This window comes from Streptomyces sp. NPDC006711 (assembly GCF_042869775.1).
Classification (GTDB): Bacteria; Actinomycetota; Actinomycetes; order Streptomycetales; family Streptomycetaceae; genus Streptomyces.
In genome coordinates this window covers 1-56,370 of the sequence record NZ_JBIAGO010000019.1, presented here as the reverse complement: position 1 = coordinate 56,370, position 56,370 = coordinate 1, and the positions used below count along the sequence as shown (strand labels likewise).

General features: G+C 71.5%; 50 protein-coding genes and 1 pseudogene (1 of these 51 only partly in view). 28 read left to right on the top strand and 23 right to left on the bottom strand.

The features are described from left to right. Nucleotides 1-89, top strand: the 3' end of a protein-coding gene (locus ACFYM2_RS29155) for an MMPL family transporter (protein WP_388840364.1). It extends 2,137 nt beyond the left edge of the window; 89 of the gene's 2,226 nt are visible here — the last part of the coding sequence; the start codon falls outside the window, past its left edge; it ends in the stop codon at nt 87-89. A gap of 144 nt (nt 90-233) precedes the next feature. On the opposite strand, the gene ACFYM2_RS29150 is transcribed toward ACFYM2_RS29155, so the two are convergent. Then, nucleotides 234-650: an SsgA family sporulation/cell division regulator gene (locus ACFYM2_RS29150; RefSeq protein WP_388840361.1), complete on the bottom strand. Its 417-nt coding sequence runs from the start codon at nt 648-650 to the stop codon at nt 234-236. 219 nt (nt 651-869) lie between these two features. Here ACFYM2_RS29150 and ACFYM2_RS29145 point away from each other — a divergent pair, with 219 nt between their 5' ends. From ACFYM2_RS29145 to ACFYM2_RS29125, 5 genes are all read left to right on the top strand, one after another. Next, nucleotides 870-1,946 carry an energy-coupling factor ABC transporter permease gene (locus ACFYM2_RS29145; RefSeq protein WP_359008193.1) on the top strand — a complete coding sequence of 359 codons (1,077 nt, stop codon included), beginning with the start codon at nt 870-872 and terminating at the stop codon, nt 1,944-1,946. Nucleotide 1,947: 1 nt separating this feature from the next. Then, nucleotides 1,948-2,709 carry a cobalt ECF transporter T component CbiQ gene (cbiQ, locus tag ACFYM2_RS29140; protein ID WP_388840358.1) on the top strand — a complete coding sequence of 254 codons (762 nt, stop codon included), beginning with the start codon at nt 1,948-1,950 and terminating at the stop codon, nt 2,707-2,709. 77 nt (nt 2,710-2,786) lie between these two features. Beyond that, nucleotides 2,787-3,533: an ABC transporter ATP-binding protein gene (locus ACFYM2_RS29135; protein ID WP_359008197.1), complete on the top strand. Its 747-nt coding sequence runs from the start codon at nt 2,787-2,789 to the stop codon at nt 3,531-3,533. 464 nt (nt 3,534-3,997) lie between these two features. After that, nucleotides 3,998-5,161 (top strand): serine hydrolase domain-containing protein, encoded by a 1,164-nt coding sequence (locus ACFYM2_RS29130; protein WP_359008199.1) that lies wholly within the window; start codon nt 3,998-4,000, stop codon nt 5,159-5,161. After that, nucleotides 5,158-5,964: an SDR family NAD(P)-dependent oxidoreductase gene (locus ACFYM2_RS29125; RefSeq protein WP_388840355.1), complete on the top strand. Its 807-nt coding sequence runs from the start codon at nt 5,158-5,160 to the stop codon at nt 5,962-5,964. The genes ACFYM2_RS29130 and ACFYM2_RS29125 overlap by 4 nt, the downstream gene beginning before the upstream one ends. 61 nt (nt 5,965-6,025) lie before the next feature. Here ACFYM2_RS29125 and ACFYM2_RS29120 read toward each other — a convergent pair whose 3' ends face one another. The 4 genes from ACFYM2_RS29120 to ACFYM2_RS29105 form a co-directional block, all read right to left on the bottom strand. Further along, nucleotides 6,026-7,312, bottom strand: coding sequence for an FAD-dependent oxidoreductase (locus ACFYM2_RS29120; RefSeq protein ID WP_388840352.1), 1,287 nt, complete (start codon nt 7,310-7,312; stop codon nt 6,026-6,028). A gap of 46 nt (nt 7,313-7,358) precedes the next feature. After that, a complete protein-coding gene (locus ACFYM2_RS29115) occupies nt 7,359-8,204 on the bottom strand; it encodes an EamA family transporter (protein ID WP_388840349.1) in 846 nt (281 codons plus the stop codon). A 154-nt stretch (nt 8,205-8,358) separates the two neighbouring features. Then, nucleotides 8,359-9,984, bottom strand: coding sequence for a penicillin-binding transpeptidase domain-containing protein (locus ACFYM2_RS29110; RefSeq protein ID WP_388840346.1), 1,626 nt, complete (start codon nt 9,982-9,984; stop codon nt 8,359-8,361). Between the two features lie 134 nt (nt 9,985-10,118). Further along, nucleotides 10,119-11,936, bottom strand: coding sequence for a dolichyl-phosphate-mannose--protein mannosyltransferase (locus ACFYM2_RS29105; RefSeq protein ID WP_388840343.1), 1,818 nt, complete (start codon nt 11,934-11,936; stop codon nt 10,119-10,121). A gap of 98 nt (nt 11,937-12,034) precedes the next feature. On the opposite strand from ACFYM2_RS29105, the gene rsmI reads away from it, so the two are divergent. The 3 genes from rsmI (at nt 12,035) to ACFYM2_RS29090 (ending at nt 14,487) form a co-directional block, all read left to right on the top strand. Continuing rightward, entirely contained in the window at nt 12,035-12,922 is an 888-nt protein-coding gene (gene rsmI, locus ACFYM2_RS29100; protein ID WP_359008211.1) for a 16S rRNA (cytidine(1402)-2'-O)-methyltransferase, read from the top strand. Between the two features lie 190 nt (nt 12,923-13,112). After that, nucleotides 13,113-13,526: a hypothetical protein gene (locus ACFYM2_RS29095; protein WP_359008213.1), complete on the top strand. Its 414-nt coding sequence runs from the start codon at nt 13,113-13,115 to the stop codon at nt 13,524-13,526. An 88-nt stretch (nt 13,527-13,614) separates the two neighbouring features. Beyond that, nucleotides 13,615-14,487 (top strand): TatD family hydrolase, encoded by an 873-nt coding sequence (locus ACFYM2_RS29090; RefSeq protein WP_359008215.1) that lies wholly within the window; start codon nt 13,615-13,617, stop codon nt 14,485-14,487. Nucleotides 14,488-14,644: 157 nt separating this feature from the next. Here the strand turns inward: ACFYM2_RS29090 and ACFYM2_RS29085 are convergent, their stop codons facing one another. Beyond that, the gene (locus ACFYM2_RS29085) at nt 14,645-14,902 is read right to left on the bottom strand and encodes a hypothetical protein (RefSeq protein WP_388461453.1); all 258 of its coding nucleotides are present in this window, start codon (nt 14,900-14,902) and stop codon (nt 14,645-14,647) included. A 46-nt stretch (nt 14,903-14,948) separates the two neighbouring features. Here ACFYM2_RS29085 and ACFYM2_RS29080 point away from each other — a divergent pair, with 46 nt between their 5' ends. From ACFYM2_RS29080 to ACFYM2_RS29065, 4 genes are all read left to right on the top strand, one after another. Continuing rightward, a complete protein-coding gene (locus ACFYM2_RS29080) occupies nt 14,949-16,331 on the top strand; it encodes a ubiquitin-like domain-containing protein (protein ID WP_388461455.1) in 1,383 nt (460 codons plus the stop codon). Beyond that, on the top strand, nt 16,328-17,191 hold the full coding sequence (gene rsmA / locus ACFYM2_RS29075) for a 16S rRNA (adenine(1518)-N(6)/adenine(1519)-N(6))-dimethyltransferase RsmA (RefSeq protein WP_359008217.1): 864 nt from the start codon (nt 16,328-16,330) through the stop codon (nt 17,189-17,191). The genes ACFYM2_RS29080 and rsmA overlap by 4 nt, the downstream gene beginning before the upstream one ends. 92 nt (nt 17,192-17,283) lie before the next feature. Beyond that, nucleotides 17,284-18,228, top strand: a complete 945-nt coding sequence (locus tag ACFYM2_RS29070) for a 4-(cytidine 5'-diphospho)-2-C-methyl-D-erythritol kinase (RefSeq protein WP_388840340.1) — start codon at nt 17,284-17,286, stop codon at nt 18,226-18,228. A gap of 50 nt (nt 18,229-18,278) precedes the next feature. Next, on the top strand, nt 18,279-18,452 hold the full coding sequence (locus ACFYM2_RS29065) for a hypothetical protein (RefSeq protein ID WP_388840337.1): 174 nt from the start codon (nt 18,279-18,281) through the stop codon (nt 18,450-18,452). A gap of 87 nt (nt 18,453-18,539) precedes the next feature. On the opposite strand, the gene ACFYM2_RS29060 is transcribed toward ACFYM2_RS29065, so the two are convergent. Next, nucleotides 18,540-18,842, bottom strand: coding sequence for a DUF397 domain-containing protein (locus tag ACFYM2_RS29060; RefSeq protein WP_388840334.1), 303 nt, complete (start codon nt 18,840-18,842; stop codon nt 18,540-18,542). Then, nucleotides 18,839-19,729, bottom strand: coding sequence for a helix-turn-helix domain-containing protein (locus ACFYM2_RS29055; protein WP_388461463.1), 891 nt, complete (start codon nt 19,727-19,729; stop codon nt 18,839-18,841). The genes ACFYM2_RS29060 and ACFYM2_RS29055 overlap by 4 nt, the downstream gene beginning before the upstream one ends. Before the next feature lie 249 nt (nt 19,730-19,978). On the opposite strand from ACFYM2_RS29055, the gene ACFYM2_RS29050 reads away from it, so the two are divergent. The 5 genes from ACFYM2_RS29050 (at nt 19,979) to ACFYM2_RS29030 (ending at nt 28,354) form a co-directional block, all read left to right on the top strand. Then, nucleotides 19,979-21,784 carry an ABC-F family ATP-binding cassette domain-containing protein gene (locus ACFYM2_RS29050; RefSeq protein ID WP_388840331.1) on the top strand — a complete coding sequence of 602 codons (1,806 nt, stop codon included), beginning with the start codon at nt 19,979-19,981 and terminating at the stop codon, nt 21,782-21,784. 310 nt (nt 21,785-22,094) lie between these two features. Then, entirely contained in the window at nt 22,095-23,819 is a 1,725-nt protein-coding gene (locus ACFYM2_RS29045) for a PQQ-binding-like beta-propeller repeat protein (protein WP_388461467.1), read from the top strand. A 63-nt stretch (nt 23,820-23,882) separates the two neighbouring features. After that, nucleotides 23,883-25,793 (top strand): PQQ-binding-like beta-propeller repeat protein, encoded by a 1,911-nt coding sequence (locus ACFYM2_RS29040; RefSeq protein ID WP_388840328.1) that lies wholly within the window; start codon nt 23,883-23,885, stop codon nt 25,791-25,793. Between the two features lie 223 nt (nt 25,794-26,016). Next, complete coding sequence (locus tag ACFYM2_RS29035; RefSeq protein ID WP_359008232.1) at nt 26,017-26,682, top strand: LuxR C-terminal-related transcriptional regulator; 666 nt, start codon at nt 26,017-26,019, stop codon at nt 26,680-26,682. A 481-nt stretch (nt 26,683-27,163) separates the two neighbouring features. After that, nucleotides 27,164-28,354 (top strand): UDP-N-acetylglucosamine--N-acetylmuramyl-(pentapeptide) pyrophosphoryl-undecaprenol N-acetylglucosamine transferase, encoded by a 1,191-nt coding sequence (locus ACFYM2_RS29030; protein WP_359009070.1) that lies wholly within the window; start codon nt 27,164-27,166, stop codon nt 28,352-28,354. Here the strand turns inward: ACFYM2_RS29030 and ACFYM2_RS29025 are convergent. Genes ACFYM2_RS29025 through rfbB form a run of 3 tightly spaced genes read right to left on the bottom strand, consistent with a single transcriptional unit; the run spans nt 28,337 to nt 31,144 of the window. Further along, a complete protein-coding gene (locus ACFYM2_RS29025) occupies nt 28,337-28,993 on the bottom strand; it encodes a formyltransferase family protein (protein ID WP_359009072.1) in 657 nt (218 codons plus the stop codon). The two genes, ACFYM2_RS29030 and ACFYM2_RS29025, sit on opposite strands and share 18 nt — an antisense overlap. Next, a complete protein-coding gene (locus ACFYM2_RS29020) occupies nt 28,990-30,099 on the bottom strand; it encodes a DegT/DnrJ/EryC1/StrS family aminotransferase (RefSeq protein ID WP_388840322.1) in 1,110 nt (369 codons plus the stop codon). Before ACFYM2_RS29020 ends, ACFYM2_RS29025 begins: the two co-directional genes overlap by 4 nt. Before the next feature lie 34 nt (nt 30,100-30,133). Next, nucleotides 30,134-31,144, bottom strand: coding sequence for a dTDP-glucose 4,6-dehydratase (gene rfbB / locus ACFYM2_RS29015; RefSeq protein WP_388462623.1), 1,011 nt, complete (start codon nt 31,142-31,144; stop codon nt 30,134-30,136). 737 nt (nt 31,145-31,881) lie between these two features. Between rfbB and ACFYM2_RS29010 the strand changes: the two genes are divergently transcribed. After that, nucleotides 31,882-32,871 (top strand): hypothetical protein, encoded by a 990-nt coding sequence (locus ACFYM2_RS29010; RefSeq protein ID WP_388840319.1) that lies wholly within the window; start codon nt 31,882-31,884, stop codon nt 32,869-32,871. Nucleotides 32,872-33,166: 295 nt separating this feature from the next. Here ACFYM2_RS29010 and ACFYM2_RS29005 read toward each other — a convergent pair whose 3' ends face one another. Both ACFYM2_RS29005 and ACFYM2_RS29000 read right to left on the bottom strand, forming a co-directional pair. Further along, the gene (locus ACFYM2_RS29005; RefSeq protein ID WP_359008402.1) at nt 33,167-33,451 is read right to left on the bottom strand and encodes a hypothetical protein; all 285 of its coding nucleotides are present in this window, start codon (nt 33,449-33,451) and stop codon (nt 33,167-33,169) included. 30 nt (nt 33,452-33,481) lie between these two features. Beyond that, nucleotides 33,482-35,152, bottom strand: coding sequence for a sodium:solute symporter family protein (locus ACFYM2_RS29000; RefSeq protein WP_359008404.1), 1,671 nt, complete (start codon nt 35,150-35,152; stop codon nt 33,482-33,484). A 245-nt stretch (nt 35,153-35,397) separates the two neighbouring features. Between ACFYM2_RS29000 and galT the strand changes: the two genes are divergently transcribed. Genes galT through galK form a run of 3 tightly spaced genes read left to right on the top strand, consistent with a single transcriptional unit; the run spans nt 35,398 to nt 38,559 of the window. Beyond that, the gene (galT, locus tag ACFYM2_RS28995) at nt 35,398-36,453 is read left to right on the top strand and encodes a galactose-1-phosphate uridylyltransferase (RefSeq protein ID WP_388840316.1); all 1,056 of its coding nucleotides are present in this window, start codon (nt 35,398-35,400) and stop codon (nt 36,451-36,453) included. Then, a complete protein-coding gene (gene galE / locus ACFYM2_RS28990) occupies nt 36,450-37,421 on the top strand; it encodes a UDP-glucose 4-epimerase GalE (RefSeq protein ID WP_388840313.1) in 972 nt (323 codons plus the stop codon). Before galT ends, galE begins: the two co-directional genes overlap by 4 nt. After that, complete coding sequence (gene galK, locus ACFYM2_RS28985) at nt 37,414-38,559, top strand: galactokinase (RefSeq protein WP_388840310.1); 1,146 nt, start codon at nt 37,414-37,416, stop codon at nt 38,557-38,559. Before galE ends, galK begins: the two co-directional genes overlap by 8 nt. Nucleotides 38,560-38,685: 126 nt before the next feature. Here galK and ACFYM2_RS28980 read toward each other — a convergent pair whose 3' ends face one another. After that, nucleotides 38,686-39,156, bottom strand: a complete 471-nt coding sequence (locus ACFYM2_RS28980) for a GNAT family N-acetyltransferase (protein ID WP_359008410.1) — start codon at nt 39,154-39,156, stop codon at nt 38,686-38,688. A 264-nt stretch (nt 39,157-39,420) separates the two neighbouring features. On the opposite strand from ACFYM2_RS28980, the gene ACFYM2_RS28975 reads away from it, so the two are divergent. Continuing rightward, nucleotides 39,421-40,185, top strand: a complete 765-nt coding sequence (locus ACFYM2_RS28975; protein ID WP_359008412.1) for a response regulator transcription factor — start codon at nt 39,421-39,423, stop codon at nt 40,183-40,185. On the opposite strand, the gene tamR is transcribed toward ACFYM2_RS28975, so the two are convergent. Then, nucleotides 40,144-40,641, bottom strand: coding sequence for a MarR family transcriptional regulator TamR (gene tamR / locus ACFYM2_RS28970; protein WP_359008414.1), 498 nt, complete (start codon nt 40,639-40,641; stop codon nt 40,144-40,146). The genes ACFYM2_RS28975 and tamR overlap by 42 nt on opposite strands. Before the next feature lie 131 nt (nt 40,642-40,772). Here tamR and ACFYM2_RS28965 point away from each other — a divergent pair, with 131 nt between their 5' ends. Together ACFYM2_RS28965 and ACFYM2_RS28960 are read left to right on the top strand one after the other, a co-directional pair. Then, complete coding sequence (locus ACFYM2_RS28965; protein WP_350230826.1) at nt 40,773-41,621, top strand: trans-aconitate 2-methyltransferase; 849 nt, start codon at nt 40,773-40,775, stop codon at nt 41,619-41,621. Nucleotides 41,622-41,675: 54 nt separating this feature from the next. Further along, nucleotides 41,676-41,753, top strand: a pseudogene (locus ACFYM2_RS28960) (glyoxalase); the annotation flags it as partial. Between the two features lie 74 nt (nt 41,754-41,827). Here the strand turns inward: ACFYM2_RS28960 and ACFYM2_RS28955 are convergent. The 3 genes from ACFYM2_RS28955 to ACFYM2_RS28945 form a co-directional block, all read right to left on the bottom strand. After that, nucleotides 41,828-43,543: a VCBS repeat-containing protein gene (locus ACFYM2_RS28955; RefSeq protein ID WP_359008418.1), complete on the bottom strand. Its 1,716-nt coding sequence runs from the start codon at nt 43,541-43,543 to the stop codon at nt 41,828-41,830. Between the two features lie 508 nt (nt 43,544-44,051). After that, nucleotides 44,052-44,771 (bottom strand): TetR family transcriptional regulator, encoded by a 720-nt coding sequence (locus ACFYM2_RS28950; protein ID WP_388460907.1) that lies wholly within the window; start codon nt 44,769-44,771, stop codon nt 44,052-44,054. After that, the gene (locus ACFYM2_RS28945; RefSeq protein WP_388460778.1) at nt 44,771-45,766 is read right to left on the bottom strand and encodes an acyl-CoA desaturase; all 996 of its coding nucleotides are present in this window, start codon (nt 45,764-45,766) and stop codon (nt 44,771-44,773) included. The genes ACFYM2_RS28950 and ACFYM2_RS28945 overlap by 1 nt, the downstream gene beginning before the upstream one ends. A gap of 217 nt (nt 45,767-45,983) precedes the next feature. On the opposite strand from ACFYM2_RS28945, the gene ppc reads away from it, so the two are divergent. Continuing rightward, nucleotides 45,984-48,713: a phosphoenolpyruvate carboxylase gene (gene ppc / locus ACFYM2_RS28940; RefSeq protein ID WP_388840306.1), complete on the top strand. Its 2,730-nt coding sequence runs from the start codon at nt 45,984-45,986 to the stop codon at nt 48,711-48,713. Between the two features lie 455 nt (nt 48,714-49,168). On the opposite strand, the gene ACFYM2_RS28935 is transcribed toward ppc, so the two are convergent. From ACFYM2_RS28935 to ACFYM2_RS28925, 3 genes are all read right to left on the bottom strand, one after another. Then, a complete protein-coding gene (locus ACFYM2_RS28935) occupies nt 49,169-49,639 on the bottom strand; it encodes a hypothetical protein (RefSeq protein WP_388840303.1) in 471 nt (156 codons plus the stop codon). A gap of 76 nt (nt 49,640-49,715) precedes the next feature. Continuing rightward, nucleotides 49,716-50,321, bottom strand: coding sequence for an aminoacyl-tRNA hydrolase (pth, locus tag ACFYM2_RS28930; protein WP_359008426.1), 606 nt, complete (start codon nt 50,319-50,321; stop codon nt 49,716-49,718). A gap of 154 nt (nt 50,322-50,475) precedes the next feature. Then, entirely contained in the window at nt 50,476-51,063 is a 588-nt protein-coding gene (locus tag ACFYM2_RS28925; protein WP_359008428.1) for a 50S ribosomal protein L25/general stress protein Ctc, read from the bottom strand. A 234-nt stretch (nt 51,064-51,297) separates the two neighbouring features. On the opposite strand from ACFYM2_RS28925, the gene ACFYM2_RS28920 reads away from it, so the two are divergent. Continuing rightward, the gene (locus ACFYM2_RS28920; protein ID WP_388840299.1) at nt 51,298-52,248 is read left to right on the top strand and encodes a LysR family transcriptional regulator; all 951 of its coding nucleotides are present in this window, start codon (nt 51,298-51,300) and stop codon (nt 52,246-52,248) included. Next, nucleotides 52,245-53,141, top strand: a complete 897-nt coding sequence (locus tag ACFYM2_RS28915) for a serine hydrolase (protein ID WP_359008432.1) — start codon at nt 52,245-52,247, stop codon at nt 53,139-53,141. The genes ACFYM2_RS28920 and ACFYM2_RS28915 overlap by 4 nt, the downstream gene beginning before the upstream one ends. Nucleotides 53,142-53,619: 478 nt before the next feature. Here ACFYM2_RS28915 and ACFYM2_RS28910 read toward each other — a convergent pair whose 3' ends face one another. Together ACFYM2_RS28910 and glmU are read right to left on the bottom strand one after the other, a co-directional pair. Continuing rightward, nucleotides 53,620-54,594: a ribose-phosphate diphosphokinase gene (locus tag ACFYM2_RS28910; RefSeq protein ID WP_350230815.1), complete on the bottom strand. Its 975-nt coding sequence runs from the start codon at nt 54,592-54,594 to the stop codon at nt 53,620-53,622. A 117-nt stretch (nt 54,595-54,711) separates the two neighbouring features. Continuing rightward, complete coding sequence (gene glmU / locus ACFYM2_RS28905) at nt 54,712-56,160, bottom strand: bifunctional UDP-N-acetylglucosamine diphosphorylase/glucosamine-1-phosphate N-acetyltransferase GlmU (protein WP_388840296.1); 1,449 nt, start codon at nt 56,158-56,160, stop codon at nt 54,712-54,714. Between the last annotated feature and the right edge of the window lie 210 nt (nt 56,161-56,370).

The following is a 56,370-nucleotide window of genomic DNA, read 5'->3' as shown; positions in this document are numbered from 1 at the left end:
TGCCGAACGTCGACGTCGAGGGCGAGGGCCTGCTCAAGCAGCAGGGAGCCGGCGACGCCGACGGCGACCGTGAACTGGCGCGGGTCTGACCCCGCCCCCTGAACGCCGGGGCTCTCCGTACCGAGCGGCCGAGAGAGCCCCGGCCGACGCGGGCGGCCTGTGGGGACGGGACCGCCGGCGCCCGAAGGCCCCTCGCGCACCACGCGCGGGGGGCCTCCGCGCTGTCCGGGGCCTCAGCGGCCGGAGCCCGTGGGGGACGGCGCGGCCCGGGCGTCGGTGGCGTAGGTGTGGCGCAGGAAGCGCACCAGGGGCGAGCTGTCGAACTGGACGACGGCCACTCCGTCGGGCGAGTGAAATTCGAGGACCGTCTGGGCCCGGCCGCAGGGCCAGACGCTCACATCGCCCCGGCTGGCCGGAGCGCGAAGGCCCGACTCCAGGAGCGAGCGCGGGAAGTTCCACTCGTTCCCGCCGGGAAAGGCGAAGCAGACCGTTCCCGAGGCGTCGGCGGGGTCGTAGCGCAGGGCGACCGGGACGGGGTTGGAGAGCGGGGCGTCCGTGACGACGCGGGCCCGCGCGTGATCCTCCACCGCGCGTCCGGCGGGACGGTCCTCGGCATGGTCCTCGGCGTGGTCCTCGACTGCGGGGGACATCGATCGCTCCTCACCCTGGTGCTGTCGGATACCGAACTTCCGGTTCGCGCTATTTGTTCTCTAATGTCCCATATTTCCGGGCGAAGCCCTCAGCGAGTCGGCTTGTCACCTGTTGTTCGTACGCTTTTGCAAGAGGTTCGCAACAGGGCACTATCATCAGACGGTTCTGCGCACGCCCGCGCAGGGAAGAGGGCGCCCACGGGAAAACGGAGTCCACCCATGCATGTACCCGATGGATTCATCAACGCACCTGTATCGGCGGTCACAGGCGTGGTCGCCGCCGCCGCCGTCGCCGTCAGTCTGCGCGGCGCGCGCCGCGAGCTCGGGGGCGCATCGAACGCGCTGAGCGGCGGCGGAGAGAAGACCGCGCCGCTCGCGGGCCTGGTCGCCGCGTTCATCTTCGCGGTGCAGATGCTGAACTTCCCCGTCGCGGCCGGCACCAGCGGGCACCTCCTCGGCGGCGCGCTCGCCGCGATACTCGTCGGGCCCTACACCGGCGTGCTGTGCGTGTCCGTGGTCCTGCTCATGCAGGGCATCCTCTTCGCCGACGGCGGCCTCACCGCGCTCGGCGTCAACATCACCGACATGGCGATCACTACCACCGTCGTCGCCTACCTCGTCTTCCGCGCCCTGGTCAAGGTGCTGCCCCGCACCCGCCGCTCGGTGACCGCCGCCTCGTTCGTGGCCGCGCTGCTGTCCGTGCCGGCCGCCGCCCTGGTCTTCACCGCGATCTACGCGCTCGGCGGCACCACCGACGTACCGATCGGCAAGGTGCTCACCGCGATGGTCGGCGTGCACGTCCTCATCGGCATCGGCGAGGCCGTCATCACCGCGCTCACCGTGGGCGCCGTCATCGCCGTACGCCCCGACCTCGTGTACGGGGCCCGGGGCCTGAGCGCGCCGCTCAAGCTGCGCGTCGGCGGCGAACTCGTCGACGCCCCCGTGGCGCCGGCCGCCCCCGCCCGCACCGGCTCCACCCGCAAGGTGTGGGGCATCGGCATCGTCACCGCCCTGCTGCTCGCCGGGTTCGTGTCGTTCTACGCCTCCGCAAGCCCCGACGGCCTGGAGAAGGTCGCCCACGACAAGGGCATCGACGCCAAGACCACCCAGCACGCAACCTCCGACTCGCCGCTCGCCGACTACTCCGTCAAGGACATCGGCGACGCCCGCCTCGCCGGCGGCCTCGCCGGAGTGATCGGCGTCGGCGTCACGGTCGCGGTGGGCAGCGGCGTGTTCTGGGCCGTCCGCAGGCGCCGGACGCGGCCCGCCGACGAACGCACCCCGGAAACGGTCTGACGTGGGCGCGGGCCACTCCCACCGGCTGTACCGGCACGGCCACTCGCCGGTCCACGAACTGCCCCCGCACTGCAAACTCGCGGCGGTGTTCCTGTTCGTGCTCGTCGTGGTCTCCACGCCGCGCGAGGCGATGTGGGCCTTCGCGCTGTACGCCGTGCTGCTCGCCGCCGTGGCGGGAGCGGCCCGCATCCCGGCCGGCTATCTGCTCAAGCGGCTGCTCATCGAGGTCCCGTTCGTGGCGTTCGCCCTGCTCATGCCGTTCGTCGTGCCCGGCGAGCAGGTCCACGTCCTTGGCCTCTCGCTCAGCGAGAGCGGCCTGTGGGGCGCCTGGAACGTGCTCGCCAAGGGCACGCTCGGCGTCGCCGCGTCCGTGATCCTGGCCTCCACCACCGAGCTGCGCTCGCTGCTGCTCGGCCTCCAGCGCCTCAGGCTGCCCCCGCTCCTGGTCCAGATCGCCTCCTTCATGATCCGGTACGGGGACGTCATCACCGACGAGATGCGCCGCATGTCCATCGCCCGCCGCTCGCGGGGCTTCGAGGCGCGGGGCGTGCGCTCCTGGGGCGTCCTCGCCAAGTCCGCGGGCGCGCTGTTCATCCGCTCCTACGAGCGGGGCGAACGCGTCCATCTCGCGATGGTCAGCCGTGGCTACGCCGGGACGATGCCGGTGATCGACGAGGTCACCGCGACGCGGGCCCAGTGGACCCGGGCGGTCGCCCTGCCGGGGGCGGCGCTGGTGGTGTGCCTGCTGGGGTGGACCCTGTGAAGCGGGCCGCCGGGCCGGACCCCGCGCAGCCCGAACTCCGTACCACCCCTCCGACCGCTCCGACCGCTGAGGCCCCTGTGAACGTCCCGTCCCTCGAAGTGTCCGGCCTTGCCTTCGCCTACCCCGACGGGCATCAGGCGCTGTTCGGCGTCGACCTGAGTGTGGGGCGCGGTGAACGGGTCGCGCTGCTCGGCCCCAACGGCGCGGGCAAGACGACGCTCGTCCTCCACCTCAACGGCATCCTCGAAGGCGGCGCGGGTTCGGTGACCGTGGCCGGGCTGCCCGTCGCCAAGAAGAACCTCGCGGAGATCAGGCGCAGGGTCGGCATCGTCTTCCAGGACCCCGACGACCAGCTCTTCATGCCGACGGTCCGCGAGGACGTCGCCTTCGGCCCCGCGGCGTCCGGGGTGCGGGGGGCGGAGCTGGAGGAACGGGTCATGGGGGCGCTGGCTCGGGTGGGGATGGCGGAGTACGCCGACCGGCCGCCGCACCATCTGTCCTTCGGGCAGCGTCGCCGGGTCGCCGTCGCGACGGTGCTGGCGATGTCCCCGGAGATCCTGGTCCTCGACGAGCCCTCCTCCAACCTCGACCCGGCGTCGCGGCGTGAACTGGCGGACATCCTGCGGGGGTTGGACGTGACGGTGCTCATGGTCACGCATGACCTGCCGTATGCGCTGGAGCTCTGCGAGCGGGCGGTGATCTTGAGTGACGGGGTCATCGCGGCGGACGGGGTGACGGTGGATGTCCTGTCCGACGCGGCCCTGATGCGCGCGCACCGCCTGGAACTCCCCTACGGCTTCACCCCAACGCGGCTACGAAGCTGACCCGGCCCCAGCCCCAACCGCGCGCAGTTCCCCGCGCCCCTGGGTATCCGGTGCTGGCCTGTGTGGGGATGGCTTGGCCTGTTCGCGCAGTTCCCCGCGCCCCTGAGCATCCGCCCCTGGCCCGCATGGGCATACCTCAGCCCGTTCGCGCAGTTCCCCGCGCCCCTGGGTATCCGGTGCTGGCCTGTGTGGGCATGCCTTGGCCTGTTCGCGCGGTTGCCCGCGTCCCTGACTATTCGGTACTGGCCCGTGTGGGCACTGTCAGCCTGTCATGGGGGTCCCCCCTGGCCCTTAAGGCCTTGGGGGAGATTGAGGACGAGCGCGTTCAGCGCGAACGGGGTCTGGGGCGGAGCCCCAGGGGGTTTTCCCTTCAGCCCCCGGAGGGTTTAGGGAAGGGGCGGGGAGGGGCCTCCAAAGGCGTGGGGCACCATGGGGGGACGGGGCTAGCGGTGAGGGAGTTGGGCGTGGTCGACGTACGGGGTGCCATCACACCGGGCTACGAACCCGTCCAGGACGCCTTCGTACGCAACTTCACCCACCGGGGCGAACACGGCGCCGCCCTCGCCGTATACCGGCACGGCCGCAAGGTCGTCGACCTGTGGGCCGGCACGAAGGACGTGCACGGCACGGCGGACTGGGCCCTGGACACCGCCCAGATCGTCCGCTCCGCCACCAAGGGCGTGGCCGCCGCCGTCCCCCTCCTCCTGCACCAGCGCGGCCGCTTGGACCTGGACGCCCCGGTGTCCACGTACTGGCCGCAGTTCAAGGCCGCCGGCAAGGACCGCACCCTGGTCCGCCACCTCCTGGCCCACCGCGCAGGCGTACCCGCACTGGACCGCCCGCTCACCCCCGCCGAAGCCGTCGACGGCGAGTCGGGCCCGGCGGCGGTGGCCGCGCAGGCCCCGGCCTGGGAGCCCGGCACCGCGCACGGCTACCACGCGCAGACCTACAGTTGGCTCGTCGCCGAACTGGTCCGGCGCGTCACGGGCCGCACCATCGGCCGCTGGTTCGCCGAGGAGGTCGCGGGCCCGCTCGGCCTGGACTTCTGGATGGGCGTGCCCGCCATCGAGGCGCACCGGGTCGGCCGCGTCGGCCCCGTGGAGCCGCCCGAGGAGGGCGCCGGCGGTCTGCGGCTGCGCCCCAAACGCGCCGTCGCCGACGCCTACGCCGACCCGGACTCCCTGACCCGCCGCGCGTTCGGCGCGATCGACCCGCTGCCCGACGAGAACGACCCCGCCTACCGCGCCGCCGAGCTCCCCGCGTCCGCCGGCATCTCCACCGCCCGCGCCCTGGCCCGCTTCTACGCCGCCACCATCGGCGAAGTGGACGGCGGGCAGCGGCTGTTCGCGCCCGCGACGCTCACCCTGGCCCGCACCGAGGAGAGCGAGGGGCCCGACCGCGTGCTCGTCGTCAACACCCGCTTCGGGCTCGGCTACATGCTGCACGGCCCGGCGTCCCCGCTGCTCGCCCCCGGCTCCTTCGGCCACCCCGGCCGTGGCGGCTCGCTCGGTTTCGCCGACCCCGAGTCGGGCATCGCGTTCGGCTATGTGACCAACGGCCACCAGCGGAACGTCACCGCCGATCCCCGCGCCCAGGCTCTGGTGCGGGCGCTACGTTCGACCCTATGACGCATCCTGAGAACGCCTCGCACCTCGCCCGCTTCCAAGGACACATCGCGTTGGTCACCGGCGCGGGCCGCGGCATCGGCGCCGCCGTCGCACGCAGGCTCACCGCCGAAGGGGCCCAAGTCCTCATCGCCGACGTCGACTTGGCGGGCGCCGAGGCCACCGCCGCCGAGCTGAAGGGCGCCGTGGCCCGGCACTGCGACGTGGCCGACCGGGCGTCGGTGGAGGCGGCGGCCGCCTTCGCCGTCGAGGAGTTCGGCCGCCTCGACATCCTGGTCAACAACGCCTACTCCTGCCACGCGGACGCCGACCGCTTCGAGGACGAGGACGACGAGGGGTGGGCCCGCGACCTCGACATCACCCTCACCGGCGCCTTCCGCTGCTCGCGCGCCGCCCTGCCGCACCTCGCCGCCTCCGGCCGGGGCGCCATCGTGAACATCGGCTCGGTCAACGGCGAGCAGGACTTCGGCAACCACGCCTACAGCGCCGCCAAGGCGGGCCTGGCCTCTCTGACCCGTACGCTCGCGGGCGACGCGGCGGCGCGCGGGGTGCGCGTCAACCTCGTCCACCCCGGCACGATCCGCACCCCCGCCTGGGCCGACCGCGCGGACCAGCTGGACCGGCTGGCGGCGGCCTACCCGCTGGGCCGGGTCGGGGAGCCCGAGGACATCGCGGCGGCCGTCGCCTTCCTCGCCTCCGCCGACGCGTCCTGGGTCACCGGCACCACACTGCGCGTCGACGGCGGACTCCTCGCCGTCAACACCGGCTTCCAGCACGTGACCGGCGGCGGCGCGCAAGGATCGTAAGGCGCGCAACGGCAGTCGACGGGCGTCTCAACCCGAGTCGGCGGCAGCGAAGTCGGCGCCGCTACTCGCCGAAGTCCCGGAACACCGCCGCCCGTACCCACCCGCTGTGCGCGGCCGTCCGCAGCACACCGCGCAGCAGCGTCCGCGCCACGCGGCTCTCGGAGGTCGCCGAGCGGGTGGCGCGCAGCGATCTGGCCACCGCGTCGAAACCGTAGGCGCGCATCTCCGACTCGTACGCCCCGATCGCCTGCACCGGGTCGCGGCGCCGGGCCAGCAGGCCGCTCAGGAGGCGGGCGTCGCGCAGGGCGGTGGTGGCGCCGGTGCCGCCGAGGGCGGGCATGCCGTGGATGGCGTCGCCGAGCAGCGTCACAGGGCCCGGCGGCCACGGCTCGACCGGCCGCATGCCGAGCATCCGTACCGCCACGACGCTCTCCGGGTCCGCCTCCGCGACCAGACGCACCAGGTCCGGGTGCCAGCTCTCGATCCGCCCGGCGACCTCGGCCCGCAGCGCCTTGCCGTCGAAGTGGTCCACGTCCCTGGGGTAGGTGGCGGTCCGCGCGACGTACGTCCACAGCACGTGGTGGCCGGGGCGGGCGAGCAGCGGACCGTCCGCAGGGCCGGGGTCCGCGCCCGTGCGGCCGCGCCGCCCGGCCGCCGAGGTGAGCCCGGCCGCGCAGAACATCGCGTCCGAGCGCGGGGTGAGGACGGACGTCGAGGCGGTGGCCAGGATCTCCGGCAGCTCATCGGCCCGTGCCCCGGCGAGATCGAGCCTGCCGCTCACCGCGAGCACGTGGGTGTCGGCGCGCACCGCGTGCGGCAGCAACTGGCGCCGTACCCGGGAGTCGGCGCCGTCCGCGCCCACCAGCAGGTCGCCGTGGGCGGTGGCGCCGTCGGCGAAGTGCGCGCCGATCCGGCCGTCGCCGGTCCGCTCGTACCCGGTGAACTCCCGCCCCCCGTGCACCAGATGACCATCGAGGCCCGACATCAGGAGCCGGTGCAGGGCGCTGCCGCTCGCGCGGTGGTGGGTGTGCTGGGGTGGTGTGCCGGCGGCCGGCTGGGGCAGGACGAGCAGTTCCCGCAGCTGCTCGGTGACGAACGCGGACCGGCCCCCGCCCTCGGCGCACGCGGTGAACTCCTCCCACGCCTCGGGCGGCAGGCACTCGTACAGGGCCCGCGCGCCCTGCGGCCCGATGCGCACGCGCTGGTCCTGGAAGCGGTCCTGGTCCAAGCCCCTTACGTCGTCGCGTTCGTACACCGCGAAGCCCAGACCCGCCTTGCGCAGCCCCTGGGCCAGACACAGCCCCCCGAGGCCGCCGCCGATGATCAGGACGTGCGGAATGCCGGTCATGGCGCCCCCTTCGTCGAGGCGCAACCTAGTGGTGGGCGGCCGGGTGTCAACCCGCCCGCAGCATCAGGCCGATGCCCACCACGAGCAGGCCCGCCGCGGCGATGCGCGGGGCGCCGAAGCGTTCCTTGAAGAAGACCGCGCCGATCGCCGCGCCCACGATGATCGAGGATTCGCGCAGCGCGGCGACCGGCGCGAGCGGCGCTCTGGTCTGCGCCCACAGCACGAGGGCGTAGGCGCAGACGGACAGCGCCGCGCCGAGCAGGCCGCGTGCGGCGAACGGGCGCAGCTGGGCGGCGAGCGCGGGCCCGCGCGTGTACCGGGCGTAGGCGGGGATCACGAGTCCCTGGAGGATCATCAGGCAGGCGATGTAGCCGAAGGACGAGCCCGACGCGCGCACCCCGACGCCGTCGACGACGGTGTATCCGGCGATGGCGAGCCCGGTGGCGAGGGCCGCGAGGATGGCGGCCCAGTGCGGCCGCGAGCCGCGCAGGCCCCACAGCGCGACCCCGACGAGACCGGCGCACGAGACGGCCACGCCCGCCGCCTGCCAGGCGTTCGGCGTCTCGTGCACGAACAGGGCGGCGAGCACGGTCACCACCAGCGGCGCGGTGCCGCGCGCGATGGGATACATCTGGCCGAAGTCGCCCAGCGTGAACGACCGCATGAGCAGCAGCATGTAGACGACGTGCAGCGCCGCCGACACCACCAGGTACGGCCAGGCGCCTGCGGCGGGCAGCGGCACGAACGGCAGCGCGAGCAGGCCGATCAGTGCGCCGCCGCCCCCGATCAGGGTGAAGGAGAGCAACTGGTCCTTGAGATGGTGGGCCAGCGCGTTCCACCCGGCGTGCGTGACGGCGGCGAGCAGCACCGCGCAGGTGACGGTCACGGTCACGGGCGCCGCCCGCCCTGATCGGCGAGGTTTTCCCCAACGTTCATGCCCCGCACGCTAGTAGTGCGTGTACGCGCCAACAGACCCGGGGCCGACGGGCGGGTGGTGCGAGGCCGGGGCGACGGCCTCGCGCGAGCCTCATCCCGCCCCGTGAGCCTCATCCCGCCCTGAGCACCTGCGCCACGATGGGTCCTGCCGCGTCGCCGCCGTGGCCGCCGGACTGCACGAGGCCCGCGGCCGCGAGGTCGCCGGCGTACGCGGTGAACCAGCTGTCCGACTTGTTCTGGCCGTCCTTCTCGGCGGAGCCGGTCTTCGCGCCCTTGTCGCCGCCGACGTCCCGCATGGCCACGGTCGCCGTTCCGTAGGACTGGGTCGCGGTGAGGCGCATCATCTGGCGCAGCTGGGAGGCGATGCCGGAGGGCAGCGGGCTCGCCTGGGCCAGGGCGCGGCCGTCCAGGGACTGCGGCACGATCACCGGCTGGCGGAAGCGGCCCGACTGCGCGGTCGCCGCGATGGACGCCATGTCGAGCGGGCTCATCTGCACCTTGCCCTGCCCGATGTAGGCGGCCGCCGTCTCGGCGCCCTGGGACGCGGGCACGCTGCCGTCGAAGGAGGGCACGCCGACCTTCCAGTCCTGGCCGATGCCGAAGTAGTCGGCGGCGACCTTGCCCAGCGCCCCGTCGTCGTTCACGTCGTCGACGAGCTTGATGAAGGCGGTGTTGCAGGACTTGGCGAAGCTCATCGAGAACGGCTTGTTGTCCAGCGAGAAGTTGTCCAGGTTGTGGAAGGTGACGCCCTGCCACATGACGCTGGAGGGACATTCGGTGGGCTTGTCGGCGGCGGCCTTGCCCTTCTCGATCAGCATCGCCGCCGTCACGATCTTCATGGTGGAGCCGGGCGCCACCCGGCCCTGGAGCGAGGCGGGGAACTTGTCGGAGCGGTTGTCCGCGACCGCCCGTATCTCACCGGTGCTCGGCTTCACCGCGACCACCGACGACTCGCCGAAGCGCTTGACCGCCGTCTCGGCCGCGGCCTGCACATCCGCGTCCAGCGTCGTCCTCAGCTTGCCGGGGGAGCCCTTCTGGAGCGTGATCAGCGTGCGCGCCGGGGTGCCGTTGCCCTGGATCTGGAGCTCGACGCCCGCCGTGCCGTTCACCTTCGCGCCGTACTTCTCGCGCAGCCCGTCCAGGATCGCGCCGAGCGAGGGGTACTTCTCCTTGGTCAGCGGGCGGTCCTTGTAGTCGACGGCCTCGATCTCGGGGTTCTGCGCCCCGCCCGTCACCAGGCGCTCGCCCGTCTTCAGCTGCGGGTGCAGGACGGCGGGCTGCCAGTCGACCAGCGGCTTGAACGTGGACTGGCCGCGTACGACGGTCAGTTGGGAGGAGTAGGACAGCGGAGCCGTCTTGCCCTCGAAGGAGACCTGGGCCTTCACCGTGTACGGCACGACGGCTCCGGTGGGCGCGCCCGCGGTGATGGTCACGTCGGTGATGTGGGCGTCGTCGCGGTATCCGCCGAGCGCGGTCGCGGCGACGGCCTGGTTGTTGGTCAGGGCGGCGGCAGCGGCCGCGTCGCCCTTGGCCCACGCCTGGAGGAAGGCGGTGGACGTCTGCTTGATCTCGTCCGCGCCGAGCGGCCCGGTGCGGGCCGGCGCCCCCTGCGTACGGTTCTTGGCGGGCGAGCTCCCCCCGTCGTCACTCACCAGCGTGTACCCCCCGTACGCCACGCCGCCGGCGACCATGACGAACACTCCGCCCGCGATGGCGACCTTCGCTCCACTGCGCATCCCGCAGTTCCCCTCCCCAGGAGACCCCCGAACCCCCTGAACGTGTTCAAGGGGTTACTTGCGGGTGACTCTACGGGACAGGGGTGACAGCCGAGCTCGCAGTTGTCCGAACGGTTACCGGAACGCGATACGCCTCACACCCAGCTGTCCAGCCACATCCGGCTGCGCCAGGCGTCGAGGGGGATGGGCGTACCGGTGTAGATCGGCCAGAAGTAGATGAAGTTCCAGATGATCAGGAGCACCAGGACCCCCGCGCCGATCGCCCCCACGGCACGGCGCCGCTCTCCGGCGGCGAGCCCCGGCTCCGCGAGAGCGGCCGCGCCGCGCGCCCCTTGCGGTGGCCCGATGATCGCCCCGATCATCATCGCCACCGCCAGACACAGGAACGGCACGAACACGACCGCGTAGAAGTAGAAGATCGTCCGCTCCTGGTAGAGGAACCAGGGCAGATATCCCGCGCCGATGCCGCACGCGATCGCGCCGGCCCGCCAGTCGCGCCGGAACATCCAGCGCCACAGGACGTACAGGAGCGCGAAGCAGCCGGCCCACCACAGGAGCGGGGTGCCCAGCGCCAGGACTTCGGAGGCGCACTTGGCGCCCGCGCCCGAGGGGCAGCCGCCGGTGCCGGGGCTCGGGCTCTCGTAGTAGTACGAGACGGGCCGGCCGTCGACCATCCAGCTCCACGGGTTGGACTGGTAGGTGTGGCCCTCGGTGAGGCCGACGTGGAAGCTGTACACCTCGGTCTCGTAGTGCCAGAAGCTGCGCAGCGAGGCCGGCACCCAGCTCATGTCGAACTGCGGCAGGTGGCTGACCGTGCCGATGACGGGCAGCTTGATGTGGTCGGGGGACAGGCCCGCGCGGCCGTCCGCCCAGTGCCGTCCGTACCCCTTGTCGGTGAGGAACCAGCCCGCCCACGTGACCATGTACGTGACGACGGCGACCGGCACGGTGGACAGGAACGCCCAGGGCGCGTCCCGGCGCAGGACCGCGCGGTAGGGGCTGACCGCGCCCGCCGTGCGCCGCGCGCCCGCGTCCCACAGGACCGCCATCACACAGAAGAAGACCAGGATGTAGAGGCCGTTCCACTTGGTGGCGCAGGCCAGGCCCAGCATGAGTCCGGCCGCGATCCGCCACGGCCGCCACCCGAAGCGCAGGCGCGCGGCGATCTCCGCGTCCGGGCGCAGCCGCCCGTCCTCGTCCTCGGGCAGCGCGGCCGCGAGCCTCGCTCTCGTACGGTCGCGGTCGACCAGCAGGCAGCCGAAGGCGGCCACGACGAAGAACATCAGGACGGTGTCGAGCAGCGCGGTGCGGCTCATCACGAAGTGCAGTCCGTCCACCGCGAGCAGCGTCCCCGCCAGGCAGCCGAGGAACGTCGAGCGGAACAGACGCCGCCCGATGCGGCAGATCAGCAGCACCGAAAGGGTGCCGAGCACCGCGACCATGAAGCGCCAGCCGAACGGCGTGAAGCCGAACATCTTCTCGCCGATGCCGATCACGTACTTGCCGACCGGCGGGTGCACCACATAGCCGGGCGCGGTCGGCACCGGAATGAGACCCGGGTTGGCCAGAATCGACTTGTCGATGTCCTTGGGCCAGTCACCTTCGTAGCCGTGGTTGATGAGCGCCCAGGCGTCCTTGGCGTAGTACGTCTCGTCGAATATCACCGCGTGCGGGGAGCCCAGGTGCCAGAACCGCATGATCCCCGCGACCAGCGTCACCAGGAGCGGCCCCGCCCACGCCGACCAGCGCACCAGGCGCGCCGCCCACAGCGGCGGGATGCCGAGCACCCGCCACAGCTGCCTGGACGGCCCGGCGTACGGCGGCACCAAACGCTCGCGCAGTCCGGTTCTCGGCCGCACGACATGGCCGAACCGGCGCATGCGGTGCTGCCAGGAGGGCGGATCTTCCCCGGCTTGGTGGCCCGGCAGGGTCGGTGGCGCAGTACTGGTCACGGCGCCATCGTAGGGAACGCGCCTATGGGAGTCCCGTGGCCCGGCCCGGCGGCGGGGCAGCGCGGGCCCGGCCGACGCGGCGGCGCGGGGCTGCGAGGATGGTCGGTGTGACCGGAACACTCGTACTCGCAGGCACCCCCATCGGCGACACCGCGGACGCCCCGCCCCGGCTCGCCGCCGAACTGGAGCGGGCCGACGTCGTCGCCGCCGAGGACACCCGGCGGCTGCGCCGGCTCACCCAGGCGCTCGGCGTGCACACCCAGGGCCGGGTCGTGTCCTACTTCGAGGGCAACGAGTCGGCGCGCACGCCCGAACTGGTCGAGGCCCTTGAGGGCGGCGCCCGGGTGCTACTCGTGACCGACGCGGGCATGCCCTCGGTCTCCGATCCCGGATACCGCCTGGTCGCGGCCTGTGTGGAGAAGGACATCAAGGTCACGGCGGTGCCCGGCCCCTCGGCGGTGCTGACCGCGCTCGCCCTCTCCGGGCTCCCCGTGGACCGGTTCTGCTTCGAGGGCTTCCTGCCGCGCAAGGCGGGCGAGCGCCTTGGCCGCCTGCGCGAGGTGCAGGGCGAGCGGCGCACCCTGGTCTACTTCGAGGCCCCGCACCGCCTGGACGACACCCTGGCGGCGATGGCCGAGGTGTTCGGCGCCGAGCGGCGCGCGGCGGTGTGCCGGGAGCTGACCAAGACGTACGAGGAGGTCAAGCGCGGGCCCCTGAAGGACCTGGCGGCGTGGGCCGCGGAGGGGGTGCGCGGCGAGATCACCGTCGTCGTCGAGGGCGCGCCCGAGACCGGCCCGGCCGATCTGGACGCGGCCGAGCTCGTGCGGCGCGTACAGGTGCGCGAAGAGGCGGGGGAGCGGCGCAAGGAGGCCATCGCGGCCGTCGCCACCGAGACCGGTCTACCCAAGCGCGAGGTCTTCGACGCGGTGGTGGCGGCAAAGAACGCGGCACGTCAGAGCCCCGTGGACGGTAAAGGACTATCGTAAAAAGTAAAACGCAGGCCGCGCACCAGGGTGAACAAATGCACGCAGGCCTAGGAAAGGCCAAGACCGCACCAACTCTCGACAGCACCTGATGCGTTTTGGCAGCGAAAGGCGTCTCCTGGATCGGGGACCTTTCGCCCCCGCTCGCAAGAGCGCTCGCAAGAGCTTGTCCACGGACAAGAGGAGCCGGCACATGAGTGAGATCGCTGAGACCACGGCACACGAGGCGTATGCCTTCGCGTGCATGAGGTGTGGATACGGCTGGGAACAGGCGTACGAGATAGAGCACCACGTAGACGCCTCGGGCCAGGCATTCGTCGTGTACAAGGCCGACGGCGACCGGGTGCCTTCCCCGCTGTCCGCCCCCACCTGCCTCAACTGCGGCGGACACGTGGTGCGCATCATGCGCGCCGGGCGGGTGTCGTCCGCGCAGCAGGGGATGATCCAGCACCGCGCGTCCGCGCCGGGACAGCCGTCCGCCCCCCGTGGAGGGAACGCCGCCCACCCGGACGGGGAGGCGCCGCCCCAGGACGGGGCCCACGCCGCCGTGAAGCCGGAACACCACTGGCACCTGTCGGACCTGCTCCACCCCTTCCACCGCAAGTGAGCTTTCACCGCAGGTGAGCCGAAGGCTCCGCCGGGGGTGAGCGGGCGGCGCGCGCGAAGGCGCGCGCGCCTTTCGTAGGATCGGCCGTATGAGTGCCGCCAAGGATGTCCCGCCCCCGCTGCCCGAGCCCCTGGGCGTCGAGGTGGCCGATTCCCACACCCACCTCGACATGCAGGACGGCACGGTCGAACAGGCCCTGCGCAAGGCGGCGGCCGTCGGCGTCACCACCGTGGTCCAGGTGGGCTGCGACCTCAAGGGTTCGCGCTGGGCCGCCGAGACCGCCGAGGCGTACGACGCCGTCCACGCGGCCGTCGCGCTGCACCCCAACGAGGCGCCCCGCATCGTCCACGGCGACCCGGACGGCTGGTCGCGCCAGGACGCGCGCGGCCCCGGCGGCGATGCCGCCCTGGACGAGGCGCTGACCGAGATCGACCGGCTCGCGGCGCTGCCCTGGGTCAAGGCCGTCGGCGAGACCGGCCTCGACTACTTCCGCACCGGGCCGGAGGGCAAGGACGCCCAGGAGCGGTCCTTCCGGGCCCACATCGAGATCGCCAAGCGGCACAACCTGACGCTCGTCATCCACGACCGCGAGGCGCACGCGGACGTGCTGCGCGTTCTGCGCGAGGAAGGCGCTCCCGAACGCACCGTCTTCCACTGCTATTCCGGCGACGCGGAAATGGCTCAACTCTGCGCAGAATCCGGGTACTTCATGTCCTTCGCGGGAAACGTGACCTTCAAAAACGCGCAACCGCTGCGGGACGCCCTCGCGGTGGCGCCGCAGGAACTCGTTCTCGTGGAGACGGACGCGCCGTTCCTCACGCCGGCGCCCTACCGCGGTCGGCCCAATGCGCCGTATCTCATTCCGGTCACAGTGCGCGCCATGGCGGCCGTGAAGGGTGTCGGTGAAGATGTGCTGGCCGCGGCGATCGCGGACAACACCGCGCGTGCGTTTGATTACTGAGGGATAACGAAATCCGGCCGCTTTGAGGCGGCATACCGGGTAAAGGTGACGACACCCCGTAGTCGATCCGCTTTGGAGAGTCACCGTCGCTCCGCTAGTGTCCCGGCCCGCACCATCGGACCGGACCCTGGAGCGTCGTGAGCAATTCGCAGGGCAGTCACCGCGCCGCACGCGGCGGCCACCGCGCCGCGACCGTCACGGCACCGCCGCCCCACGCCACCGCGTACGCCGACCACGAGACCTTGACCGCCCCGGTCCCCGAGCCGCGCGGGTCGGGGTGGGGCGGGTCGGGTTGGGGCGGGTCCGGGTGGGACGGGTTCGGGGTGGAGGGCGCCGGGTCGGGCGCGGCCGGGTTGGGCGCGGTCGGGGCGCCGGGGTCGGGGGTGGACGGTGCACCGGAGGCGCCGGGATTCACGGCACCCGGATCCATGGCACCCGGGTCCGGAGTGACCGCACCCGAAGTGACCGCACCCGAAGTGGACGGATCCCGAGGCGACGGGTCCGGGGCTCACGGGCCCGAGGTTTCGCACCAGGGCCAGGACCAGGGCCGGGGCCAGCACCAAAGTCAGGGCCAGGATCAGGGCCGGGGCCAGCACCAGGGCCAGGACCAGCACCGGGGCCGGGACCAGGGCCAGGACCGGGACCGGGGCCAGAGCCAGGGCCAGAGCCAGGGCCAGGACCAGGGCCGCCCAAGCGGGGGCGGGCGGGCCGGGGCTCGTCGTGCCGCTCGGCGCCGTAGATCCGCCGGCCCCCCCGAGACCCTGCGCCGCCTGCTCCCGCAGGCCCTGATCGTGGCCTTCCTCGCGGGCGGCACCTCGGCGTTCCTGGCCAGCGACAAGGCGGTCAGGCTCACCGTCGACGGCGCCCCGCGCACCATGCACACCTTCGCGGGCAGCGTCGAGGAACTGCTCGCCGACGAGCACGTGCCGGTCGGCGCGCACGACATCGTGGCGCCCGGCCCCGGCGCCGAACTCACCGGGGGCGACGAGGTCGTGGTGCGCTACGGCCGCCCCGTCCAGCTCACCCTGGACGGACAGCGCCGCCAGGTGTGGACGACCGCCCGCACCGTGGACGGCGCCCTGCGCCAGCTCGGCGTGCGGGCCGAGGGCGCCTACCTGTCGGCGTCGCGCTCCTCGCAGATCGGCCGCGCGGGCCTCGCCCTCGACGTACGCACCGAACGCTCGGTGACCTTCCTCGCGGACGGCCGCGCACGCACCCTGCGCACCAACGCGGCCACCGTCGCCGACGCCCTGGCGGAGGCCGGGATCTCGCTCCAGGGCCAGGACACCACCTCGGTGCCCCCGGCCTCCTTCCCGCGCGACGGGCAGACCGTCACCGTGATGCGGATCAGCGGCACCAAGGAGGTACGCGAGGAGACCATCCCGTTCCGGGTCGAGAAGTCCAAGGACGCGACGCTCTTCGCGGGCACCCAGGTGGTGTCCCGGCAGGGCAGGCCCGGCGCGCGCCGGGTCACGTACGCGCTGCGGACGGTCAACGGGGTCAAGCAGAGGCCGAAGAAGATCGCGGAGGAGGTCGTCCGCGCGCCCGTCACCCAGCAGATCAAGATCGGCACCAAGGCGCTGCCGTCGTCGGTGGGCGGCGCCGACCACCTGAACTGGAGCGCGCTGGCCCACTGCGAGTCCGGCGGCCGCCCGGGCGCGCTCGATCCGTCGGGCACCTACGGGGGGCTCTACCAGTTCGACCCGGGCACCTGGCACGCGCTCGGCGGCACCGGGCGGGCCGAGCAGGCGCCGGCGAGCGAGCAGACGTACCGGGCGAAGAAGCTGTTCGTGAAACGGGGGGCGAGCCCGTGGCCGCACTGCGGCCGTAGGCTGTATCGGTGAGCACCACTGAGCCCGACGCACTCCTTACCCCCGCCGACGTCCGTGAACTGGCCGCAGCGCTTGGCGTACGCCCCACCAAGCAGCGCGGTCAGAACTTCGTCATCGACGCCAACACGGTCCGCCGGATCGTGCGGACCGCCGAGGTCCGCCCCGACGACGTGGCGGTGGAGGTGGGGCCGGGACTCGGCTCGCTGACCCTGGCGCTCCTGGAGGCGGCGGACCGCGTCGTGGCCGTGGAAATCGACGACGTACTGGCGGCAGCGCTCCCCGCGACGATCGCGGCCCGCATGCCCGCGCGGGCCGACCGCTTCTCCCTGGTCCACTCCGACGCGATGCAGGTCAAGGAGCTCCCGGGCCCGCCCCCCACCGCGCTGGTGGCGAACCTCCCGTACAACGTGGCGGTGCCGGTCCTGCTCCACATGCTGGACCGCTTCCCGAGCATCGAGCGCACCCTGGTCATGGTCCAGGCGGAGGTCGCCGACCGCCTCGCGGCGAAGCCGGGCAACAAGGTGTACGGGGTGCCCTCGGTCAAGGCCAACTGGTACGCGGACGTCAAGCGCGCCGGGTCGATCGGACGCAACGTGTTCTGGCCCGCGCCGAACGTGGACTCGGGCCTGGTCTCCCTGGTGCGCCGCGCGACGCCGGTCGCGACGACCGCCACGAAGTCCGAAGTCTTCGCAGTCGTGGACGCGGCCTTCGCCCAACGCCGCAAGACCCTGCGGGCGGCCCTGTCGGGCTGGGCCGGCTCCCCCGCGGCGGCGGAGGCGGCACTGGTGGCGGCCGGCATCTCCCCCCAGGCCCGGGGCGAGGCGCTGACGGTAGAAGAATTCGCCGCCATCGCCGAAAACCACCCGGGGTAGCCCGGGCCCGCTCAGCTGGCGACCTCGCGGGGCGGACTGTGCTCAGGGGGCCGGCCTCCGTCGGGTCTCGGCGAGGGCCGGGGTGGGGGAAAATGGGCCCGCCCGCACCCGAAGGAGTCCGTCCCGTGAACCCCGGTACCCCCCGCACCGTCAGCGTCCGTGTCCCCGCCAAGGTCAATGTCCAGCTCGGTGTGGGACCCGCCCGGGCCGACGGGTTTCACGATCTGGCCAATGTCTTCCTCGCGGTCGGGCTCCACGACACCGTCACCGTGACCGCCGCCGACACCCTCCGCGTCACCTGCGCGGGCCCGGACGCCGCCCAGGTCCCCCTCGACCGGACCAACCTCGCCGCCCGCGCCGCCGAGCTCCTCGCCGCGCGGCACGGTGTCACACCCGACGTGCACATCCACATCGACAAGGACATCCCCGTCGCGGGCGGCATGGCCGGCGGCAGCGCGGACGGCGCGGGCGCGCTCCTCGCCTGCGACGCGCTGTGGGGTACGAACGCCACCCGCGCCGAACTCCTCGACATCTGCGCCGAGTTGGGCAGCGACGTCCCCTTCAGCCTCGTCGGCGGCGCCGCGCTCGGCACCGGACGCGGTGAGCGACTGGCTCCCCTCGATGTCGGCGGCACCTTCCACTGGGTCTTCGCCGTGGCCGACGGCGGCCTCTCCACCCCGGCCGTCTACCGCGAGTTCGACCGCCTCACCCCCAACGCCCCCGCCCCCGAGGCCTCACTCGCGCTGCTCGAAGCACTCCGTACCGGTGACGCGAAGGCCCTTGCCGGCGCCCTCACCAACGACCTCCAGGCCGCCGCCCTGTCCCTGCGCCCCTCCCTCGCGGACACCCTCGCGGCGGGCACGGCTGCGGGCGCCCTGGCCGCGCTGGTCTCGGGCTCGGGCCCGACCACGGCGTTCCTGTGCGCCGACGCCGACGCGGCCCACGCGGTCGCGTCCGCCCTGACCACCTCCGGCACGTGCCGCACGGCAAGGGTGGCGTCGTCCCCGGCCCCGGGCGCGACGGTCCTGCCGGCCTGAGGTCAGAGCTCTCGGGTGCGAGGCCGTTGCGGTCGTCAAGGACGACGGTCATGTTCCGGGTGCCCATGAACGCGCCGGGCCGGTCACGCCGGACGCCGTCGAGCAAGAGGTCGACGACGTCGGCGTGGAACACGCTCTGCGGGCTCGCGAAGACCAGGCTCGCGTCGATCAACTCGGTACGGGAAGGGAGTTGGGGCAGCGTGAACAGGTCCTCCACGGTGTAGCCGTCCTGCGGCGGCCGGGGCCACTCCCGCTCGACGGCGTCACCACGAAGGGTGACCCGGCCGTGTCCTGTTCGACTCTGCCGGACCTCAGCCCCGGTGCTCCGCGACGAACGCGGTCCACGCTTCGCTGGAGAGGGCGAGGGTGGGGCCGTGCCGGTCCTTGGAGTCCCGTACGTGCACGGCGGCCGGGCAGACGGCGACCTCTACGCAGCTGTCGCCCTCGGTGCCGCTGTGGCTGGACGTGCGCCAGCCCAGGGCCACCTCTACGCAGTTGTCGCCCTGGGCGCTGCTGTAACTGGACTTCTGCCAGGCGAGGGCGACTTCGACGCAGTCGTCGCCCTGCGGGCTGCTGTAGCTGCTCTTGAACCAGGCGAGTTCACTGGTGCTCATATGGCTCCTCGGATTCGCTCCAGCAGGACCTGTGACTTGGCAGGGGTGAGGGCCTGCGAGCGCAGTGTCGCATACACGCGGTAAAGCAACGCCACCTCTTTCGGAGTCGAGATGAGTCGCCCATTCAACTGGCCTTCGGAGTAGGCGTGTCGGCGGCCGTCAGGCAGCTCCAGCAATCGCAGCGGACCCGCGAGGCCAGAGTGCTCCGGGGACTCCAGGGGCATGATTTGCAACACCACGTTGCGTTGCTCGATGGCCGCCAGCACACGGTCCAGCAGTTCCCGGGCGACTTGTGGTCCTCCTAGCCCGCGACGGAAGGCGTGCTCCTCGACGACGAAGCTGTACGACGAGTGGGGTCGGTCGCGCAAGAGCCTCTGACGCTCCATCCGTGCCGCCACCTTCGCCTCCAACTCCCCGTCGGTCAAGGGGGGAAGCGCGTTGCCGAAGGCAACCCGCGCGTAGGCCTCCGACTGCAACAAGCCCGGCACCAACCGGCACTCGTAGGTGTCCAGGCCGACCGCGAGGCGTTCCAGGCGCGCCCACTCCCGAAACCACGCCGCAAGTCCCGGCTGCCGGGTCAAATGCTCATACGCCCGCCGAAGCGCACCCGTATTGCCAAGCGCAGCCTCCGCTCGTTCCACGAACTCCTCGTCCGGCATGCGGCGGCCCAACTCCACCGATTCCACCGTGTGTTTGGAGAAGCGGACCAGCTTCGCGAAGGCCTCGCGTGTGAGGCCCGCGTGTTCGCGCAGGCCCTGTACGAACGCCCCGAACGTCTTCAGGCTGTCGGACGGCACGGGCTCGCCCGAACCCGAAGGCGGGCCCGAACCCGCCCCCGTACCCGTACTGCCCGCGCCGCCCCCGGCCCGCTCGCCGTCGTCGGTCATGTGCCGCCACCTTCCGGTGAGGTGATCTCCCCGCTCAACTCACCCAGGGTGACCGCTCGCGACCGTACCGTCCACCCTCCGTGTCCGTACGCTCGCTCAGCGTACGGACGCGAGGGCGCGCTGACGCGGCTCGGAGGCCGGGTTGGGGACCATTGCCGCGGCCCGGGCCTTGATCATTCACCGCGCGCCGTCCGGGCGCCCCGCGGCGACTACCCTGGATGACGATCCATCCCCACGCTCAGGAGTGAAATGGCCGTCAACCTGGTCAATGTCGAGGCAGTCAGCAAGGTGTACGGAACCCGTGCCCTGCTCGACGGCATTTCCCTCGGCGTCTCCGAAGGGGACCGGATCGGGGTCGTCGGACGCAACGGCGACGGCAAGACCACCCTGATCCGGATGCTCGCGCAGCTGGAGGAGCCGGACACCGGGCGCGTCACACACGTGGGCGGTCTGCGGCTCGGCGTGCTCACCCAGCACGACTCGCTCGACCCGCAGGCCACCATCCGGCACGAGGTCATCGGCGACCTCGCCGACCACGAGTGGGCCGGCAACGCCAAGATCCGCGACGTGCTGACGGGCCTGTTCGGCGGGCTCGGCCTGCCGGGGTTCGCGCAGGGCCTGGACACCGTCATCGCGCCGCTCTCCGGTGGCGAGCGGCGCCGTATCGCGCTGGCCAAGCTGCTCATCGGCGAGCCCGACCTGATCGTGCTCGACGAGCCCACCAACCACCTCGACGTCGAGGGCATCAGCTGGCTGGCCCGCCACCTCCAGGCGCGCCGCTCGGCCCTCGTCTGCGTCACCCACGACCGCTGGTTCCTCGACCAGGTCTGCACCCGCATGTGGGACGTGCAGCGCGGCTCGGTCTTCGAGTACGAGGGCGGCTACTCCGACTACGTCTTCGCCCGCGCCGAGCGCGAGCGCATCGCCGCCACCGAGGAAGTCAAGCGGCAGAACCTCATGCGCAAGGAGCTGGCCTGGCTGCGCCGGGGCGCCCCGGCGCGCACCTCCAAGCCGCGCTACCGCATCGAGGCCGCCAACGAGCTGATCGCCGACGTGCCGCCGCCGCGCGACACCAGCGAGCTGATGAAGTTCGCCAACGCCCGGCTCGGCAAGACCGTCTTCGACCTGGAGGACGTGACCGTACAGGCCGGTGAGAAGCTGCTGCTCAAGCACCTCACCTGGCAGCTCGGCCCCGGCGACCGCATCGGCCTGGTCGGGGTGAACGGCGCGGGCAAGACATCGCTCCTTCGCGCGCTCACCGAGGCGTGGAACACCGGGGGCGAGGCGCAGCCCGTAGCGGGCAAGGTCGTCGTCGGCAAGACCGTCAGGCTCGCCTACCTCTCCCAGGACGTGGCCGAACTCCCGCCCGCGCTGCGGGTGTTGGAGGCCGTCCAGCAGATCCGCGACCGGGTGGACCTCGGCAAGGGCCGCGAGATGACGGCGGGTCAGCTCTGTGAGCAGTTCGGCTTCGCCAAGGAGAAGCAGTGGACGCCGGTCGGTGACCTGTCGGGTGGTGAGCGGCGGCGGCTCCAGCTGCTTCGCCTGCTCATGGACGAGCCCAACGTCCTCTTCCTCGACGAGCCCACCAACGACCTCGACATCGAGACGCTGACCCAGCTCGAAGACCTCCTCGACGGCTGGCCCGGCTCCATGGTCGTCATCTCCCACGACCGGTTCTTCATCGAGCGCACCACCGACCACGTGTGGGCGCTGCTCGGCGACGCCACGCTGCGGATGCTGCCGCGCGGCATCGACGAGTACCTGGAGCGCAGGCGGCGGATGATCGAGGAGGCGCCCGCGCCGGTCGCGGCCCCCACCGCCAAGGCCGCGCCCGCCGTCTCCGCGCAGGACGCGCGCGCCGCGAAGAAGGAGCTCCAGAAGGTGGAGCGGCAGCTCAACAAGATCAACGAGCGCGAGACAAGTCTGCATGCGCAAATCGCCGATAACGCCACGGACTTCGGGAAGGTGGCGAAGCTGGACGCGGAGCTGCGCGAACTGATCACCGAGCGGGACGAGTTGGAGATGCGCTGGCTCGAACTCGCCGAAGAGGCCTGAGTCAGGCCCGGGCCACCTGCCCGTACGGACGTCCTGCGGGGCTTGCGTAGAGACGGCGTACAGAGTCCATAACGGCGGTATCACGGGCCGGTTCTCCCTTGGGAACAGGGGCGGACCGGCCCGTGGTACGCCGTGCTCCGAGTGATAGAAAGTAGCTCCGTTCGACTGACGTAAAGACGCAAAGACGCAAATTCGGGGGTAACTCGCTGTGACCCAGCCGCCCAGTTCTCAGCCACCGCAGGGGGGCTTCGGGGCACCGCAGGACAAGCCTCAGGGACCGCCTGCTCAGCCGCCGGGGCCGCCGCCGCAGATGCCGGCCGCGCCGCCCGCCGCGCCCGCGCAGCCGCCGCAGCCGCCGTCGGCCTCGCCGCAGCCCGGGTACGGCTATCCGGGGACGCCCCCGCCGGGGCCCGGGTACGGCTACCCCCAGACGCCGCCGGCGCCCGGCTACGGCTACCCGACGGTCCCGACCGGGCCGGGCGCGCAGGACAATCCGTACGCCGCGACCCAGCAGGGCGGTTACGGCTACCCGGGTCAGCCGCAGTACCCCGGGGCGCCGATGGCGCCGGGGGGCGGGGGCGGCAAGAACCCGTTCAAGGGCAAGCCCCTGATGATCGCGGCTGCCGCGGTCGCGGGCCTGCTGGTCATCGGCGGCGGCGTGTACCTGGCGACGAGCGGGGGCGGCGACGACAAGAAGCCCGTCGCCGACAAGAGCCACAGCGCGGCCCCCAGCGGCGCCCCGACGGTCGACCAGGGTGACGGCAAGGGCGACGGACGCACCGGCAGCGACGACATCAACTCCGGCGCCAAGGCCGGTGACGCGCGGGCCTGGCTGCACGAGAACGAGACGCCGCTGCCGCAGAACGGCGCCACCCAGTACGGCCCCTGGATCGTGGGCGACACCGTCGTCAAGGCCATGTACAAGGAGATCGTCGGGTACGCGGTGGCCGACGGCAAGCAGAAGTGGTCGGTGGCGCTCGACACCCCGCTGTGCGGAGCGCCGCCGAGCCCCACCGCCGACGGCAAGACCGTCTTCGGTGTCCAGGACAGCAACACCGAGAACGCCAAGTGCAACCAGCTCCAGTTCGTCGACCTCGCCGCGGGCAAGGCCGGCTGGAAGTCCCAGGTCCCGGCGGAGGGCCTGTTCGACAGCATGATCGGCTTCCAGATGTCGATCACGGGCAACACCGTCGCCGTGGCCCGTGACATGGGCGGCGCGAGCGCGTTCTCCCTCACGGACGGCAAGAAGCTCTTCGGCACCCCCAAGACCGGTCATTGCAGCGCCGCCGCCTTCGCCGGCGGTCCCAAGCTGATAGCCGTCAGCCAGTGCATGGACCCGGGCGCCGACCTGGACGCGCCCGAGTCGGACCTGCTCCAGGAGCTCGACCCGACCACCGGCAAGCCCAAGTGGGGCTTCCAGTACGACAAGGGCTGGGCCGTCAGCCGGGTCTACTCGATGAACCCGCTGGTCGTGTACGCGACCAACAAGGACAAGAAGGCGTGGAACATCTCGACCTTCACGGCCGAAGGCAAGCTCCAGTCGGCGGTCAAGTCCCAGGCCTCGCTCACCGCGAACTGCCCCGGTCTGAGCCTGGACCGCCAGCTCCAGGGCTGCTGGGGCACGGTCGTCGACGGCAACACCCTCTATCTGCCCACCAAGAGCGCGGACAGCGGCGAGCTCGGGGTGGGCCGCACCAACGAGATCGTCGCCATCGACCTCGCCACCGGCGCCGAGAAGTGGCACGCGGCCGCGCCCAAGGGCCGCGTGATGGATCCGCTGGCCGTCGAGAACGGCAAGCTCTCGGTCTACGTGGAGCCGGGCGTCGACGGAGCGGCCGCGGTCGCGACGCTGCCGCTGACCGGCGGCGCCCCACAGATCACCCTCCAGAGCCCGTCGACGGCGGCCGGCACCGAACGCTCCTTCTTCGACCCGGTGGGCGCGTGGGCCGGCGGACGGTTCTTCCTCATGAACAGCCGGGTGAGCAGCCACAAGGACGGCTCGAAGGACAACTCGATCCTGTCCTTCGGCAAGTGACGTGCCAACTCGCCTTTCTCGTAGGTCTCCCGTACGCGACGTGAAGTCAGAGGTCTCCCCGGCATGAGCCAGCCACCCCAGCCCCAGCAGCCGCCCGAGCCGCCGAGTCGCCCCCAGAACGCGCCCCAGGGCTTCGGCGCCCCGCAGGAACCCGCGGCGCCCGGCTTCGGCGCCCCGCAGGACCCCCCGGCGTCCGGATTCGGCGCGCCCCAGGAGCCGCCGGCCGGTGGCTTCGGTACGCCCACCCCGCCGCCGCCCGCCGGGCCGCCGAGCACCCCGCCGCCCTCGGGGCCCCCGGCCTACGGCTACCCGCACACCCCGGAACCGCAGCCCGGGTACGGCTACCCGAACACCGCGCCCCAGCAGCCGGGTTACGGGTACCCGGGCCAGCCGGTTCAGCCCGGTTACCCCGGGCAGCCCGGTTACGCCGGTCAGCCCGGTTACGGCTACCCGGGCCAGCCGCCGACCCAGCCGGTGCAGCCGCAGTACGGGATGCCGGGCGCGCCCGGGCCCGGCGGGCAGCCCGGCGGCAAGAAGCCGAACACGCAGATGCTGATCATCATCGCGGCGGTCGTCGCGGTGGCGCTGATCGTCGGCGGTGGCGTCTGGTACGCGACGGGCAAGGACGGCAAGGACGACGCGAAGTCCGGCGACACCGGCGGCACCACGGGCGGCGCGGGTGGCAGCACCGGTGGCGGCGGCAAGGAGAAGGCCCCGGCCAACACCGCCGCCAAGGTGCTCTTCCAGTCGCCCCAGCCCGCGGTCACCGACCTCACCTCGGTGCTGGGCTCCTGGCTCACCGACAAGGTGTACGTCAAGACCGGCGTCAAGGAGATCGTCGGCTACGACCTCGTCAAGGGCACCCCGGTCTGGAAGCTCCCGCTGACCGGAAACGTCTGCGCGGCCACCAAGCACGTCTCCTCGGACAACAAGACCGCGTTCGCCTTCGAGACCGTGCCGGACGGTTCCAAGTACCCCTCCTGCACCGAGGCCGCCGCCCTCGACCTCAACACCGGCAAGCTGCTGTGGCAGGCCGACGTCAAGGGTGGCGACGGCGACCGCAAGACGTCGTTCGAGGAGATCACCCTCGGCGCGGGCACCGTCGCGGCGGGCGGTCCCGACGGCGGCGCGGCCTGGGACCTGAACACCGGCAAGGAGCTGTGGAAGCCCACCGCCAACACCGACCAGTGCGTGGACGCCGGGTACGGCGGCGGTGACGCGCTTGTGGCCGTCCGCAAGTGCGGCGACTACGAGAAGCCCACCGTCAGCGTGCAGACCCTCGACCCCAAGACCGGCCAGCCCCTGGCCACGTACAAGATGCTGCCGGGCATCCAGTACGCCCACATCGTCTCGACCAAGCCGCTCGTGGTCGCCGCCGACGTCGGCGACACCGCGCGCGACGGCAGCGGCATCTCGGACTTCTTCTCCATCGACGACAAGACCGGAAAGCTGCTGGCCCGCATTCCGGCGCCCGGCGCCAAGTACTCGGCCGACTGCGAAAGCACCTACGTCGAGAAGTGCTCGATGGTCGTCGCCGGCAACGGCAGGCTGTACGTGCCGACCGAGGCGCACGACAACGCCGGCGGGACGGACGCGTTCGGACACACCAACGAAATCCTCGCCTTCGACCTGGCCACCGGGCAGGCCGTGCCCGGCCGGGCGGACGCGGGCGACGGCTACACGACGTACCCGTTGCGCATGGACGGCAACAACGTCATCGCCTACCGCGAAGGCCCCTACAACAAGGGCAGCGAGGTCGTCAGCATCGACGGCGGCAGCCTCAAGGCGACGCTGCTCATGGAGAACCCGGCCGAGCGGTCGGTGCGGGAGGCCATGTCGCAGTTCCTGCCGCAGTACTCCGACATGGACTACGGCAACGGCCGCCTGTACCTGGGGGCGACGCGCCTGAGCAAGCCGTACTCGAACGACGACTCCGAGAAGAAGTTCCTGTTCATCGCGACCGGTACGGGCTGAGCCCCGGCCGCGCCCGCGTCGTCGGGGCCCCGGTGGTGGATCTGCTTCCGCCACCGGGGCCCCGCCCTTTGTGCCCGCTTGCCCTTTCGCGTACTTCCTCAACTGGGCCCGTATGCAGGAGAATTCGGCATTCCGTGGGCTTCTCGCCGGTAAGCGGCACGCGGCGTCGAACAAGCGTGTAGCTTGCCGGGGCAAGAGGGGCCGGGGGGATGGGGGTAGCTCGATGGGCGTGCGGCTCATGGTGGTCGACGATCACCGGCTGCTCGCCGAGGCACTTGCCTCGGCGCTGAAACTGCGGGGACACCGGGTGCTCGCCGCGACGGCTCCGGTCGCGGGCGCCGCGGAGCTCGTCGTGAGCCGGGCGCCCGAGGTGTGCCTGCTCGGCACGGCCGCGCCCGCCGAGCCCGGGGTGTTCGACCCGATCGTCCGGATCAAGAAGGAGCGGCCCCAGGTCGCCGTGGTGGTGCTCGGGCCGGTGCCGAGCCCTCGGGGGATCGCGGCGGCGTTCGCGGCCGGGGCGTCCGGGTATGTGCGGCACGACGAGCGCATAGAGGGGGTCGAGCGGGCCATGGTCAAGGCGCGGGCGGGGGAGTCGGCGGTCGCCCCGCAGCTGCTCCAGGGCGCGTTCGCCGAACTCCTCAACCCCGCGGCTCAGCCCCATGACGAGGGGCAGCGCCTGCTTCAGCTGCTGACGCCGCGGGAGGTGGAGGTGCTGGTGCGGGTGGCTGACGGGGAGGATACGCGGGTGATCGCGGCGGGGATGGGGATCGCGCCGTCCACGGCCCGCACGCATGTCCAGCGCGTGCTGATGAAACTCGGCGTCGGGTCTCGTCTGGAGGCCGCCGCCCTGGCTGCCAGAACCGGCCTCCTGGCCCGCGCCACCCCATAACCATGGCCGCCCTGAGGCCGCCGCCCGGGGCGCGGGGAACTGCGCGCCCAGCCACGCACGGCCCGCAGCCAGGGCCCCTGGGGCTCCGCCCCAGACCCCGTTCGGCCTGAACGGCCTCGTCCTCAATCGCCGGACGGGCTGAGGTATGCCCACGCGGGTCAGCACCGGCCCCGCCAGGGGCGCGGGGAACTGCGCGAGGAGCGCCCACGGTCCGCAGCCGGGGCCCCTGGGGCTCCGCCCAGACCCCGTTCGCGCTGAACGCGCTCGTCCTCAAACTCCCCCAAGGCCTTAAGGGCCAGGGGGGACCCCCATGACGGGCTGGGTATGTGCATATGGGTCAGGGGTGAGTGGCCAGGGGCGCGGGGAACGGCGCGAGAAGCGACCACGGTCCGCAGCCGACCTCCCTGGGGCTCCGCCCCAGACCCGGGGCGCGCGGCCGAATGGGAATCGTGATGCCGCAGTCAGGTCTATCGTGCGCGAAATGAACCCCGATCACCGCACCAACGGCCGCCCGCAGCGAGCCTTCCGCCTGATCGTCACGGGAGGCGGGACCGGCGGCCACACCTACCCCGCGCTCACCGCCGTCCGTGCGCTGCGGGCCCGGCTCGCGGCCACGGGACAGACACTGGAGGTGCTGTGGGTCGGGCAGGCCGACAGCTTGGAGTCACGTGTCGCGGCGGCCGAGAACATCAGCTTCCGGGCGGTCGCCACAGGCAAGATCCGGCGCTCAAGCAATCCGCTGAAGATGATCTCGCCGGCGAACGTGAAGGACATGGGCCGTGTTCCGCTCGGCATTGCCCAGGCCAGGAAGGCGATCTCCGAGTTCGCCCCCGACGTGGTGCTGGCGACGGGAGGCTATGTCGCGGTTCCGGTGGGGGTCGCGGCGGCGCGGCTGTGCCACCGGCCCCTTGTGATCCACGAGCAGACCGTCCGGCTGGGTCTGGCCAACAAGAGCCTCGCCGGCGCGGCCACCCGCATCGCCGTGTCGTCGCCATCCACGCTGCCCCTGCTGCCGGAACAGGCCCGCAAGTCGGCCGTGGTGACAGGAAATCCCGTGCGGCCCGAGGTCCTGACGGGGCAAGCGGACAACGCGGTCAGCGCTCTGGACATTCACTCCTTCGACCGGACTCTGCCGACCGTCTATGTGACCGGCGGCGCCCAGGGCTCGCTCCAGATCAACACCGTCGTGGCTGAGGTTCTGCCGTGGCTGCTGGGCCGTGCCAACGTGATCCACCAGTGCGGGCCGGACCACGTCGAAGGCCTGCGCCGGCAGGCCGCGACGCTCGCCGGTGATCTCGCGGGCCGCTACTACGTGACCGGATTCGTCGGCGCCGAACTTCCGGATGTCCTGGCCCTGGCCGACGTGGTGATTTCGCGAAGCGGTGCGGGCACGATCGCCGAGCTGACCGCGCTGGGCAAAGCGTCCGTGCTCATCCCTCTGGCGACGTCGGCAGGCGGCGAACAGGCGCACAACGCCCGGCACTTGCACGAGACCGGCGCCGCGGTAGCCCTGCTCGGCGAGGTGACCGGCGCCCGTCTGCGCGAGGCCGTTGCGCCCTTGCTCGCGGACGCCGACCGCCGTGCGGGTGTCGCCCGGCAGGCCCGGTCGCAGGGGCGGCCGGACGCTGCCGAACAACTGGTGGACGTTCTCCTGTCAGCCGCCGGTCACTGACCGGCCGGCGGAGGTCTCTCGGGTCCAGTCGCCGCGGTCGCCGAGCGCGCCGTTATCCCGGTTGTAGTGGGTGATCGCCCGGGAGGCGTCCTGCGGTCTGGGCGTGATGCGCTCAAGCCGGGGCAGTGTGTCCGAGATCAGCAGACGCCCGTATGCCATGGCCCGCGCCCACACGTCCTTGACCTCGTCGTGGTCCGGCCAGATGGTGAAGCCGGCCTGGGCCAGCACGGGCCCGGAGTCGATGCCGGGGTCGATGGTGTGGATGGTGATGCCGTGGCGGTGCTCGTGGTTGTGCAGGGCCCAGTTCACCGGCCGGGCTCCTCGGTACTCGGGAAGCGGCCCGGGGTGGCAGTTGATGATGTGCGGCGTGGCCTCGATCAGACTCTCGCCGATGATCTTGTCGTAGAGGACGCTGAACACGAGGTCGCACCGCCCCGGTTCGAGCTCCCGCCAGTCGCCGGACGCCACGATCCGGGCCTCGGGCCAGCGTTCGGTGACGTAGCCGGTCAGGCTGATGTCCCACTGCGGCTCGGGTGTGGTGGGGATGACGGTGTCCAGCAGGGTGCCCGGCAGCCGTGCGATCACGTCGCAGGCGTGGGCGGCCAGCGCGCCCTTCCCAAGGACGGCAGCGCGCCTCATGCCAGAGCCTCTTCCAGCGCCTGGGCGACCACCTTCACGTCCCGCTCTGTCATGTGCTGGTGGAAGGGCAGCGTCAGGATCTGTCCGGCGACGGCCTCGGTGATTGGCAGGGGCCGGTGCCAGGGAGAGAAGGCCGTCTGCTGGTGGTTGGGCGGGTAGTGCACGCCGACGCCGATCCCCCTGGTCCGCATGGACTCGAAGACGCGGTCGCGGCTGGGGACCTTCACCACGCACAGTGAGGGCACGGACTGGTCCACGTCCACATCGACCAGCACCGCCCCGTCCACGCGGGCCAGGGCCTCGGCGTACGTGCGCCACAGAGCCTTGCGGGTGGCCTGGGCTTTGGCGAAGTTCTCCATCTGAGCCAGGCCGATCGCGGCGTTGAGCTGTGACATGTGGGCCCGCAGTCCGATGCCGTCTACGTCGTATGCGGTGCTGCGGGCGCGCTCGGCTGCCGTGGCCGTCATGCCCACCATGCGCATCGTGCGGGCCTGGTCGGCCTGCCGGGCGGTGGCAGGGATGACCGCGCCGCCCTGGCCGCACGTGAGGTTCTTGATCGGGCCGAACGAGAAACAGGTCACGGCGTCGGTGGCGCCGACGAACCGGTCTGCCCGCCGGGAGCCGAAGGCGTGCGCGGCGTCTTCCACGACGGTGATGTTCCGCTCCGCGAGATCGTCGCGCAGGGCGTCCAGGCCGACAGCCCGGCCGCCGTACAGGACTGGCACCACGGCGCGCGTGTGCGGGGTGAGGGCGTCTTTCACGCTCTGGTGGTCGACGCACAGGGTATCGGGGTTGATCTCGGCGAAGCGGGGGTGTGCGCCGCTGGCGAGGATGGCCTGCACGGTCGCGCAGAACGTCATGGACGGCACGACGACTTCGTCTCCGGGGCCGATGCCCGCAGTGGTCAGGGCGATCTGGAGCGCGGCGGTGCAGGTGGAGACGGCGACGGCGTCGGGCACGCCGAGGAAGTCCGCGATCGCTTTCTCGAACTCCTCGGTGACGGGGCCGTGCCCGAACTGACCCGTGTCCAGAACCTGGGCGATGGCCGCTGCCTCGCCGCCGTACAGGAACGGTGCGGCGTTCCTTCCGAAACCGGTGATGTCCATGGGTCCTCCTTGGATGCCGGGCGGTGCGGGGTGTTCAGAGGGCGGCGGGGGCGACCCTGATCTGGGCCGTGGGGGCGTGCGGGTTGCGCAGGAGCGGGGCCCAGCGCTCGGGGTGGTTCTGGTACCAGTGGGCGGTCTGTGCGAGGCCTTCTTCGAGGTCGTGGACCGGGTGGTACCCGAGGCTGTCGGCGATCTTCGACCAGTCCATGGCGTAGCGCAGATCGTTGGCCCGCCGGTCGCTCACGTAGGCCACCGACTCCCAGCCGGCGCCGCAGACGCGAAGAATCTTCTCGGTGAGTTCTTTGCCGGTCAGGTCGGTTCCGCCGCCGATGTTGTAGACCTCGCCCGGGTGGCCGGAGCGCAGGACGAGGTCGATTCCCTGGCAGTTGTCCTCTACGTGCAGCCAGTTGCGTACGTGCTCACCCCGGCCGTGGAGCGTGACGGGCTCGCCCTTGAACAGGCGGGTCATGAACAGCGGGATGACCTTCTCGGGGTGTTGGCCCGTCCCGTAGTTGTTGCTGGAGCGGGTGACGCTGACGGGGACGCCGTAGGTCTGGAAGTAGGAGAGGGCGATGAGGTCGCCGGCCGACTTCGACGCGGCGTACGGCACGGACGGACGCAGCGGATACAACTCGTCGGCCTTCCCGGTCGGCAGCGGCCCGTAGACCTCATCCGTGGAGACGTGGACGAACTTGGTCACGCCGTGACGGTGGGCTGCGTCGAGGAGGATCTGGGTGCCGAGGACGTTCGTGGCAAGGAAGTTGCCGGCTTCGAAGAACGAACGGTCGACGTGGGACTCGGCGGCGAAGTGGACGATCGCCGCGTGCTCGGCCACGAGTTCGCTGACGAGCGCGGTGTCGAGGATGTTCCCCTCCACGAAGGTCAGCTTCGGGGAGAGGAAGGCTTCGCCCAGGTTCTCCTTGTGGCCGGCGTAGGTGAGGGCGTCGAGCACGGTCACCCTCGCCACGTCGTCGGCCTTGAGGAGACGCTTGACGAAGTGGGAGCCGATGAACCCTGCGCCACCGGTAACGAGAACTGTGTCCATGGGGCTGCCCTCAATCTGTGAGTGGGTGATGTGGCCGGCCGGGGCGGCCCCACCGACGGGGCCGCCCCGTTCCGCCCAGACAGGGGAACTGGACGGTCTGAAGCTCCGGCGTCCGGCGGAACATCCCCAGGCCGGGCGCTCGGTGCCGGGCGGTCGTGTTCACGGGTTCTCCGTCGCATTCCGGGGCTGAGGGCGGCAGCGGACCGCGCGACGGTGGAGCAGGACGCTCCCGTGCGGTCCGCTGCCTGACGCCTTGAGAACTCGGGGAGCCATGTGTTCGGCCAAGATTCCCGAGGCGGTGTCCCCGAGTGAAGCGCCGGGGAATGGAGGCGGTAACCCCACGCCGGGGCCCCCACGGTGGGTACATTCCGTGGGAGGTAGGCCCAACTGAGGGGGCTCGCATGACCTTTCCCGCATCACCGGCGGCACTGCCCCAGACGTTGCTCGCCGACATCAGGGTCGGTGCGGCGTTGGCACGCCGAGATGTCGGCGCCGTGTTCGCCATCGCCCATGACGAGGCAGGCATCAGCTTCAACCGCATCAGCGAGGCATGTCAGATCCGGGCGGAACGGGTTAGCCGGATGGCCAGGGGGGATGGGACGGTCAGTTCCCTTCCCGTGCTGGAACGGATCGCCGACGGACTGCGGATCCCGGGGCGGGACTTAGGCTTGGCGGAAAGACCCTGGGAAGTCCCGGGGTCCACAACCCGCCCTGAAACCAGTGGAGATGAAGACCCAATGAAGCGCCGCGACGTGTTGCGCGGCGCGCTCGCTGCCGGTCTGGCAGGTCCCGGGCTCGCCGCTTTAACGACCACCCGCAACGACATCGACGCCGCCCTCGCCGCCGACCACACGAACCCGGATCTCAGCTACTGGGAGAACACCGCCGAGCGGTACGGCTACGGTTACCACGGCCAGGCCCCCGCCGACGTACTGGCCGACCTCAGCGAGGAAGTCGACGCCCTCAAGCTGCTGCTGCTGGTACCCCGGACCGACAGGGACCGCACGACCCTGTCCCACGTCACCGGACGGATGACCGGCATGATCGCCATCGTCCTCCACGACCTCGGCCAGCACCGCGAAGCCCACCGCTGGTTCGCGACCGCCGCCCGCGCGGCCGAACGCTCCGGAGACCCCCTCCTGCACTCCTGGGTCCTGGGCCGCGAAGCGATGGTCCCCCTCAACTACGGCGCCCCGCAGGCCGCCGCCCAACTCGCCGAGAAAGCCCGCCACCTGGCCGGTAACAAGCCCAGCGCGGCCGCAGTCCTCGCGGCCGCGGTCGCCTCCCGCGCCTACGCCATCGGCGGCCACCGCGACCAGGCCCTCGAAGCGGTCACCGCCGTCGAGAAGCTGGCCGACCAGCTCAGCCCGCAACAGCACGCCGACACCTGGTTCGGCTACCCGATGCAGAAGCACCACGTCCACATGAGCCAGGCCCTCACCCTCCTCGGCGAAACCGGGCGAGCCTACGAGGCCCAGCGGGCCGCGCTGGAGCTGTCACGGGCCCCGTCGCTCATGACGAGAGCCCTGATCGCGATCGATGAAGCCTCCTGCCGGGTGCACGACGGCGACCGCGAAGCAGCAGTCGGCATCGTGACCCAGGCCTACGGCGGACTCCCGGCGGCCTACCGGACCGGCCTCACCCGGACCCGCGCGCTCGCCCTGTACCGAGCCCTCCCGGCCGACACTCCTGGCCGCACCCAGCTCGCTGACGCGCTCGCCAGCTGATCGGTCGGGGAGGCGAGCGAAGCCCCCGTCTCCGAAATCGCCGGACGGGCTGAGGATGCCGGCGTGGGCCACCCCCAGCCCCGCCAGGGGCGCGGGGAACTGCGCGAGAAGCGACCACGGCCCGCAGCCGACCTCCCTGGGGCTCCGCCCCAGACCCCGTTCGGCCTGAACGGCCTCGTCCTCAATCGCCGGACGGGCTGAGGTATGCCCACGCGGGCCAGCACCGGCCCCGCCAGGGGCGCGGGGAACTGCGCGGACCCGGGCTGGGGCGGGCCCGGGTTCCCGGCTAACCGGGTCAGTTGTTCGGCGGGGCCGGCGGAGCCGTGGGGCGGAGTTTTAGCCAGGTCAGGAAGAACAGCCCCAGGGCCAGCATCCCCAACCCCGTCCACAGGTTGATGTTGATCCCCTGCGCCTTCCTCAGGTCCGCGTCGGACGCCATCACCCCGGCCACCGTCACGATCACCCCGTACAGGGTGAACAGCCCCCCGATGATCCGACGGATGTCGAACAGCCGCGCCGCGGACGCCGACTTCCGCTCCAACTCCGTTACCTCGTCCCGCACTTCGGGCGATTCAGGCATGGTGTGACTCCAGTCGTCAGTCGTCAGTCGTCAGAACGAGTAGGGGACGTAACACAGCGCGGCCAGCACGATCGCGCCCCAGCCCAGCAGCGCCGGCCGCCGGTACCACGCGCTGTCGCCCTCGGCGGGCGGCTCCTCGACGCCGGGGGACTTCGTCCCGTACACCAGACCCGCCAGCTCCGCCGCCGGCTTCGGCGCGGTGAAGAGCGTCACCACCACCATCACCACCGCACCCGCCACGAATCCGACGATCGCCGAGACGAAGTTGGCGCCCTGGTCGGTCGGGATCGAGATGACGCCCTGCTTGTAGATCCAGAAGTAGTTGACCATCGCGGCGGACGTACCCGCGACGAGCCCCCACACCCCGGACTTCACCGACGCCCGCTTCCAGAACATCCCGATCACGAAGACCACGAACATCGGCACGTTGAAGAAGGAGAACAGCGTCTGGAGGTAGCCCATGATGTTGGAGAAGGAGGAGGCGATGAACGCGGTGCCGATGGAGGCCAGGACGCCTATCGCCGTGATCAGCCGGCCGAAGCGCAGGTAGTACGCGTCCGGCTCGTCCTTCTTCACATACTTGGCCCAGATGTCGTACGTGAACACCGTGTTGAAGGACGACACATTCGCCGCCATGCCCGCCATGAACGCCGCGAGCAGGCCGGTCACGGCGATGCCGAGCACACCGTTGGGCAGCAGCTCCTGCATGAGGAGCGGGATCGCGTCGTTGTAGGTGAGGGACGAGCCCGGGGTGCCGATCTTGGGTACCAGGACCGCCGCGACCAGGCCCGGGATCATCACCAGGAACACGATGAACATCTTGGGGAACGCGGCGATCAGCGGGGTCCGGCGGGCCGCGCTCAGGTTCTTGGCGGACAGGGCGCGCTGCACCTCGGCGAAGTTGGTCGTCCAGTAGCCGAAGGAGAGCACGAAGCCGAGCCCGAGCACGATGGTGAGCCAGTTCGCGCCGAGCGGGTTGGCCTCGCCGATGCCGGTGCCGCCCCACGCGGAGAGGAAGTTGTCGCCGTGGCTCGCCTTGAGCGAGCCGGTCAGGCCGTCCCAGCCGCCGACCCGCTTGAGGCCGAGAATGGTCAGCGGAATGAGCGCGGCCAGGATCACGAAGAACTGGAGCACTTCGTTGTAGATCGCCGAGGAGAGCCCGCCGATGGTGATGTACGCGAGCACGAAGAGCCCGGCGACGACGATCGCCACCCACTGCGGCCAGCCGAGCAGCGCCTCCACGACGATCGACAGGGCGTACAGGTTGACGCCCGCGATCAGCACCGCCGCGAACGCGAACAGCGCCGAGGCCAGCAGGTGCGCCGACTTGTCGAAGCGCTGGAGCAGGAACTCCGGCACCGAACGCACCTTGGAGCCGTAGTAGAAGGGCATCATCACCAGGCCGAGGAAGACCATGGCCGGGATCGCGCCGATCCAGTACCAGTGCACGACCGCCACGCCGTACTGCGCGCCCGTCGCGGACATGCCCAGGATCTCCGTGGCGCCCAGGTTGGCGGCCACGAAGGCGAGGCCGGTCACCCACGCCGGCAGGGAGCGGCCCGAGAGGAAGAAGTCGAGGCTGGTCTTCACGCTGGCGCGTGCGGCGAAGCCGATGCCCAGGACGACGATGAAGTAGATCGCCAAAATCGTGTAGTCGAGCCCATTGGTGGGGAGCCGGAGCCCCGCGGCCAGAGATTGCATGCGTACCCGCTTCGTCGCGCTTACTGATCCGGACATGCCGATCCGGTCGTACCGGTCCGGGACGGGAACCTACGCCTCGATGTTCAGAAACTGAACACTTTTGATGAGATTGTTTGTTTGATTGTGATCGTGCTCGGCATCCACTCCGGTCTCACGCTCTTGGCGCGCCCTGGCGCGGGGTCATTGACGGGTGCTGTTGGCTTGTGGTTTGTTGTGTGCGATTCTGTTGGATGGTGGAGGTTCAGGTGAAGAAGACGTCGACCCGGCTCGCCGACGGCCGGGAGCTGCTCTACTACGACGCGCGGGACGACCTCGTACGGGACGAGACCGACCGGCGCCCGCTCGACCCGGTCTCCACCGCCTCCCAGCTGCGCCGCGACCCGCTGCTCGGCGACACCGTGGTCGTCGCATCGCACCGCCAGGGCCGCACCTATCTGCCTCCCGCCGACGCCTGCCCGCTCTGCCCCTCGCGCGAGGGCCGCGACAGCGAGATCCCGGCCGACGACTACGACGTCGTCGTCTTCGAGAACCGCTTCCCCTCGCTCGCCGGCGACTCCGGCCGCTGCGAGGTCGTCTGCTTCACCCCCGACCACGACTCCTCCTTCGCCGACCTCACCGAGGAACAGGCCGCCCTGGTCCTTGAGGCCTGGACCGACCGCACCGCCGACCTCGCCGAACTCCCGCAGGTCCAGCAGGTGTTCTGCTTCGAGAACCGGGGCGCCGAGGTCGGCGTCACCCTCGGCCACCCGCACGGCCAGATCTACGGCTACCCCTTCACCACCCCCCGCACCGCCCTCATGCTCCGCTCGCTGGCCGAGCACCGCGAACGCACCGGCGGGCGCAACCTCTTCGACGACGTGGTCCAGCGGGAACTGGCCGACGGCGAACGGGTGGTCCTGGAGGGCGAGCACTGGGTGGCGTTCGTGCCGTACGCCGCGCACTGGCCCTACGAGGTCCATCTGCACCCCAAGCGGCGCGTCCCCGACCTGCGGGCCCTCGACGAGGACGCGCGCGGCGAATTCCCCGGGATCTACCTGGAACTCCTGCGGCGCTTCGACCGGATCTTCGGCCCCGGCGAGCCGCCCACCCCCTACATCTCCGCCTGGCACCAGGCGCCGTTCCGGGGCGAGGGAGCCCTCGACCGCGAGGAGTTCGGGCTCCATCTGGAGCTTTTCACCATCCGACGTACTTCCGGCAAGCTGAAGTACCTCGCGGGTTCCGAATCCGGCATGAACGTGTTCATCAACGATGTGCCGCCGGAGACCGCGGCCGAGCGACTGCGAGAGGTGGCGGCTGAATGAGCAAGTACCTGGTGACGGGCGGCGCGGGGTATGTGGGCAGCGTGGTGGCGGCCCATCTGGTCGAGGCCGGCCACGACGTGACCGTGCTCGACGACCTCTCCACGGGCTTTCGCGAAGCCGTCCCGGCCGGTGCCTCCTTCATCGAGGGCCGCGTCCAGGACGCCGCCCAATGGCTCGACCCCTCCTTCGGCGCGGTGCTCCACTTCGCCGCGTTCTCGCAGGTCGGGGAGTCGGTCGCGGTCCCCGAGAAGTACTGGGCCAACAATGTCGGCGGCACCATGGCGCTGCTCGCGGCGATGCGCGACGCGGGCGTGCGCCGCCTGGTCTTCTCCTCCACGGCGGCCACCTACGGCGAACCCGTCTCTGTCCCCATCACCGAGACCGACCCGACCGCGCCCACCAGCCCCTACGGCGCCTCCAAGCTCGCCGTCGACCACATGATCGCGGGGGAGTGCGCGGCGCACGGCCTCGCCGCGGTGTCGCTGCGCTACTTCAACGTGGCGGGCGCGTACGGAACGTGCGGCGAACGCCACGCGCCGGAATCCCACCTGATCCCCCTCGTCCTCCAAGTGGCCCTGGAAGAGCGGGAGTTCATCTCCGTCTACGGCGACGACTACCCCACCCCCGACGGCACCTGCGTGCGCGACTACATCCACGTGGCGGACCTGGCGGAGGCGCACCTGCGCGCCCTCGACGCGGCGACGCCCGGCGAGCACCTGGTGTGCAACCTGGGCAACGGCAACGGGTTCTCGGTCCGCGAGGTCATCGAGACCGCCCGCAAGGTCACCGGGCACGAGATCCCCGAGGTCGTCGCGGGCCGGCGCGGCGGTGACCCGGCCGTCCTGGTCGCCTCGGCGGCGCGCGCCCACGACCGGCTCGGCTGGGCGCCCTCACGCGCGGACCTCGCAGGGATCGTGGCCGACGCGTGGACGTTCGCGCGTGGCCTGCGGGGAGCCGGCGATGAGTGAAGTGGCCGCCGGATTCCGGGAGTTGTACGGCTATGAGCCGGACGGGGTGTGGGCGGCGCCCGGCCGCGTCAACCTGATCGGTGAGTACACCGACTTCAACGAGGGCTTCGTCATGCCGCTCGCGCTGCCGCACACGGCGGTGGCGGCGGTGGCCCGGCGCGCCGACGGCGTGCTCAGGCTGCACTCGGCGGACATCGAAGGACCCGTCGTGGAACTGCGGTCCGACGCACTCGAACCGCTCTCCGGCGCGGGCTGGGCGGCGTACCCGGCGGGCGTGGTGTGGGCGCTGCGCGAGGCGGGGCACGCGGTGGGCGGCGCGGACGTCCACCTCGCCTCGACGGTGCCGACGGGCGCGGGCCTGTCGTCCTCTGCCGCCCTTGAGGTGGTGACCGCGCTCGCCCTGCGCGACCTGTACGAACTCCCGCTCACCGAAGCTGAGTTGGCGGCGCTCGCCCAGCGGGCGGAGAACGCCTTCGTCGGCGTCCCGTGCGGGATCATGGACCAGACGGCGTCGGCGTGCTGCGTCGAGGGCCAGGTGCTGCACCTCGACGCCCGCGACCTGTCCCGGCGCCAGATCCCCTTCGATCTGCCCGCGCACGGCCTGCGGCTCCTGGTCGTCGACACCCGCGTACAGCACGCGCTCGGGGACGGCGCGTATGCCGAGCGGCGCGCCGGGTGTGAGCGCGGCGCGCGGGAGCTGGGGGTGCGGACCCTGCGCGAAGTGCCCCACGCGCGACTGGCCGACGCGCTGCGCGAGCTGTCCTCGCCGGTGGTGCGGGGCTGTGTGCGGCACGTGGTGAACGAGAACGCGCGGGTCGAGCGGGTCGCCGCGCTGCTGGCGGCGGGAGACGTGCGGGGGGTGGGGCCGGTCCTGACCGAGGGGCACGCCTCCCTGCGGGACGACCTGCGGGTGTCCTGCGCGGAGCTGGACCTGGTGGTGGAGACGGCGGTGTCCGCCGGCGCGCTGGGGGCGCGGATGACGGGCGGGGGGTTCGGGGGCTCGGCGATCGTGCTGGTGGAGGAGGCGGGGGCGGACCGGGTCGCCAAGGCGCTGCGGGTCGCCTTCGAGGCGGCGGGGTCGGCCGCGCCCCGGCTGTTCGAAGCGATCCCCTCGCCGGGCGCCCGACGCATGCGTTGATCCCGCCGGGGGTGCGAGGGGCGGGTGCGGGCCGTACGTGGCTGGTCGCGCAGTTCCCCGCGCCCCTGGGTATCCGGTGCCGGCCCGTGCGAGCACTGTCAGCCCGTCATGGGGGTCCCCTGACCCTCAAGGCGCGAACGGGGTCTGGGGCGGAGCCCCGGTCAGGGGCTTGGTCAGGGTGTATTCCGTGACGCCCGGGGGGTAGTTGGGAATCGTGGCGACGATGTCGTAGCCCCGGGCCTGGTAGAAGCCCGGGGCCTGGAAGTCCCACGTCTCCACCCGCGCGTACGCGCAACCCCGCTCACGGGCCAACTCCTCCGCGCGGCTCAGCAGTTGCGTACCGAGGCCCGCCGCGCGCACACCCGGATCGACCCACAGGAGGTCGACGTGGAGCCACCCCGCCCACGTGCGCCCCACCAGCCCCCCGGCCATCAGCGCATCCTCGGTCAACCCCCAGACCTGGAGCGGCACTTCCTTCTCCGCCGCCGTCCCCCGCATCGCCCGCAGCACCGGCGACCGCTCGGTGTTCGTGTCCCGTAGCCGCCGATGGAGCTGTACTTGACGGTCCTTGTCCATTTCTGTCTCGATACGAAACATGGTGCTCACCTTAAACATTCGTGTACGCCACGTAGCCGTCCGGGTTCAAACGGTTCGGCAAAGTGCCTTCCCCTCACAGCTCGCGGCCCTACGCTGATGCACAGCACCGGTGGGGGCCGGTGTTGATCAGGGGGCGAGACAGTCGGGTACGGCGCTCGGGGGCGGGGTAGTACACAGCGCATGGCGGCGGCCGTGCGTCCGTGGTGCTCCCGGCTCCGGGCGCCGTATCCGTACCGGTCCGTCCTGTGAGCCTGGGGGTGTCACTTGGTACGGATCCGAGTTCTGGTGGTGGACGACCACCGCATCTTCGCCGAGTCGCTGGCAGCGGCCCTGGCGGCGGAGCCCGACGTGGACGTCGCGGCGGCCGGCAGCGGCCCCGCCGCGCTGCGCTGCCTGGAGCGGGGCGCGGCGGAGGGGCGCCGCTTCGATGTGATGCTCGTGGACGCGGACCTCGGCGCGTCGGCGGCGGTCCCGGTGGCCCGGGCGGTCCCCGAGGGCGGCGCGGAGGGCCTGGTGGACGGCATCTCGCTGGTCGCGGGCGTACGCGCGGGCCAGCCCGCGGTGCGTACGGTCGTCCTCGCCGAGAAGGACGATTCGGCCAGGGCCGCGCTCGCGCTCGGCGCCGGCGCGAGCGGCTGGGTCGCCAAGGACTGCTCCCTGCAACGGCTGCTCGCCGTCATCCGGGGCGTCCTGCGCGACGAGACGCATCTGCCGCCGGCGCTGCTCACCGGTGTGCTGCGGGAGCTGACGGCCGCGCGCAAGCACCGCACCGAGTCGGAACGGCTGGTGGAGTCGCTGACCCCGCGCGAGCGCGAGGTGCTGCGCTGCATGGTGGCCGGGCTCGGCCGCAAGGCGGTCGCTGAGCGGCTGTTCCTGTCCCCGCACACCGTGCGCACCCATATGCAGAACGTACTGGGCAAGCTGGGCGTGCACTCCACGCTCGCGGCCGTCGCACTGGCCCGCAGGGCGGGCGTCGGCCCGGTCGACCTAACCGGGGATGTTGTCGAACGGGGCGGTCAACTGGCGTAGCAGGGCCGCCAGTTCGCCCCGCTGGGCGCGGCTGAGCTCGCCGAGGATGGCCCGCTCCTGTTCGAGGAGTCCGGCGAGGGCCTGGTCGGCCCGGTCGCGGCCCTCGGGGGTGAGCCGCACCAGCACGCCCCGCCGGTCGCTGGGGTCGGGAAGCCGCTCGACCAGGCCCTTCTTGGCGAGCCTGTCGATCCGGTTGGTCATCGTGCCCGAGGTGACCAGGGTCTGCGTCAGCAGCTGCCCCGGAGAGAGCTGGTAGGGGGCGCCCGCGCGCCGAAGCGACGTCAGGACGTCGAACTCCCAGGGCTCCAGGCTGTGCTCGGCGAAGGCGAGCCGGCGGGCCCGGTCGAGATGGCGCGCAAGCCGGCTGACCCGGCTCAGGACCTCAAGCGGTTCCACGTCGAGGTCCGGGCGCTCTCGGCGCCATGCTGCCACCAGTCGGTCGACCTCGTCCTCCATGTCGATCAGTGTAAAGGGTTCCTCGACATGAAGTCTCTTGACGTCAAGATATATATCGAGCCACCATTGGGCATGGAGGGGCCGGGACTCCGTTCCGCTTCGCTCAGCCGCACCTGCAAGGGGGCTCGAACATGCATTCCGATTCGTCGTCGACCACACCGGCCGGGCCGCCGGTCTGGGATCCGCAGCAGTACCTGCGCCACGCCGGGCACCGCACCCGTCCGTTCCTCGACCTGCTCACCCGCATACCCGACCTGCCCACGAGCGGGGGCCTCTCGCCCCGGATAGCCGACCTCGGCTGCGGCCCCGGCAATGTCACCGCCCGCCTCGCCGACCGCTGGCCCGACGCCCGCATCACCGGCTTCGACCTCTCCCCGCAGATGCTCGCCCAGGCCGACAAGGACTACGCGGGCACCACCCCGGGCGGCGGCTGGCTCGATTTCCAGGTCGCCGACGCCACGCACTGGGTGCCCGGCGAACCGTACGACCTGATCGTCTCCAACGCGGCCCTGCAATGGGTGCCCAACCACCCCGATTCCTTCCCCGCCTGGATCGACGGCCTCGCCCCCGGCGGCACCTTCGCCTTCCAGGTGCCGGGCAATTTCACCTCACCCAGCCACGCCATCCTCGCCGAGCTGTGCGAATCCCCGCGCTGGCGCACCCGCCTCGGCGACCACGGCCGCCGCTACGTCCATGTCCTCGAACCCGCCGACTACCTCACCAAGCTCGCCGACCTCGGCTGCGAGACCGACGCCTGGGAAACCGTCTACTGCCAGCTGCTCACCGGCCAGGACCCCGTCCTCGACTGGGTGAAGGGCACCGCCCTGCGCCCCGTGCTGACCGCGCTCGACGGCGACCAGCAGGCCGTGGACGCGCTGCTCACCGAATACCGCGACCGCCTGCGCGAGGCCTACCCACCGGGCCCCCACGGCACGGTCTTCCCCTTCCGCCGGATCTTCGCGGTGGCCCGCAAGAAGTAGCCCGGGAGACCCGGAAGACCCGGAAGACCGGAAAGGCCCGCCAGGCCCGCGCGGAACCTGCCGGGCCACCGGCGGTTCTACTCACAGGACCCGGTCGGCAACCGGCTGGAGTTCCTGGAGCCATTGGCGTAACCGGCCGGCCGTAGAACGGGGGAGCGCCCTGCCCCTCGCGTGGGGGACAGGGCGCCGGGCGGTGCTGGGGCGGTCTAGTAGATGCCGTACTTGTAGGTGTCCCAGCCGTTGCCGACCTTCTGGCGGGCCTTGAAGTTGCCGGTGCCGTCGGCGTCGTAGCGCCACAGGGTGCCGGACGAGTCCACCGCGACCAGGTCCGAGCGGCCGTCGCCGGTCAGGTCGCCGGGAACCGCGATCTTGCTGCCGCTGTACATGTCCCAGCCGGGACCGATCCGTACGCGGCTCTCGAACGGAGTCGAGGCGCGGCCGGTGCCGGCGTAGAAGTACAGATCGCCGCCGGGCGTGCGGGCCAGCAGGTCGGGCAGCCCGTCGCCGTTGATGTCGCCGGCGCCCACGAGCTTGTCGTAGGCGTTCCAGCCCCCGCCGACGTCGATGCGCGAGTAGACGCCGGTGGACTGGCCGTTGCCCGGGTACAGGTACAGGTGACCGTTGCCGGGCTGACGGGCCAGGAGGTCGCCGTTGCCCTCGGTGGTCAGGTCGCCGACACCGATGACGGTGTCGTAGGCGTTCCAGCCGCCGCCGAGGTCGTTCCCGTCGACGAAGAGCTCCCCGTCGGAAGCGACCTCCAGGATGCTGGCCCAGCGGGACGATGTGTTGAGCGAGGACGGCAGCGAGAGGTAGTTCACGCCCTTCCAGCCGCCCGGGGTCCCCGCGGTGGCGGGTGAGAAGTCGCCGTTGCCCAGGCCCCAGTAGGACGAGAGCGTTCCGTTGGCGTCGAGGCCGACCAGGTCGTCCTTGCCGTACGCCGGATTGTTGCCGGCCCCGAAGAGCTGGATGCCCTGCCAGTTCTTGCCGCCCGGCAGACGGGACTTCAAGGCGCCGTCGCCATTGGCGGTGTAGTACCAGAGCTGACCCGACAGGTCACGGGCGTAGATGTCACCGAGACCGTCGCCCGTCTGGTCGCCTGCGGGGATGAGCTGGTTGAAGGCGTCGAAGCCCCAGCCGACCTTGACCCCGGACGCCAGCGGGTCGGACGTACCGGTGCCCGCGTAGAAGTACAGGTCACCGCCCGGCGTACGGCCGTAGATGTCGCCGAGACCGTCGCCGTTCACGTCGCTCGTGCCGATGATCTGGTCGTACCTGTTCCAGCCGGAGCCGATCTTCTGGCCCGCCGCGAACGGCTCGCTCAGATTGCCCGTACCCGCGTAGAGGTAGAGGTCACCGCTGGGCGTGCGGGCCAGCAGGTCGTTCTTGCCGTCCCCGCTGACGTCCCCGGCCGCGATGACCTTGTTGTACATGTTCCAGCCCGAACCGGACCAACTGCCGGGCCCGAGGCCGCTCATGGTGACATCGGCGTGCAGCGTCAGGATCCCGGTCGGGGACAGGTCCAGCACCTCGGGGGCGCTTGAGCCGCCGAGGTCACCGGGGGTGATGAGGTCCTTGTAGGCGCCCAGGCTGTTGGCGAACGTCTGGGCCGGCGTGCCGTTGTCGGGAGAGACGTACAGCTTGTCATTGGGCGCGCGGTACAGCAGGTCGCTGCGGCCGTCGTTGTCCACGTCGAAGAGCGGTTTCGCCTTGGCCTGTCCGTTCGCCACGGCGGCGCGCGGCGCCTTGCGGGCGCCGGCGGACTGATGCGGCAGGGTCAAGGTCGGGGCCGGACGGGTCTTGGGCGGCGTGAGCGGCAGGTGCGGGGCGCCGCCGTCGGCCGTGGCCGGGCCCGCGAGCAGCAGGCCCGCCGAGAGGGCGAGGGCGGTGCAGGCCGCGAGGCGGCTCGCGCGCTTGGTGCGCACAGAGGACAAGATTCCCCCCATGGGAATAAGCGGTGTATTCGGGGGAGAACGTGATTCGCCGCGTATTCGTCGTCGCGTGAACGCGCGCAAGGGCGCGGCGCGCAACCGCGTGTCGGGCCGTCATGACGGATGAGGGCGGCACGGCTGAGGGCGCGCGAAGAATGGCGAAAATCCCCCCCGGGACTTTCCGTGAAGACTACAGGTGAATGTTGTGCGGCTGAAGTGAATTTCGCGGCCGGTGCCGGTGCCGGTGCCGGCGGCGATGGGGGTGCCGATGCGGTACCGGCGCCGAAGGTCCCGCGACGCGGCCGGCGCGACGGCCCGCGCCCGTCCGGGGCCGGGGGGTCGTGCGTCCGGCTCCTGGCGGGGGCCGGGATCGTGCGGTCGGCCCCTGGCCGGGGCCGGGAGGTGGTGCGGCGGTCGGTGTTCGTCTGGGGTCGGGAGGTCGTGCGGCCCGCGCCCGTCCGGGGCCGGGGGCGTGTGGCCCGCGCCCGTCCGGGGACGGGGGTCAGGACTTGCGGTGGCCTATGAGGCGGGGCTTCTGCTCCATGCCGTCCAGGCCGTGCCAGGCCAGATTCACCAGATGCGCCGCGACTTCCGCCTTCTCGGGCTTGCGGGCGTCGAGCCACCACTGCCCGGTGAGCGCCACCATGCCGACCAGCGCCTGCGCGTAGAGCGGCGCGAGTTTCGGATCGAATCCCCGCGCCTTGAACTCAAGACCCAGAATGTCCTCGACCTGGGTGGCGATGTCGGAAATCAGCGAGGCGAAGGTGCCGGTCGACTGGGCGACAGGGGAGTCGCGCACGAGAATGCGGAATCCGTCCGTGTACGTCTCGATGTAGTCGAGCAGCGCGAACGCGGCCTGCTCAAGGAGCTCCCGGGGGTGGCCCGCGGTCAGCGCTCCGGTCACCCCGTCGAGCAGCGAACGCATCTCCCGGTCCACCACGACCGCGTACAGCCCCTCCTTGCCGCCGAAGTGCTCGTACACCACCGGCTTGGAGACGCCGGCCTTCGCCGCGATCTCCTCGACGGAGGTGCCCTCGAAGCCCTTCTCGGCGAAGAGCGTGCGACCGATGTCCAGCAACTGCTCCCGGCGCTCGGCCCCGGTCATCCGGGTCCTGCGGGTGCGCCGGGGCTTGTCGGCGGAGCCGGAGGCCCCGGCCGAGCGGGAGGAACCAGTGGTGCTGGTGGTGCGGGTGGTGCTGGAGTCGGTCGCCACGTCGTCCATCATGCCGCCTCGGCGGCCTTCTCCTTGCGCCGGGACCGGCCGCCCTCATTCCGCTTGGAGTCGATCCGGGCCGCGCTCGGCCAGCGCACGTCGTGCGCCAGACCCAGCTGCTCGCACCAGCGGATGATCCGGGCACTGGAGTCGATCTGCCCCCGCATCACACCGTGCCGGGCCGACGTCGGGTCCGCGTGGTGCAGGTTGTGCCAGGACTCCCCGCAGGACAGGACCGCCAGCCACCACACATTGCCGCTGCGGTCACGCGACTTGAAGGGACGCTTGCCGACCGCGTGGCAGATCGAGTTGATCGACCACGTCACATGGTGCAGCAGTGCCACCCGGACCAGGGAGCCCCAGAAGAACGCCGTGAACGCGCCCCACCACGACATCGTCACCAGACCCCCCACCAGCGGCGGGATCGCCAGCGAGAGCACCGTCCAGTACACGAAGTCGCGCGAGACGCGGCGGATCGCCGGGTCGGCGAGCAGATCGGGCGCGTACTTCTCCTGGGACGTCTGCTCCTCGTCGAACATCCACGCGATGTGCGCCCACCACAGGCCCTTCATCAGCGCGGGCAGCGTCTCGCCGAAACGCCACGGCGAATGCGGGTCGCCCTCGGCGTCGGAGAACTTGTGGTGCCTGCGGTGGTCGGCCACCCAGCGCACCAGCGGCCCCTCCACCGCCAGGGAACCCGCGATCGCCAGCGCGATCCGCAGCGGCCGCTTCGCCTTGAAGGCGCCGTGCGTGAAATAGCGGTGGAAGCCGATCGTGATGCCGTGACAGCCCAGGTAGTACATGAAGACGAGCAGCCCGAGATCGAGCCAGCTCACCCCCCAGCCCCAGGCGAGCGGCACCGCCGCCAGGAGGGCCACGAAGGGCACCGTGATGAAGAGCAGCAGGGCGATCTGCTCGATGGAACGTTTGTTCTCGCCGCCCAGGGTGGCGGAAGGAAGGGGTTTCTCGTCCGCGGACTTGAGCAGATCGGGACTGGTGGTCATGGGGAGTACCCCCGGCAGGGTGAGGAAAACGAGCGGAATCGCCCGGCTACGGTCGCGTAACCTACGGCAACGTAAGTATGGCAGTGCCGTGGCCGGGGACAAGAGCCCGTGACGGCGGGGCGGAACGGGACACCTATCCTGGGTGTCGTCGGACAGCGCGGTCCGCAAGCCTCCAGAACCCTCCAGACGTGCTCAAACACTGCAAGGAGCCGCACCTGTGAGCAGTGCCGACCAGACCCCCGCCGCCAGCAACGAGCTGCGCGCCGACATCCGCCGACTGGGTGACCTCCTGGGCGAGACCCTCGTCCGGCAGGAGGGCCCCGAGCTCCTTGAGCTCGTCGAACGGGTCCGCGCGCTGACGCGCAGCGACGGCGAGGCCGCCGCCGATCTGCTCGGCGGCACCGAAGTGGAGACCGCCGCCAAGCTGGTGCGCGCCTTCTCCACCTACTTCCACCTGGCCAACGTGGCCGAACAGGTCCACCGCGGCCGCGAGCTGCGCGCCCACCGCGCCGCCGAGGGCAGCCTCCTGGCCCGCACCGCGGACATGCTCAAGGACGGCGACCCCGACCACGTACGCGCGAGCGTCAAGAACCTCAACGTACGGCCGGTCTTCACCGCCCACCCCACCGAAGCCGCCCGCCGCTCCGTCCTGAACAAGCTGCGCCGCATCGCCGAACTCCTGGAAACCCCGGTCATCGAAGCCGACCGGCGCCGCCACGATCTGCGCCTGGCCGAGAACATCGACCTGATCTGGCAGACCGACGAACTGCGCGTCGTACGCCCCGAACCGGCCGACGAGGCCCGCAACGCCATCTACTACCTCGACGAGCTGCACGCCGGCGCCGTCGGGGACGTACTGGAAGACCTCGCCGCCGAACTGGAGCGGGTCGGCGTCGAACTGCCGCCCGGCACCCGCCCCCTCACCTTCGGCACCTGGATCGGCGGCGACCGCGACGGCAACCCCAACGTGACGCCCAAGGTCACCTGGGACGTGCTGATCCTCCAGCACGAGCACGGCATCAACGACGCGCTCGACATGATCGACCACCTGCGCGGACTGCTCTCCAACTCCATCCGCTACGCCGGCGCCACCGAAGAGCTGCTGTCCTCGCTCCAGGCCGACCTCGAAGCGCTCCCCGAGATCAGCCCCCGCTACAAGCGCCTCAACGCCGAGGAGCCCTACCGGCTCAAGGCCACCGCCATCCGCCAGAAGCTCGTCCACACCAAGGACCGCCTGGCCAAGGGCACCACCCACCAGCCGGGCCGCGACTACCTCGGCACCGCCGAACTGCTCGCCGACCTCACCCTCATCCAGACCTCCCTGCGCGAACACCGCGGCGCCCTGTTCGCCGACGGCCGCATGGACCGCCTGATCCGCACCCTCGCCGCGTTCGGCCTCCAACTGGCCACCATGGACGTACGCGAACACGCCGACGCCCACCACCACGCGCTCGGCCAGCTCTTCGACCGGCTCGGCGAGGAGTCCTGGCGCTACGCCGACATGCCGCGCGAATACCGCCAGAAGCTCCTCGCCAAGGAGCTCCGCTCGCGCCGCCCGCTCGCGCCCACCCCGGCCCCGCTGGACGCGGCAGGACAGAAGACCCTCGGCGTCTTCGCCACCATCACCGAAGCGTTCGAACGGTTCGGGCCCGAGGTCATCGAGTCGTACATCATCTCCATGTGCCAGGGCGCCGACGACGTGTTCGCCGCCGCCGTCCTGGCCCGCGAGGCCGGCCTCATCGACCTGCACGGCGGCTGGGCCAAGATCGGGATCGTGCCGCTCCTGGAGACGACCGACGAGCTGCGCGCGGCCGACGTCATCCTCGACGAGATGCTGGCCGACCCCTCCTACCGGCGGCTCGTCTCCCTGCGGGGCGACGTCCAGGAGGTCATGCTCGGCTACTCCGACTCCTCCAAGTTCGGCGGCATCACCACCTCGCAGTGGGAGATCCACCGCGCCCAGCGCCGGCTGCGTGACGTCGCGCACCGCTACGGGGTGCGGCTGCGGCTCTTCCACGGCCGGGGCGGCACCGTCGGGCGCGGCGGCGGCCCCTCCCACGACGCGATCCTCGCCCAGCCCTGGGGCACCCTGGAGGGCGAGATCAAGGTCACCGAGCAGGGCGAGGTCATCTCCGACAAGTACCTCATCCCCTCGCTCGCCCGGGAGAACCTGGAGCTGACCGTCGCGGCCACGCTCCAGGCCTCCGCGCTGCACACCGCGCCGCGCCAGTCCGACGAGGCACTGGCGCGCTGGGACGCGGCGATGGACACCGTGTCCGACGCGGCGCACTCCGCCTACCGGCGCCTCGTGGAGGACCCCGACCTGCCGGCGTACTTCTTCGCCTCCACCCCCGTCGACCAGCTCGCCGAGCTGCACCTGGGCTCGCGGCCCTCGCGCCGCCCGGACTCCGGGGCGGGCCTCGACGGGCTGCGCGCCATCCCCTGGGTGTTCGGCTGGACCCAGTCCCGGCAGATCGTGCCCGGCTGGTTCGGCGTCGGCTCCGGGCTCAAGGCGCTGCGGGAGGCCGGGCTCGGGGAGGTGCTGGAGGAGATGAGCGAGCGCTGGCACTTCTTCCGCAACTTCCTCTCCAACGTGGAGATGACGCTCGCCAAGACGGACCTCAGGATCGCCCGGCACTACGTCGACACGCTCGTGCCGGACGAGCTGAAGCACGTGTTCGCGACGATCGAGGCGGAGCACGAGCTGACGGTGCGGGAGGTTCTGCGGATCACCGGGAGCGATGAACTCCTCGGTACACACCCGGTGTTGCAGCAGACCTTCGCGATCCGGGACGCGTATCTGGACCCCATCTCCTACCTCCAGGTCGCCCTGCTGGCCCGTCAGCGGGCGGCAGCCGACCGGGGCGAGGCCCCGGACCCGTTGCTCTCGCGTGCGCTGCTCCTCACGGTGAACGGGGTGGCCGCGGGCCTGCGCAACACGGGCTGACCCCCCAGGCGGAGCCCCACCCGGGGCTCCGCCCCAGCCCCCTCGTCCGCAATCGCCGGACGGGCTGGGGGTGCCGGTCCGGGCCAGCGCCGAGTACTTAGGGGCGCGGGGAACTGCGCGCCCGGCCATGCACGGTCCGCAGCCGAGGCCCCTGGGGCTTCGCCCCAGACCCCGTTCGCGCTGAAGGCGCTCGTCCTCAATCGCCGGACGGGCTGAGGTATGTGCACATGGGCCAGCACGGACCCTGTCAGGGGCGCGGGGAACTGCGCGCCCGGCCACCCACGGTCGGCAGCTAAACGCCGGCCAGGGTGAGGGTGCCGGTCCTGGCCGGTGCCGAGTAGTCAGGGGCGCGGGGAACTGCGCGAGCGGCCATCCACGGTCCGCAGGCAAACGCCGGCCAGGGTGACGGTGCCGGTGCGGGTCGGCGCTGATCCTGGCAGGGGCGCGGAACCGGGTCAGCGGAGGGTGAGGAACGTTGCGGTCAGGGCCGCCGCCGCGGTCGCCGCCAGCGTCCAGGCCAGGCGCGGCATGCGCAGCCCCCCGGCCACCAGCAGCGAGGCCAGGAGCAGGGCTCCGGAAAGAGGGAGCCACGCGTACAGGAACCCCGCCACCCCGGTGCGTACCGCGTCGTCCGTGCCGGGCTTGAGGACCACCGGCAGGTGATCGCCCGGCCCCGCCGCCACCGACTCGGCGATCGTCACCCCCGCGCGCGGCCCCGCGTCGCCCACGGGCGAGAAGGCCCCCGCACACACCCCGTGCGCGCACCCCGTCACCGTCAGCCTCCCGTGCTCGCGGCCCCTGGCCAGGACCACGTGCTGGGCCGTGCCCCACGACGACCAGAACCCGGCGACCACGAGCAGCGCGACGACCAGGCCCGACGCGGCCCGCCGCGCGAACACCAGGAAGGTACGGCTCCGCTTCGTCATGGGGCGCGATCCTGACGCCCCTGACCGCGAACGGTCAAACCCGGGCCCCCGGTTCGCCCCGTAAGCGACGCCCTTGTCAGGAGTTGTACGTCGACTGCGCCCGCTCAAGCCCCTCGATCACCAACGCCTCCGCCGCGTCCGCCGCCCGGTCCACGAAGTAACCCAACTCCTTGCGCTCCGTGGAGGAGAAGTCCTTCAGGACGAAGTCCGCCACCTGCATCCGCCCCGGCGGACGCCCGATCCCGAACCGCACCCGGTGATAGTCCGCGCCCAGCGACTTCGTGATCGACTTCAGACCGTTGTGCCCGTTGTCCCCGCCACCCAGCTTCAGCCGCAGCGCCCCGTAATCGATGTCCAACTCGTCATGAATCGCGACGATGTTGGCGACCGGCACCTTGTAGAAGTCGCGCAGCGCCGTCACCGGACCGCCCGACAGGTTCATGTACGACAGCGGCTTCGCCAGCACCACCCGGCGGTTGAGCGGCCCCGGCGGACCGATCCGCCCCTCCACCACCTGCGCCCGCGCCTTGTGCGCCTTGAAGCGGCCGCCCATGCGCTCCGCGAGCAGATCCACCGTCATGAACCCGACGTTGTGCCGGTTCGCGGCGTACTCGGGACCCGGATTGCCCAGGCCCACGATGAGCCAGGGCGCGTTCGCGCTGTCGGTCGTGGTCGTCGTCATGGGGGCTGCGTCTCCTCGGTCACGTACAGCGTCACGTACAGCAGTCACTGGGAACACCACGTACACAGACGAACGGGGCGGCGGGCCACGTGTGGCCCGCCGCCCCGTTCACAACCCGCGCCCGCCGGCACGGATCTCACGCAGAGCGTACGGCTCAGGCCTCGGCGCCTTCGGCGGCCTCGGACTCGGCGGCCGGCTCCTCGGCCTGCGCGGACAGGATCTGGATGACGACGGCCTCGGGGTCGGTGGCCAGGGTGGTGCCCGACGGCAGCGCGACGTCCTTCGCGAGGATGGCGGCGCCGGCCTCAAGGCCCGCGATGGAGACGGTGACGGAGGTCGGGATGTGGGTGGCCTCGGTCTCGACGGAGAGCGTGTTCAGCACGTTCTCGACCAGGAAGCTGCCCGGGGCCAGGTCGCCCTCGGTCTCGACCGCGACCTCGACCGTGACCTTCTCGCCCTTCTTGACGAGCAGCAGGTCGACGTGGACCAGGAAGCCCTTGATGGCGTCACGCTGGACGGCCTTCGGGATGGCGAGCTCGGTCTTGCCGTCGACGTCCAGGGAGAGCAGGACGTTCGGCGTACGCAGCGCGAGCAGCAGCTCGTGGCCCGGCAGGGTCACGTGGACCGGCTCGGTGCCGTGACCGTAGATGACACCGGGAACCTTGTTCTCGCGGCGGATGCTGCGGGCGGCGCCCTTGCCGAAGCTGGTACGGACGTCGGCGGCGAGCTTGACCTCGGACATGTGCACTCCTCGTAGAAAGGTGAACCAGAAAAACCAAAAAGGGTGGTCACCCGGCCACGACTGGCCTGCTACGAAGAGCGCGTCGATAACGGACCGCCGCACCCATGGTGCGGCCTCCCTCGCCGAGCAACTGCCCCAGACTACCCGGCGTCCCCCCGGCCGCCCAATTGGATCAACCCGGGGCCCCCGGCCATGACGGCCGCTTCCCTGGGCGCCCGCCTATCCTTGCTGCTCATGGACCTGCTGCTGCACCTCAGGTACTTCCGCGCCGTCGCCGAGGAACAGCACTTCGGCCGCGCCGCCGAACGCCTGCGCATGGCGCAGCCCTCCCTCTCCCAGCGCATCCAGCGCCTCGAACGCGAACTCGGCGTCCGCCTCCTCGCCCGCGGCCGCGCCGGGGCCACCCTCACCCCCGCGGGCCGCCTCGTCCTGGCCGAAACCCACACCCTGCTCGACGCCGCCGACCGGCTGCACGCACTCGTCCAACGCGTCCAGGGCGGCGCCGCCGGCACCCTGCGCGCCGCCGTACCGCCCCAGCTCGGCGGCGCCACCGTCGCCGCCCTCCTCACCGCCTACCGCGAACGCAGCCCCGGCGCCGCCCTCGACCTGCGGGAACTCACCACCGCCGAGCAGACCGCCGAACTCGCCGCCGGCACCCTCGACGCCGGCATCGTCCGCCACCCCTGCCCCACCACCGGCCTCGGCTTCGGACCCCAGCTCCACCAGCCGCTCGGCGCGCTCCTCGCCGACGACGACCCCCTCGCCCACCACCCCGACCTCGACATCCACGACCTCGACGGCCGCGAACTGCTCCTCTTCCCCCGCGCCACCGCCCCCGCCCTCCACGACGAAACCCTCACCGCCTGCGCCCGCCACGGCTGCACCCCCGGCGCCGTACGCGAAGTCACCGGCAGCGAGTTCACCCACGCCCTCATCCTGTCCGGCACCCGCGTCGTCGCCCTCGTACCGCGCACCGCGCCCGAACCCGGCACCACCTGGCGGCCCCTGCGCGGCCACCCCCTCACCTGGCGCACCTCCACCGCCTGGCCCGCAGGACGCGACGGACCCGCCGTCCGCCTGTTCACCGACACCGCCCACGACGTCCTGCGCGAACACGCCGGGCTCGTCCCCACCGCCCCTCAGCGGCGCCTGTTCCCCCGCCCCGCATCGGAGTTCCCGCTGTGACCGCGAACATCCCCGGCCCCGTACGCGGCCGCGTCACCGCCGCCTTCACCGACGCCGGGGTCACCGGAGTGCTCTGCGCCACCGACATCGACACCGGCGCGGCCATCACCCTGGGCGCCGACACCCCCGTCTGCACCGCAAGCGTCCACAAGCTGTGCCTCGTCGCCACCCTCTACCGCGAAGCCGCCGCCGGACGCGTCGACCCCACCACCCCCCTCGACATCCCCGCCCAAGGCCGCACACCCGGTCCCACCGGACTCGCCGTCATGCGCGACGCCGCCCGCCTGTCCCTGCGCGACCTCGCCTCCCTGGCCATCGCCGTCAGCGACAACACCGCCGCCGATCTCCTCTGGGACCACCTCGGCCTCGACACCGTCAACGCGGCCATGCGCGACCTCGGACTGACCCGCACCATCGCCGTCCACAACCAGGCAGGGCTCTACGCGACGATGCTCACCGACGCGGGACCCGGCGGGAGGGCCGCCCTCGTCGACCCCGCCGCCGTCGCCCGCCTCAGCGTCCTCGACCCGGCCCGCACCAACCGCTCCACCCCGCGCGAGATCGCGGCGCTGCTCGGCGCGGTGTGGCGTGACGAGGTCTGTGCGGGGGGCTGGGGCGACGAACTCCGCGCGGTCCTGGGCGTCCAGGCCTGGAGCCACCGGCTCGCCTCCGGCTTCCCCTTCGACGACGTACGCGTCAGCGGCAAGACGGGGTCGCTGCCGACGCAGCGGCACGAGGCGGGGGTGGTCGAATATCCCGACGGCGGTCGGTACGCCGTCGCCGTCTTCACCCGGGCGGCGTCCACGGCGGCGACGCTGCCGGGGGCGGATGCGGCGGTCGGCCGTGCGGCGCGGGTCGCGGTCGACGCGCTGAGAGCGGCCAACACCCCCTGACCCCGGCCCGGTTCAGCCTCCCGCCCCGGCCCCGTGCGGAGCCGCCAAGCCGCCTGTGGACCGTGCGGGGCTGGGCGCGCCCTGAGTACGTCGTGCTGGCCCGCACCGGCAACTTCAGCCCGTCCGGCGTTTGCGGACGAGGCCGTTCAGGCCGAACGGGGTCTGGGGCGGAGCCCCAGGAGCTCGGGTGCGGGTCGTGGGTGGCTGGGCGCGCAGTTCCCCGCGCCCCTGACTACTCGGCCCCGGCCCACACCGGCACCCTCAGCCCGTCCGGCGATTGAGGACGAGCGCCTTCAGCGCGAATGGGGTCTGGGGCGGAGTCCCAGGACCTCGGGTGCGGACCGTGGGTGGCTGGGCGCGCAGTTCCCCGCGCCCTGGCGGGGCTGAGGGCGGCCCGCGCGGGCAACCTGGCGGGGCGGGGTGTGGCGAAGGGCCGCGTCCCGGGGTGGGGGCGGCCCTTCGCTGGCGTACGTATCCGCTAGTTCTCCTCGAAGAGACTCGTCACCGAGCCGTCCTCGAACACCTCACGCACCGCCCGCGCGATGGACGGGGCGATCGACAGGACCGTGATCTTGTCGAGCTCCAGATCCGAGGGATCCGGCAGCGTGTTCGTGAAGACGAACTCGCTCACCTTGGAGTTCTTCAGACGGTCCGCCGCCGGCCCCGACAGGATGCCGTGCGTGGCCGTCACGATGACGTCCTCCGCACCGTGCGAGAACAGCGCGTCCGCCGCCGCACAGATCGTGCCGCCCGTGTCGATCATGTCGTCCACCAGGACGCAGACCCGTCCCTTCACGTCACCGACGACCTCGTGCACCGTCACCGTGTTCGCGACGTCCTTGTCACGGCGCTTGTGCACGATCGCCAGCGGCGCGTCCAGACGGTCGCACCAGCGGTCGGCGACCCGCACGCGGCCCGCGTCCGGAGAGACGATCGTCAGCTTCGAGCGGTCCACCTTCGCGCCCACGTAGTCCGCGAGGACCGGCAGCGCCGTGAGATGGTCCACCGGACCGTCGAAGAAGCCCTGGATCTGGTCCGTGTGCAGATCGACGGTGAGGATGCGGTCCGCACCCGCCGTCTTCAGCAGGTCGGCCACCAGACGCGCCGAGATCGGCTCACGGCCCTTGTGCTTCTTGTCCTGACGGGCATAGCCGTAGGACGGAATGATCACGGTGATGGATCGCGCCGACGCCCGCTTCAGGGCATCGATCATGATCAGCTGCTCCATGATCCACTTATTGATCGGAGCCGTGTGGCTCTGGATCAGGAAGCAGTCCGCACCACGCGCCGACTCCTGGAAACGAACGTAGATCTCACCGTTCGCGAAGTCGAAGGCCTTCGTCGGCACGAGGCCCACACCCAACTGGTGCGCGACCTCCTCGGCCAGCTCGGGGTGGGCGCGGCCGGAGAAGAGCATCAGCTTCTTCTCGCCGGTCGTCTTGATCCCGGTCACAGCACAGTCTCCTCAGACGTGTTCGATGCTGCTGCACCCGCGCGGTCCCTGTCGCGGCGAGCCAGCCGAATATGTGCACCTATCACGGTAGCCCGTGAAAGACGCACCCGAATCCGGTCAGTTCTCGCCGGACGACTGCCCGGCCGCAGCCTGAGCGGCCTGCGCGGCGGCACTTCCCGGACGCTTGCGCTCCACCCAACCCTCGATATTCCGCTGCTGGCCCCGGGCCACGGCCAGCGAACCCGCCGGCACATCCTTCGTGATCACCGAACCCGCGGCGGTGTAAGCACCGTCCCCCACTGTGACGGGCGCAACAAACATGTTGTCCGAACCCGTCTTGCAGTGTGAGCCGATCGTCGTGTGGTGCTTGGCCTCACCGTCATAGTTCACGAACACACTGGCCGCGCCGATGTTCGTGTACTCACCGATCGTCGCGTCCCCCACGTACGACAGATGCGGAACCTTCGTCCCCTCACCGATCGTCGCGTTCTTCGTCTCGACGTACGTACCGATCTTGGCCTTCACGCCGAGCCGCGTACCCGGACGCAAATAGGCGAACGGACCCACCGTCGCCCCCTCGCCCACCTCGGAGTCGTACGAGACCGCGTTGTCCACCCGCGCCCCCGCACCCACCACCGTGTTCGTCAGACGGGAGTTGGGGCCGACCTCGGCGCCCGACGCCAGATGCGTCGTCCCCAGGAGCTGCGTGCCCGGGTGCACGACCGCGTCCTGCTCGAACGTCACCTGCACGTCCACGAACGTCGTGGCCGGATCCACCACCGTCACACCCGCGAGCATCGCCCGCTCCAGCAGACGGTCGTTCAGAAGCCGGCGCGCCTGAGCCAGCTGCACCCGGTTGTTGATGCCCAGGATCTCCCGGAAGTCCGCCGCCAGCGAAGCACCCACCCGGTGCCCCGACTCACGCAGAATCCCCAGCACGTCCGTCAGGTACTCCTCGCCCTGACTGTTGTCCGTACGCACCTTGCCCAACGCGTCCGCGAGCAGCGCCCCGTCGAACGCGAACACACCCGAGTTGATCTCACGGATCGCGCGCTGCGCCTCGGTCGCGTCCTTGTGCTCGACGATCGCGGTGACCGCGCCCGACGCGGCGTCGCGCACGATGCGGCCGTAACCGGTGGAGTCGGCGACCTCGGCGGTCAGCACGGTCACCGCGTTGCGGTCGCTCTCGTGCGTACGGGTCAGCTCGGCCAGCGTGGCGCCGGTCAGGAGCGGGGTGTCGCCGCAGACCACGACGACCGTGCCCTCGATGGACTGGCCCAGCTCCTCCAGCGCCATCCGCACCGCGTGCCCGGTGCCGTTCTGCTCGTACTGCACGGCGGTACGCACTCCGGCGTCGACCGCGCCCAGGTGCGCGGAGACCTGCTCACGGGCGTGGCCCACGACCACGACCAGGTGCTCGGGATCCAGCTCACGTGCGGCGGCGACGACGTGGCCGACGAGCGAGCGCCCGCAGATCTCGTGCAGAACCTTGGGAGTGGCCGACTTCATGCGGGTGCCCTCACCCGCGGCGAGGACGACGACGGCGGCCGGGCGGGTTGCGCTCACGGAGGTGCCCTTCGGCTTCGGGGGGTGGACAACCGAAGGATACCGGGGGGCTTGGGGGGCGAACTCGGGGTGGGGGCGGGGGGAACGCGGCGGGGGGGGCCCACCTCGGGCGCCCGCCCCCGCAGGGGGACCCCCACAACCAATTTAAAAAAAAAAAAACAACCAAAAAAAAAAAAGGAGGGCGATAAAACACAGGGGGGGGTAAAACCC

Bases quoted from the DNA above. Each gene is read 5' to 3' on its own strand.
- galE (WP_388840313.1), top strand. From the start codon at position 36,450: ATGAGCAAGTACCTGGTGACGGGCGGCGCGGGGTATGTGGGCAGCGTG.
- ACFYM2_RS29000 (WP_359008404.1), bottom strand. From the start codon at position 35,152: ATGCAATCTCTGGCCGCGGGGCTCCGGCTCCCCACCAATGGGCTCGAC.
- ACFYM2_RS28935 (WP_388840303.1), bottom strand. From the start codon at position 49,639: ATGACGAAGCGGAGCCGTACCTTCCTGGTGTTCGCGCGGCGGGCCGCG.
- ACFYM2_RS29010 (WP_388840319.1), top strand. From the start codon at position 31,882: ATGAAGCGCCGCGACGTGTTGCGCGGCGCGCTCGCTGCCGGTCTGGCA.
- ACFYM2_RS29070 (WP_388840340.1), top strand. From the start codon at position 17,284: ATGGGCCCGCCCGCACCCGAAGGAGTCCGTCCCGTGAACCCCGGTACC.
- ACFYM2_RS28945 (WP_388460778.1), bottom strand. From the start codon at position 45,766: ATGACCACCAGTCCCGATCTGCTCAAGTCCGCGGACGAGAAACCCCTT.
- ACFYM2_RS29030 (WP_359009070.1), top strand. From the start codon at position 27,164: ATGAACCCCGATCACCGCACCAACGGCCGCCCGCAGCGAGCCTTCCGC.
- rsmI (WP_359008211.1), top strand. From the start codon at position 12,035: ATGGTCGGTGTGACCGGAACACTCGTACTCGCAGGCACCCCCATCGGC.
- ACFYM2_RS29095 (WP_359008213.1), top strand. From the start codon at position 13,113: ATGAGTGAGATCGCTGAGACCACGGCACACGAGGCGTATGCCTTCGCG.
- ACFYM2_RS29145 (WP_359008193.1), top strand. From the start codon at position 870: ATGCATGTACCCGATGGATTCATCAACGCACCTGTATCGGCGGTCACA.
- ACFYM2_RS29110 (WP_388840346.1), bottom strand. From the start codon at position 9,984: ATGCGCAGTGGAGCGAAGGTCGCCATCGCGGGCGGAGTGTTCGTCATG.
- ACFYM2_RS29025 (WP_359009072.1), bottom strand. From the start codon at position 28,993: ATGAGGCGCGCTGCCGTCCTTGGGAAGGGCGCGCTGGCCGCCCACGCC.
- rfbB (WP_388462623.1), bottom strand. From the start codon at position 31,144: ATGGACACAGTTCTCGTTACCGGTGGCGCAGGGTTCATCGGCTCCCAC.
- ACFYM2_RS28950 (WP_388460907.1), bottom strand. From the start codon at position 44,771: ATGGACGACGTGGCGACCGACTCCAGCACCACCCGCACCACCAGCACC.
- ACFYM2_RS28965 (WP_350230826.1), top strand. From the start codon at position 40,773: ATGCATTCCGATTCGTCGTCGACCACACCGGCCGGGCCGCCGGTCTGG.
- ACFYM2_RS29090 (WP_359008215.1), top strand. From the start codon at position 13,615: ATGAGTGCCGCCAAGGATGTCCCGCCCCCGCTGCCCGAGCCCCTGGGC.
- ACFYM2_RS29060 (WP_388840334.1), bottom strand. From the start codon at position 18,842: ATGAGCACCAGTGAACTCGCCTGGTTCAAGAGCAGCTACAGCAGCCCG.
- ACFYM2_RS29045 (WP_388461467.1), top strand. From the start codon at position 22,095: ATGCCGGCCGCGCCGCCCGCCGCGCCCGCGCAGCCGCCGCAGCCGCCG.
- ACFYM2_RS29065 (WP_388840337.1), top strand. From the start codon at position 18,279: ATGTTCCGGGTGCCCATGAACGCGCCGGGCCGGTCACGCCGGACGCCG.
- ACFYM2_RS29035 (WP_359008232.1), top strand. From the start codon at position 26,017: ATGGGCGTGCGGCTCATGGTGGTCGACGATCACCGGCTGCTCGCCGAG.
- ACFYM2_RS29050 (WP_388840331.1), top strand. From the start codon at position 19,979: ATGGCCGTCAACCTGGTCAATGTCGAGGCAGTCAGCAAGGTGTACGGA.
- ACFYM2_RS28980 (WP_359008410.1), bottom strand. From the start codon at position 39,156: ATGTTTCGTATCGAGACAGAAATGGACAAGGACCGTCAAGTACAGCTC.
- ACFYM2_RS29055 (WP_388461463.1), bottom strand. From the start codon at position 19,729: ATGACCGACGACGGCGAGCGGGCCGGGGGCGGCGCGGGCAGTACGGGT.
- ACFYM2_RS29150 (WP_388840361.1), bottom strand. From the start codon at position 650: ATGTCCCCCGCAGTCGAGGACCACGCCGAGGACCATGCCGAGGACCGT.
- ACFYM2_RS29120 (WP_388840352.1), bottom strand. From the start codon at position 7,312: ATGACCGGCATTCCGCACGTCCTGATCATCGGCGGCGGCCTCGGGGGG.
- pth (WP_359008426.1), bottom strand. From the start codon at position 50,321: ATGACGACGACCACGACCGACAGCGCGAACGCGCCCTGGCTCATCGTG.
- ACFYM2_RS28925 (WP_359008428.1), bottom strand. From the start codon at position 51,063: ATGTCCGAGGTCAAGCTCGCCGCCGACGTCCGTACCAGCTTCGGCAAG.
- tamR (WP_359008414.1), bottom strand. From the start codon at position 40,641: ATGGAGGACGAGGTCGACCGACTGGTGGCAGCATGGCGCCGAGAGCGC.
- galK (WP_388840310.1), top strand. From the start codon at position 37,414: ATGAGTGAAGTGGCCGCCGGATTCCGGGAGTTGTACGGCTATGAGCCG.
- ACFYM2_RS29125 (WP_388840355.1), top strand. From the start codon at position 5,158: ATGACGCATCCTGAGAACGCCTCGCACCTCGCCCGCTTCCAAGGACAC.
- ACFYM2_RS28920 (WP_388840299.1), top strand. From the start codon at position 51,298: ATGGACCTGCTGCTGCACCTCAGGTACTTCCGCGCCGTCGCCGAGGAA.
- ACFYM2_RS29020 (WP_388840322.1), bottom strand. From the start codon at position 30,099: ATGGACATCACCGGTTTCGGAAGGAACGCCGCACCGTTCCTGTACGGC.
- ACFYM2_RS29040 (WP_388840328.1), top strand. From the start codon at position 23,883: ATGAGCCAGCCACCCCAGCCCCAGCAGCCGCCCGAGCCGCCGAGTCGC.
- ACFYM2_RS29005 (WP_359008402.1), bottom strand. From the start codon at position 33,451: ATGCCTGAATCGCCCGAAGTGCGGGACGAGGTAACGGAGTTGGAGCGG.